The sequence below is a fragment of the Rhodococcus sp. ACS1 genome, assembly GCF_002300155.1.
GTDB lineage: Bacteria > Actinomycetota > Actinomycetes > Mycobacteriales > Mycobacteriaceae > Rhodococcus_F > Rhodococcus_F koreensis.
Window position 1 is genome coordinate 226,491 of the sequence record NZ_NSDZ01000012.1, and the last position, 57,671, is coordinate 284,161.

50 protein-coding genes and 1 pseudogene (1 of these 51 only partly in view) are annotated in these 57,671 nt (G+C 66.4%); 20 read left to right on the plus strand and 31 right to left on the minus strand.

What is annotated here, in order from left to right; translation table 11 throughout:
- From CJ179_RS45545 to CJ179_RS45595, 11 genes are all read right to left on the minus strand, one after another.
- Window positions 1-539: the start of a DUF262 domain-containing protein gene (locus CJ179_RS45545; protein WP_095865813.1), read on the minus strand. Its footprint begins 1,426 nt before the window's first position; the window shows 539 of its 1,965 coding nt (coding positions 1-539); the start codon lies at window positions 537-539; the stop codon falls past the left edge of the window.
- Window positions 540-579: 40 nt separating this feature from the next.
- Window positions 580-2,493 carry a GIY-YIG nuclease family protein gene (locus CJ179_RS51090; protein WP_143549048.1) on the minus strand — a complete coding sequence of 638 codons (1,914 nt, stop codon included), beginning with the start codon at window positions 2,491-2,493 and terminating at the stop codon, window positions 580-582.
- On the minus strand, window positions 2,493-3,662 hold the full coding sequence (locus CJ179_RS45555; RefSeq protein WP_095865815.1) for a hypothetical protein: 1,170 nt from the start codon (window positions 3,660-3,662) through the stop codon (window positions 2,493-2,495). The genes CJ179_RS51090 and CJ179_RS45555 overlap by 1 nt, the downstream gene beginning before the upstream one ends.
- Window positions 3,659-4,669 (minus strand): hypothetical protein, encoded by a 1,011-nt coding sequence (locus CJ179_RS45560; protein ID WP_095865816.1) that lies wholly within the window; start codon window positions 4,667-4,669, stop codon window positions 3,659-3,661. The genes CJ179_RS45555 and CJ179_RS45560 overlap by 4 nt, the downstream gene beginning before the upstream one ends.
- A gap of 28 nt (window positions 4,670-4,697) precedes the next feature.
- Entirely contained in the window at window positions 4,698-7,442 is a 2,745-nt protein-coding gene (locus CJ179_RS45565; protein ID WP_095865817.1) for a hypothetical protein, read from the minus strand.
- Entirely contained in the window at window positions 7,439-9,421 is a 1,983-nt protein-coding gene (locus tag CJ179_RS45570) for a hypothetical protein (RefSeq protein WP_095865818.1), read from the minus strand. The genes CJ179_RS45565 and CJ179_RS45570 overlap by 4 nt, the downstream gene beginning before the upstream one ends.
- Window positions 9,422-9,459: 38 nt before the next feature.
- Window positions 9,460-12,162: a hypothetical protein gene (locus CJ179_RS45575; protein WP_095865819.1), complete on the minus strand. Its 2,703-nt coding sequence runs from the start codon at window positions 12,160-12,162 to the stop codon at window positions 9,460-9,462.
- 1 nt (window position 12,163) lies between these two features.
- Window positions 12,164-15,739 (minus strand): tubulin-like doman-containing protein, encoded by a 3,576-nt coding sequence (locus CJ179_RS45580; protein WP_095865820.1) that lies wholly within the window; start codon window positions 15,737-15,739, stop codon window positions 12,164-12,166.
- A 48-nt stretch (window positions 15,740-15,787) separates the two neighbouring features.
- A complete protein-coding gene (locus CJ179_RS45585) occupies window positions 15,788-18,499 on the minus strand; it encodes a vWA domain-containing protein (protein ID WP_095865821.1) in 2,712 nt (903 codons plus the stop codon).
- Window positions 18,496-18,999, minus strand: a complete 504-nt coding sequence (locus CJ179_RS45590; RefSeq protein WP_257016192.1) for a hypothetical protein — start codon at window positions 18,997-18,999, stop codon at window positions 18,496-18,498. Before CJ179_RS45590 ends, CJ179_RS45585 begins: the two co-directional genes overlap by 4 nt.
- Window positions 19,000-19,530: 531 nt before the next feature.
- Entirely contained in the window at window positions 19,531-19,734 is a 204-nt protein-coding gene (locus CJ179_RS45595) for a calcium-binding protein (RefSeq protein WP_244163753.1), read from the minus strand.
- On the opposite strand from CJ179_RS45595, the gene CJ179_RS45600 reads away from it, so the two are divergent.
- Together CJ179_RS45600 and CJ179_RS53495 are read left to right on the plus strand one after the other, a co-directional pair.
- The gene (locus CJ179_RS45600; RefSeq protein WP_095865921.1) at window positions 19,733-20,047 is read left to right on the plus strand and encodes a hypothetical protein; all 315 of its coding nucleotides are present in this window, start codon (window positions 19,733-19,735) and stop codon (window positions 20,045-20,047) included. The two genes, CJ179_RS45595 and CJ179_RS45600, sit on opposite strands and share 2 nt — an antisense overlap.
- 319 nt (window positions 20,048-20,366) lie before the next feature.
- Entirely contained in the window at window positions 20,367-21,185 is an 819-nt protein-coding gene (locus tag CJ179_RS53495) for a hypothetical protein (RefSeq protein ID WP_257016195.1), read from the plus strand.
- 7 nt (window positions 21,186-21,192) lie between these two features.
- Here the strand turns inward: CJ179_RS53495 and CJ179_RS45610 are convergent, their stop codons facing one another.
- Window positions 21,193-22,842 (minus strand): NERD domain-containing protein, encoded by a 1,650-nt coding sequence (locus CJ179_RS45610; protein WP_095865823.1) that lies wholly within the window; start codon window positions 22,840-22,842, stop codon window positions 21,193-21,195.
- A 78-nt stretch (window positions 22,843-22,920) separates the two neighbouring features.
- On the opposite strand from CJ179_RS45610, the gene CJ179_RS45615 reads away from it, so the two are divergent.
- From CJ179_RS45615 to CJ179_RS45630, 4 genes are all read left to right on the plus strand, one after another.
- Window positions 22,921-23,340, plus strand: coding sequence for a CoA-binding protein (locus tag CJ179_RS45615; RefSeq protein ID WP_095865824.1), 420 nt, complete (start codon window positions 22,921-22,923; stop codon window positions 23,338-23,340).
- Window positions 23,341-23,447: 107 nt separating this feature from the next.
- A complete protein-coding gene (locus CJ179_RS45620; protein WP_095865825.1) occupies window positions 23,448-24,137 on the plus strand; it encodes a tellurium resistance protein in 690 nt (229 codons plus the stop codon).
- Between the two features lie 699 nt (window positions 24,138-24,836).
- Window positions 24,837-25,133, plus strand: a complete 297-nt coding sequence (locus CJ179_RS45625; protein WP_095865826.1) for a hypothetical protein — start codon at window positions 24,837-24,839, stop codon at window positions 25,131-25,133.
- Between the two features lie 69 nt (window positions 25,134-25,202).
- Window positions 25,203-25,613 (plus strand): YjbQ family protein, encoded by a 411-nt coding sequence (locus CJ179_RS45630; RefSeq protein ID WP_095865827.1) that lies wholly within the window; start codon window positions 25,203-25,205, stop codon window positions 25,611-25,613.
- Between the two features lie 25 nt (window positions 25,614-25,638).
- Here the strand turns inward: CJ179_RS45630 and CJ179_RS45635 are convergent, their stop codons facing one another.
- On the minus strand, window positions 25,639-26,274 hold the full coding sequence (locus CJ179_RS45635; RefSeq protein WP_095865828.1) for a TetR family transcriptional regulator: 636 nt from the start codon (window positions 26,272-26,274) through the stop codon (window positions 25,639-25,641).
- 111 nt (window positions 26,275-26,385) lie between these two features.
- Between CJ179_RS45635 and CJ179_RS45640 the strand changes: the two genes are divergently transcribed.
- Complete coding sequence (locus CJ179_RS45640; protein WP_072944195.1) at window positions 26,386-26,898, plus strand: CarD family transcriptional regulator; 513 nt, start codon at window positions 26,386-26,388, stop codon at window positions 26,896-26,898.
- 101 nt (window positions 26,899-26,999) lie between these two features.
- On the opposite strand, the gene CJ179_RS51890 is transcribed toward CJ179_RS45640, so the two are convergent.
- The gene (locus CJ179_RS51890; RefSeq protein WP_179377906.1) at window positions 27,000-27,833 is read right to left on the minus strand and encodes a hypothetical protein; all 834 of its coding nucleotides are present in this window, start codon (window positions 27,831-27,833) and stop codon (window positions 27,000-27,002) included.
- Window positions 27,834-28,111: 278 nt separating this feature from the next.
- Here CJ179_RS51890 and CJ179_RS45650 point away from each other — a divergent pair, with 278 nt between their 5' ends.
- The gene (locus tag CJ179_RS45650; RefSeq protein ID WP_072944288.1) at window positions 28,112-29,110 is read left to right on the plus strand and encodes an MBL fold metallo-hydrolase; all 999 of its coding nucleotides are present in this window, start codon (window positions 28,112-28,114) and stop codon (window positions 29,108-29,110) included.
- A gap of 39 nt (window positions 29,111-29,149) precedes the next feature.
- Here CJ179_RS45650 and CJ179_RS45655 read toward each other — a convergent pair whose 3' ends face one another.
- The 4 genes and pseudogenes from CJ179_RS45655 to CJ179_RS54300 all read right to left on the minus strand — a co-directional run bounded on the left by CJ179_RS45655 (window position 29,150) and on the right by CJ179_RS54300 (window position 33,043).
- Window positions 29,150-30,193 carry a DNA polymerase IV gene (locus tag CJ179_RS45655; protein WP_095865829.1) on the minus strand — a complete coding sequence of 348 codons (1,044 nt, stop codon included), beginning with the start codon at window positions 30,191-30,193 and terminating at the stop codon, window positions 29,150-29,152.
- A 296-nt stretch (window positions 30,194-30,489) separates the two neighbouring features.
- Window positions 30,490-30,942, minus strand: a complete 453-nt coding sequence (locus CJ179_RS45660) for a hypothetical protein (RefSeq protein ID WP_095865924.1) — start codon at window positions 30,940-30,942, stop codon at window positions 30,490-30,492.
- Window positions 30,943-31,101: 159 nt separating this feature from the next.
- Complete coding sequence (locus CJ179_RS45665) at window positions 31,102-31,758, minus strand: response regulator transcription factor (RefSeq protein ID WP_179377896.1); 657 nt, start codon at window positions 31,756-31,758, stop codon at window positions 31,102-31,104.
- A gap of 60 nt (window positions 31,759-31,818) precedes the next feature.
- Window positions 31,819-33,043: pseudogene (locus CJ179_RS54300) on the minus strand (sensor histidine kinase).
- A 193-nt stretch (window positions 33,044-33,236) separates the two neighbouring features.
- Between CJ179_RS54300 and CJ179_RS45675 the strand changes: the two are divergent.
- The 4 genes from CJ179_RS45675 (at window position 33,237) to CJ179_RS45690 (ending at window position 35,763) form a co-directional block, all read left to right on the plus strand.
- Complete coding sequence (locus CJ179_RS45675; RefSeq protein ID WP_095865831.1) at window positions 33,237-33,854, plus strand: DUF4352 domain-containing protein; 618 nt, start codon at window positions 33,237-33,239, stop codon at window positions 33,852-33,854.
- Window positions 33,855-34,088: 234 nt separating this feature from the next.
- A complete protein-coding gene (locus CJ179_RS45680) occupies window positions 34,089-34,493 on the plus strand; it encodes a hypothetical protein (protein ID WP_257016198.1) in 405 nt (134 codons plus the stop codon).
- Between the two features lie 73 nt (window positions 34,494-34,566).
- Entirely contained in the window at window positions 34,567-35,208 is a 642-nt protein-coding gene (locus CJ179_RS45685; RefSeq protein WP_095865832.1) for a hypothetical protein, read from the plus strand.
- Window positions 35,209-35,286: 78 nt separating this feature from the next.
- Window positions 35,287-35,763 (plus strand): hypothetical protein, encoded by a 477-nt coding sequence (locus CJ179_RS45690; protein ID WP_095865833.1) that lies wholly within the window; start codon window positions 35,287-35,289, stop codon window positions 35,761-35,763.
- A gap of 23 nt (window positions 35,764-35,786) precedes the next feature.
- On the opposite strand, the gene CJ179_RS45695 is transcribed toward CJ179_RS45690, so the two are convergent.
- The gene (locus CJ179_RS45695; protein ID WP_095865834.1) at window positions 35,787-37,184 is read right to left on the minus strand and encodes a plasmid pRiA4b ORF-3 family protein; all 1,398 of its coding nucleotides are present in this window, start codon (window positions 37,182-37,184) and stop codon (window positions 35,787-35,789) included.
- 61 nt (window positions 37,185-37,245) lie between these two features.
- Between CJ179_RS45695 and CJ179_RS45700 the strand changes: the two genes are divergently transcribed.
- Entirely contained in the window at window positions 37,246-38,421 is a 1,176-nt protein-coding gene (locus tag CJ179_RS45700; RefSeq protein ID WP_095865835.1) for a serine/threonine-protein kinase, read from the plus strand.
- Window positions 38,422-38,460: 39 nt separating this feature from the next.
- Here the strand turns inward: CJ179_RS45700 and CJ179_RS45705 are convergent, their stop codons facing one another.
- Window positions 38,461-39,357: an LLM class flavin-dependent oxidoreductase gene (locus tag CJ179_RS45705; RefSeq protein ID WP_095865836.1), complete on the minus strand. Its 897-nt coding sequence runs from the start codon at window positions 39,355-39,357 to the stop codon at window positions 38,461-38,463.
- A 94-nt stretch (window positions 39,358-39,451) separates the two neighbouring features.
- Between CJ179_RS45705 and CJ179_RS45710 the strand changes: the two genes are divergently transcribed.
- Window positions 39,452-39,799 (plus strand): GNAT family N-acetyltransferase, encoded by a 348-nt coding sequence (locus tag CJ179_RS45710; RefSeq protein ID WP_095865926.1) that lies wholly within the window; start codon window positions 39,452-39,454, stop codon window positions 39,797-39,799.
- Between the two features lie 26 nt (window positions 39,800-39,825).
- Here CJ179_RS45710 and nhaA read toward each other — a convergent pair whose 3' ends face one another.
- Complete coding sequence (gene nhaA / locus CJ179_RS45715; protein ID WP_095865837.1) at window positions 39,826-41,694, minus strand: Na+/H+ antiporter NhaA; 1,869 nt, start codon at window positions 41,692-41,694, stop codon at window positions 39,826-39,828.
- A gap of 195 nt (window positions 41,695-41,889) precedes the next feature.
- Here nhaA and CJ179_RS45720 point away from each other — a divergent pair, with 195 nt between their 5' ends.
- Window positions 41,890-43,557: a plasmid pRiA4b ORF-3 family protein gene (locus CJ179_RS45720; RefSeq protein ID WP_257016199.1), complete on the plus strand. Its 1,668-nt coding sequence runs from the start codon at window positions 41,890-41,892 to the stop codon at window positions 43,555-43,557.
- 47 nt (window positions 43,558-43,604) lie between these two features.
- Here the strand turns inward: CJ179_RS45720 and CJ179_RS45725 are convergent, their stop codons facing one another.
- The 3 genes from CJ179_RS45725 to CJ179_RS45735 form a co-directional block, all read right to left on the minus strand.
- Window positions 43,605-44,045, minus strand: a complete 441-nt coding sequence (locus CJ179_RS45725) for an SRPBCC family protein (RefSeq protein ID WP_072944185.1) — start codon at window positions 44,043-44,045, stop codon at window positions 43,605-43,607.
- 79 nt (window positions 44,046-44,124) lie between these two features.
- Window positions 44,125-44,826 carry an alpha/beta fold hydrolase gene (locus CJ179_RS45730; RefSeq protein ID WP_095865839.1) on the minus strand — a complete coding sequence of 234 codons (702 nt, stop codon included), beginning with the start codon at window positions 44,824-44,826 and terminating at the stop codon, window positions 44,125-44,127.
- A 355-nt stretch (window positions 44,827-45,181) separates the two neighbouring features.
- A complete protein-coding gene (locus tag CJ179_RS45735) occupies window positions 45,182-46,138 on the minus strand; it encodes an ADP-ribosylglycohydrolase family protein (RefSeq protein ID WP_095865840.1) in 957 nt (318 codons plus the stop codon).
- A 120-nt stretch (window positions 46,139-46,258) separates the two neighbouring features.
- On the opposite strand from CJ179_RS45735, the gene CJ179_RS45740 reads away from it, so the two are divergent.
- Window positions 46,259-46,621 carry a VOC family protein gene (locus CJ179_RS45740; RefSeq protein ID WP_072944180.1) on the plus strand — a complete coding sequence of 121 codons (363 nt, stop codon included), beginning with the start codon at window positions 46,259-46,261 and terminating at the stop codon, window positions 46,619-46,621.
- Window positions 46,622-46,954: 333 nt separating this feature from the next.
- On the opposite strand, the gene CJ179_RS45745 is transcribed toward CJ179_RS45740, so the two are convergent.
- The 5 genes from CJ179_RS45745 to CJ179_RS45765 form a co-directional block, all read right to left on the minus strand.
- Window positions 46,955-47,278 carry a hypothetical protein gene (locus CJ179_RS45745; RefSeq protein ID WP_095865841.1) on the minus strand — a complete coding sequence of 108 codons (324 nt, stop codon included), beginning with the start codon at window positions 47,276-47,278 and terminating at the stop codon, window positions 46,955-46,957.
- Window positions 47,279-47,375: 97 nt separating this feature from the next.
- Window positions 47,376-47,855 (minus strand): MaoC/PaaZ C-terminal domain-containing protein, encoded by a 480-nt coding sequence (locus CJ179_RS45750; protein WP_095865842.1) that lies wholly within the window; start codon window positions 47,853-47,855, stop codon window positions 47,376-47,378.
- 97 nt (window positions 47,856-47,952) lie between these two features.
- Window positions 47,953-48,696, minus strand: coding sequence for a hypothetical protein (locus tag CJ179_RS45755; protein ID WP_179377897.1), 744 nt, complete (start codon window positions 48,694-48,696; stop codon window positions 47,953-47,955).
- Window positions 48,693-51,044 carry a WXG100 family type VII secretion target gene (locus CJ179_RS45760; RefSeq protein WP_095865843.1) on the minus strand — a complete coding sequence of 784 codons (2,352 nt, stop codon included), beginning with the start codon at window positions 51,042-51,044 and terminating at the stop codon, window positions 48,693-48,695. The genes CJ179_RS45755 and CJ179_RS45760 overlap by 4 nt, the downstream gene beginning before the upstream one ends.
- A complete protein-coding gene (locus tag CJ179_RS45765) occupies window positions 51,041-51,445 on the minus strand; it encodes a hypothetical protein (RefSeq protein ID WP_095865844.1) in 405 nt (134 codons plus the stop codon). The genes CJ179_RS45760 and CJ179_RS45765 overlap by 4 nt, the downstream gene beginning before the upstream one ends.
- Before the next feature lie 192 nt (window positions 51,446-51,637).
- On the opposite strand from CJ179_RS45765, the gene CJ179_RS45770 reads away from it, so the two are divergent.
- The 4 genes from CJ179_RS45770 (at window position 51,638) to CJ179_RS45785 (ending at window position 55,561) form a co-directional block, all read left to right on the plus strand.
- Entirely contained in the window at window positions 51,638-52,858 is a 1,221-nt protein-coding gene (locus CJ179_RS45770; RefSeq protein WP_072944170.1) for a fatty acid desaturase, read from the plus strand.
- Between the two features lie 565 nt (window positions 52,859-53,423).
- On the plus strand, window positions 53,424-54,272 hold the full coding sequence (locus CJ179_RS45775) for a cytochrome P450 (protein ID WP_373560194.1): 849 nt from the start codon (window positions 53,424-53,426) through the stop codon (window positions 54,270-54,272).
- Between the two features lie 83 nt (window positions 54,273-54,355).
- On the plus strand, window positions 54,356-54,556 hold the full coding sequence (locus tag CJ179_RS45780) for a ferredoxin (protein ID WP_218834926.1): 201 nt from the start codon (window positions 54,356-54,358) through the stop codon (window positions 54,554-54,556).
- Window positions 54,557-54,622: 66 nt separating this feature from the next.
- Window positions 54,623-55,561, plus strand: a complete 939-nt coding sequence (locus CJ179_RS45785; RefSeq protein ID WP_095865929.1) for a PDR/VanB family oxidoreductase — start codon at window positions 54,623-54,625, stop codon at window positions 55,559-55,561.
- A 62-nt stretch (window positions 55,562-55,623) separates the two neighbouring features.
- Here the strand turns inward: CJ179_RS45785 and CJ179_RS45790 are convergent, their stop codons facing one another.
- Together CJ179_RS45790 and CJ179_RS45795 are read right to left on the minus strand one after the other, a co-directional pair.
- Window positions 55,624-56,388 carry an SDR family NAD(P)-dependent oxidoreductase gene (locus CJ179_RS45790; RefSeq protein ID WP_072944165.1) on the minus strand — a complete coding sequence of 255 codons (765 nt, stop codon included), beginning with the start codon at window positions 56,386-56,388 and terminating at the stop codon, window positions 55,624-55,626.
- Between the two features lie 24 nt (window positions 56,389-56,412).
- Window positions 56,413-57,564, minus strand: a complete 1,152-nt coding sequence (locus CJ179_RS45795) for an ABC transporter substrate-binding protein (protein WP_095865846.1) — start codon at window positions 57,562-57,564, stop codon at window positions 56,413-56,415.
- Window positions 57,565-57,671: the final 107 nt, after the last annotated feature.

Below are 57,671 nucleotides of genomic sequence, written 5' to 3' on the forward strand. Positions count from 1 at the left end.
AACACCATCGACACCGGGAACATCAAACTCTCGAACTCGCCTATCCTGGTCGAAAGGTCGAGCTCCGTCTTGCGTCCAAAATCGCTCCTGATGACACGGTCTTCCGGAACGCCGAAGATCGCATCCTCCCTATCGACCAACGGGTCGAGAGCCTTCTCGATGTCGATGTAGAACCAGCGCTTCACCTGCCGCTTCTTGGGTGTCACGGTCTCGACCACCTGCTTGCGCAGTGTCACTTGGTACAGCGACGTCATGCGCTGCTGGCCATCGAGGAGGAGTGCCGACGGCGTCTGCTCTGCCGCTACACCGGGCGCCCCCTCTACGGGCCTCGGCTTGAACTCGACACCCCCGCCCGTCTCCAAGGTCATCAGGGCACCGACTGGGAAGGCCCTGGACACCGAGGCGATGAGACTGCGAATCCGCTCCTCGTCCCAGACCCAGCTTCGCTGAAAGTCAGGCAACTGCAGCTTCCCCTTTTCACAGTCCGTCAGCAGCTCCCCAAGGAGGATGGGATTGGTCTTGAACATAGCTTTCGCCACGGTGACACCTCAATCTTCTGGCAACGACACGGTATGGACCCTAGTGGGTAAGTGCTGAGCTCACTGCCGTCGACGGTACATACTGAAACGCAGCCTCTGTGAGCTGTGGTGAGTGCACCTTACGGTGCATGCATGGGCGCTTACGCATGATGTGCAGCGCGGTGGTCGCGGCGGCGCGCGTCACCGCGACATCGTCGAGGAGCCGTTCGAGATCGTCCAGGCTGTAGGCGTGCAGGAAGCTTTGCCCCGGACCAGACTCTTGATAGTCGGCCTCGCCGATGCGGATGGAAGGATGCCTCCGAAAGAACGCGACCTCGGAAAACTCCGTCGGAAACAACTCCGCATCGTTTACCTGGATCTTTCCTCTGAAGCCACTACGGCCGTCCTCAAACATCAGAGTCAATGTCTCGGTCATCGCAATGGAGATGCACGAAAGCCGGCCCCGCTTCTTGCCAGGCTTCGTCAAGCAGCTCATCACCCACGAATGATATTCAGTCCGCGCCGGGTACGGCACGCAACGCGCGAGGTACTGACCAAGAATGCGAGCAATTTGATCTGCATCGGGCCGAGTGACGAATTGCCGGAAACTGACAGTGGAGCTGGCGAGGCGCTCTTCGGAATACGCGTGACGCTCAGCCGAATCCGAAGCATTCGTGCTGTCGGGCGCGCTCAGCCATTTCTCTTGCTCGGCAGGTGAAACGATCTCATCGAGATGCTTACTTGCACCGATCATTGTCGCCATCTCGTTGATGTTGCGAGCGTATAGTCCCGCCTGCTGTGCTCCGTGGATAAAGGCTCGCTCTTGGAGCCTCAAGTGGCGCTTGACGTCGGGAACTCTGCGCGGGGAGTCATCCGGGCGCAAACGAATTCCCTGCAGATCTGTGTAGCGCCCGCGATGCTGATCGATTCGACTCGGCAGATCAATCGACTCGCCGACATAACATTGCCCATCCGTGAACTCCAGCACGTAGAAACCCACCGTTCCGTAGCCGGAATCCTGGAGATATCGAGTCACAGCCGAACGCGTGGGCGTTAACGCCTCCGAGAAGCCGTTCTCCCTCGCCCAGTCGGCCACCTTTCGTAGCCGGGCGCTGACGACCTCAGCGGCAGGCTGCTCTTCCGCACACATTGGGGTGGCGGGGAGACTCGACGGAGGAATCGCCGCGCCCTCTGAATGCCGGCTCAGTGCGGTCGCCGACGAGTCCAGCGCACAGTCCGGGGCACCTACGGCCAACGCCCACATAATTTCTTCAAGGTCTTGACTGTCGACACCGCCCGTTGTGTCCACGAATCCTGTTGCTTCGGGATCGGGTGCCCACTCACCGTTGTGCAACAACCAGGAACCTGCGATTGTCCCAGGGACCAGAGGGTGCGCCCCTGCCGCTGGAGACAGGAGGAGGCGTTCGTCAATCGCCCGTGGGTGACCTGCCCCCACGTGGACTTTCGGAAGGCCATTCTCAACTTCGTGGGTAACGGAGACCTGCCACCCCATTCCTAGTGCCCATAGGTAGAGGCCACACGGTTCCTGGATCTGATCACAGAGCCCGTCAAGTAGCGACTTATCCGAAACCCGAGCACTTAGATCGATGAATTTCCCGGCCACTTCTGTCGAACTCGGAACCAAATATGCTGGTACACATTTAAAGACTGCCTCAAGAAGTGGATCGAGACCTTTAGGCTCGACGTTTCCCAACTTGGATACCAAACCAGTTGCCAGATCGTCTACGCGCCAACTGCCGCCCTCGAAAACAGCGGCGACGTGCACATCATCCAAACGCGTGGAAGGTGCTTGTGCCCGAATCTGAAGGGTAAGTTGCCCGTCCTGCATCTGCAGGCTCGCTCCCAACGACCAACCCGCCGAGAAGGCGGCGACCATGAAATCGCCAAGTTCTTCTGGTCCGTCGTGAAATAGAAGGGCGACTTCAGTCGCATTATCGATATCGGATTTCGCCATTACACCCACACCCCCCGCTGCGTGAGGATCCAGCGCACGGGGTCGAGGCATCGGAAGGGTGAGATTCCGCTGTCGTGGAGTCGATCTCCGACCGGCGATTCGCCGAGCGCCGAGACGGCGAAGAACCGGCTCGGCAGGGCGTTGCCGGTGGCCGGCTGGTCCACCGACATCACCATCGACCGCGCCTCGAGTTTGTCGAGCAGGCTGCGGACTTCCTCGTGCAGCAGCTGCCCGTCCACCTCGTGGTACGGCGCGCGCTGCAGGCTCGGGTCGCGCAGGAAGGCCGCGCCCCGCTGCGACATGATCTCGCTCCAGTCGCTGCCCTCCACACGCTCGAGTGCTTGCAGCGCATCGAACTTCGAGAGCACCACTGCCAGGTTCGGGGTCCCGGCTCCGATGATCGACAGCACCGTCCGCAGCACGGACCGTGGGTCGCCACCCACCCGCTCCTGCGCCGGCACCAGGTCGTGCAGCTGCTGCCGCACCGATTCGACCTTCAGCGGATCGAACATGAACACCACACCGTCGGCCTGCGCGAAGAACTGCATGTGCGTCGTATCCACGTTACCGGGGTTCTCGAGGTCCTCCCCCGCCACATCCCGGATCACGAGGTACTGCCGGGTGTCGTCCCGCAGGCCCGGGCCGAGGCTGAAGATCAGCGGCTCCCGCTGATATGGGTTACCCGTGTGCGACGCCGGGGTCGACTCGAGAATGCCCCGCTCCTCGAACAGCGGCCGCTCGTAGTGCTCGCGGAAGTTCACCTCGGTCTCACCGGTGGCAGGTTCCACCACCCGGTTCAGCCGCTCCCCCAGCAGTTGCAGGGTCTTCACCAAAGCCGCGATGTAGACGGTCTTTCCGGTGGCCCGGGCACCGGCCATCGCGATGCACGCCGCCCGCCCTTCACGCCAGCCGATGGGCAGCCTGTAGTGGCACTGCGGGCACACCTCCACGGCGGGCCCGCCGGCCTTGCCCGTCGCGTAGTCGTCCTCGGGGGCCCACTCGTCGCCGGCGTCGGCCGGGCGCTGGAGTTCGAAGATCTTCCCCGACCGCACCTGGCTGCCGTGGTATTTGGTGGCGACGTCGTCGACCTCGACCTCCGTCGGGGCAACAGCCGTCCACGCATACCGGTCACTGGTCAGGGCGGTGAAACACCGCGGGCACTTCGTCATTGTCGTACGCCTTCCGAAAACAAGCTCGCCGACACATCGGCCAGAAGCGAGGTCACCACTACAGACAGACTCGACAGCTCGGGCGCCGCACTCGACGGCACCACGGTGACACCGGGCCCACCCTCGGCCGTATCCCCGACGAGCACGAGGTGGCGGATCACGGTGTCGGAGCACCCACCGTCCCAGTCGGCGGGCACGGCGTCGGTCACCGTGAACGCCAGGGTGCGGGTGTCGCGCTCACTCCGGTCGACGGCCGCCGAGCGGAATCCCATTCCGAGCGCGGCCGAGTCGAGCTCGGCCTGAACCTGATTCGCGACGTCCCGCAGTTCGGTGACGGGCAGGGTCGTCACCGCATGGCCGATCAGCCGGACGGCCAGCTCTTCGCGGGCGCCCACCACCGCCGCGACCCCGGAGAGGACGTCGATCACCGTGCGGATGCTGCCGTCGTCGATGCGCGCGAGCATCGACATGGTGGTGTCGACGTCGACCTCCACGTCGAATCGGCGCGGTTCGGGCAAACGGTCGAGCGCGAGGGCGCTGCGCGCGGCCGATCGGGCACGGGAACCCACGTCGGTGAGGGAGACGTCGACGGCGGTGCGGCGGGCGGTGATCGCGACCCTCGGCCCCGCCGGGGCGATCGTCGCCAACTCCACCTGATGCAGCCCCGACACGTCGACGGGGGTCAGCTCGGCGCGCTCGGAGTCGAGGTCGCGACTGCTGTCGACGCCGATCGTCACCTGCAGCACCGTCCCGTCCGGGAACGCGGCGCTCTCACCGTCCGGCCGGGCCACGACCACGATCTCGGAGTCGACCCGCGGCAGGATCAGCAACCCCACCCGTGGATACAGCGCCGGTTCGGCCGGCCTGCCGTCGGGCAGCGTGGCGCGCACCGCGACGGTCGTGGTAACCGCGTCGACGGTGACCGCGAGCGGCCGATTGGGCAGTTCGACGCGGCCCGCACCGTTCAGCACATATCCCGACATCAGTTCGATCCCTTTCCCCTGCATGCGTTGCGCATGCGTACTGTCGTCGCGCTCATCGCCGACCCGACCGTTCGTGAGCGAGCAGCACGAATCCTGATTCGACGTCCTCGAGCCAACTGGACGCGAACCGCGCGTAGGCGTCCCCGGCGCGGAATCGATCGGCGACGTCGTGGCGTTCCCGCATCTCGGCGCGCAGCGACGCCGACACCTCGAATGTGCCGACGGGACCGCGGTAGTCACCGTCACCCATGACGATCGCCGCGACCTGCTCGAGCAGCGACCGTCGTGCCTGCGCCGGCCCGACCTGGAGTCGGCAGAGCAGGTCGTCGCGGTTCAGCACGGATTCGATGTGCGGGGCCGCCGGCGAGCTGAGCACCGCCGACCGGATCACCCAGTGCTCGTTGAGGGCACCGCTGCGCACCAGATCCACCAGGGCGGTGACCGCGAAATCCGAGTCCTGATCCACCGCACGGGCCAACGCGTCGACGTGACTCGCGGGCATCGTCGGCATGTAGGTGCCGTTGTGCGGCGGGAAGAACTGGAACCCGGCGACCGCGACCACGGCGAGGCGGACGAGGAGATCCGGCGGAAGCTGCGCCGGACAGGCCTCGCCGTAGTCCTTGAGTACCGGCCAGCCGTGCCGTTCCAGCGCTCGCCGGAGCCTCGGATCGTCGATCCGGTCCCACTGATCCTGCGCCCGGATGAGCGCCCACGACACCGCCAGCGCGTCGACGGGGTGCGCGGCACCGCAGTCCGCCTGGGCGCCGCCGCGGTTCGCGTCGATGTGCTTGACAATCATCTCCACCTCGGGTCCCCACGGCTCGAGCACGAGAACCGGCAGCAGGAATCGCGGTGCGACGTGATCGGGGAAAGCGCCGACGAGTTCGCACCACTGCGCGACCGTCCAGGCGTAGGCGTCGACGAGCGCATCGACGTCGCTCGGCGCCCAGCCACCCGCGCTCGCTTCGTAGATCGCCCACCACAGGGCCAGCGGCGCGTAGCCTTCCCATGCCTTCTTGTGCACCGCGGTGCCGCTCTTGACCACCGAGAACACCGCGTCGGCGACGATGGCGCACAGCGGTTCGGCGCAGCGTGACGGCGCCGCGGTCAGTTCCTCGGCGGTCGGTACGCGCACCTCGTCGACGAGCCAGCGCAGAACGTCGGGCGCGAGCCGGGTGCCGAGCGGGCGCCCGGCGAACACCGGATGACCGACCACGGCCGACTGCAGCAGACGGCAGGTGTCGGTTCCGACGGCGCCGAGCCCGGCGACCAGCGCGGGGCCCGCCTCGTGATCGCACAGCACCGGGACGACGACGCGGTCGAGCAGGTCGGTGGCGAGGTCGTGCCCGGAGTCGCCGAGAAGGTGTGCGTGCAGGAGCAGGTCGAGTGTATTCACGGCATCGTGCGCGGCGGCAGCGAGATCGGCCCCCCGGCTGCTCACGAGCGCCGACAGCGCCTTCTCGGCTGCCCGCTCGAGATCCTCCGTATGAGGCCACGTCTCGAACAGGGCGAACTCGGCCGGTCCGGAGGCTCGGATCCAATCACGGTCGGCGAGGGCCCGATACGTGAGAACCCGTCCGGCCACATCCCACACCACCGGTGCCGGTCGGCCGCCGTGCTGCCAGTCCGCGACCACCCGCCACGCCTCGGCCATGTTTCCGGGCAGGTGTTCGTCCACCACGTGCGCGACGACCGCCAGCTCGTCGGGGAACGCGGACAGCGTGTCCGGCGACTGCGCGAGCACCACGGCCGTGGCCTCGGGCAGGGCGTCGTGCAGTTCGGGGTTCGTGAGCACGGCCATCGCGAGCGGCCAGGCACCGGCAAGGTCGCGGTCGCCCACGGCGGTGGCCAGGGTGTCCTGGTGGTCGAGTGCCCGTCGGGCGCTGCCGGGATCGACGAGCACGGTCTGCGCGAGCACCGACCACGCCGTGACCGGCACCAGCTGCCCCGTCGCCGTCCGGTGCGGTTCCCCGCCCCATTCGCCGAGGTCGGGGGTATCCGTCTCATTGAGGACGACGCAGCCGTCCACAGCGTCCACGGCGTCACGCGCCGGCACACAGGCCAAATGCACGCCCCGGGACAGGGTGTCGACGACGGTCGAGCTGCGGTCGAAGGTCGACCAGCCGAATGTCTGTGCCGCACCGGGCGACATGAAATGCGAGACCGCGCCGATCCACCGGGCCGCGTGCTCCGCGTCGGCGCACCCCAGCACGACACGCGGACCGCCGTGCATCGCCTGGTCGACCGCGTCCAGCAGCAGACCCAGCACACCGACGCGCCACGTTCCGGGATCGAGCAGGAAGTCCAGAACTGCTGCGCGATCGATCATTCCGGCCGCCGCCGGCGCGCTGCCCGGGAGTTCGGCGGCCGCGACCGCGTCCGCACCGTACGGTGCGAGCCAGTCGGGTGAACCCCACCGTTCGACGGGCCGGACGGACGTGTCCGGGGCGCGGTCGACGACGACGTGCGCGAAGACGTTGCCGGGCCGCCCCGACGCGTCGGCGCCGGCGGGCACCGTGTGCCAGTAACAGCCGCCGGTCTCGGTCGGCGCATACACCAGGCGCCGCGGTCGGGCCGCGATGTCGGCCGGTGTGGGGAACTGCGGGAGCGCCTGCGGGGAGTCGAATCGGGTCGCGACGCCGGCGCGCATGAATTCCTGTTCCGCAGCGCTGACGCCGTCGCTGACGCCCTTGACCTGCCAGCCGCCGCCCGCCCGGCCCCGGTCGGGGGCGTCGAACGACGTGTAGGTGAGTTGACCGAACCGCGGCGGTCCGGGTGTCTGCTGCGGTGCGCTCATTCCACCGGTCCGGGCGGAACGTCGAGCAGGCGCAGCTGATCGACCGGCGGATCGATCAACGCGAGGGTCCGGTTGGTCTCCGGCCGCACATCGGCGAAGACGCGCAGGAATCCCACCCTGCCGGAAACGTCGGCCGTCCAGGGCTGCCCGAATTCCTTGCGCAGACCGCGCGGGTGGAAACTGCGGGCCCCGGCCGTGGTCTGGCCGTCACCGCGGACCTCGAGGGGCTCGCCGTCGCGGGCGCTGAGCGGCAACCGCCCGGCGTTGAACACGACGACGAACGGCGGTGCCGTCGGCAACTCCAGCTCGGATGCGAGCCGGATGACGGCAGTCGCGGCGTTCCCGGTCGGCGACCGCTTCGTCTCCAGCCGGTACTCGATGCGCAGCAGACCCGGGTACTCGACGGTGGCCGGGATCCCGACGATGCGTTCACCCGCCGTGTAGGCGACGGGGACGACGTGGACGGAACATCCACGCGGGGGCAGCGGTTCGGGCAGATGCAGTCCGCCGTCCCGGTCGTACGTCGAGCGGGAGATCTCGGCCATCGGCCGCTGCTCGATGGCGTGCTCGGCGGAAATCTCCGGCGCACTGAGGTAGACGGACACCGACGCCGCACCCTCGGGCCACGGGAACGTGAGCACCTGCTCGGAGCAGCGTTCGACGATCCGGACGTCCCGCAGCGGCGGCAGCGGACGCGTCGCGATGAACGTGCGCCCCACCTGAACCTGCCCGTCGAGCGCCGTCACCGGGGTGAAATACGCGCGCACCCAGCCCCGCGGCCACGACACATCCGTCATCCGGTGCGTGCCGTCCTCGCCCGCGACGGCCGGGTGCACCAGCCGCGCGGAACCGGGCAGTCCACCCGACAGCTCCAGTGCGTCCGCGGCGAGCACCGCGCCGTCGAGACCGGCCCGCGGCGCCGACTCCGTGCGGTACAGCATCACGGCGCCGATGCCGGGTGGCGTCCACTGCAGATCGAACCGCAGGTTGTCGCTGTCGCCGTGCGTGGTGACGTGCAGATCCTCGACCTCCTCGAGCACCGCCGACACCGCGATCTCAGCCTGCGCGACCGCCGACAGCCGGGTGTGCCCGTCCACCTCCACCTCGCAGATCGCGCGGTAGAGGTAGCGCTGCCCGCGGCGGGCATCGCGATCGACGAACCCACCGAGATTGGCCTGGTCCGCGAGGATGCGGTGCCGCTGGTCGTTGTCGACGCGGACGCTGCCGTCCAGTGGGATGCGCAGCACGCGCACGGTGCTGACGGTGGGCCACGCACTCCACTGCCCGATGACGGCTCCCTCGTCCTCCATCACGACGACATCGGTGACCGGACTGAGGATGTGGCCTTCCGCGATGAGAACGGGTTGCCGTCGGACGGCGTCCCGCTCGTCGCGTCCGACGTGGCACCAGATCTGCAGGTGCCGCACCGCGGCGGCCGGGGGTTCGGTGTCGACGAGGAGTGTGCCCCGGGTGACACCGACGAGTCGGCCCGCCTCCGGCTTGTAGGCGCGATGGTTCTCACCGGATACGACCCGGTAGAGCACGGTCTGCCCCGCCTGCGCCTGCATCGGCTCCCACTCGAGCAGGTGCCCGCCGGTGGGTTCGGTGCTGATCGTCACTGCGCCGACGGGGTGATCCGAGTCGGCGTGCAGGAATTCGCAGAAGTCCTCGGTGCGGAGCGACACCACGTGCTCGCTGCCCGGTGCGGGTTCGGTGACCGGCGTCGGTGCGGCGGGTGCGGCCGGTTCGGATGCGCGGGTGGTCGCCGGGGCCGGTGCCGACGTCAGCACGGCGACGACGTCGTCGACGAACGGCTTCGCCTGCCGGGGCAGCATCGGTTCGATCTCCTCGGCGGTGCGCCGGTTCGATCGGAGGATCTGCTGCAGATGCGTGTCCTTGACGACGCCGGGGCGCAGCCTGCCGTCCACGATCTGCTGCTGTCGCCACTGCTGCAATGCCGCGAGGGCACCATCGGACACTGCTGGGGAGGCAACCTCGGTCACGGTTCCACTCGCTTTCAGAAGTTGAGGCCGTCGACGACCGGGACGACGAATGCGGTTCTCACGGCACTGTCGTGGGCGGTCGACGTCTGCCTGGCCGGACGCAATTCGAACTCGGGGATCTGCTGCATCTCCACCGGATCGGCGCCACGAACGTGGGTCGCGCGCAGATCTTCGTCCGACAGTCCGTCGGTGTACTGGGTCGTGACGGCCACGAGCCCGCAGCCGACGCGCACGCGGGTCACCGTCTCACCCGACACCGCGGAGAGCCCCTTGGTCGACGCCGTGTCACTGAAGATCGACCGGTCGAAGAACCCGATCCCGTCCGAGCTCGTGCCGATGCCGGCGACGAACTCGTCGACCCCGACCCGCCTTGGCGCTCCCTCGTCGAAGTACTCGACCGTCTCGAGCAGGCCGTGGGCGAGTTCTTCTCGAGTTCCCGTCAATTCGGCGAGTGCCCGCTGCCACAGCACGGCGGCACCGGTCGCGCGGATCTTGCCCTGATCGAAGCGAAGCGACCACTCGTCCAGCGCCGAACCGGAACCGGCACCGGGCTTCGCGGCCAGCAGCCCCGGGTCCCGGTCGATGTCGTGGCCCGCCGAGCCGAGCGCGGCACCTGCCGAACCGAGCACCGTGTCCCAGGGGTCGGTCAGCCAGCCGACCGTGAACAGGTCACGGCGCAACGCCTCGGCCACCCGCTCCACCTGCCCGGTGCTGGGCGTCCCGGACGCGATCGCGGTGTGCCGGGGCAACCCCCACCCCACGGTCCGGGACGTCGTCCGAGTCTGCTCACTGGCACCGAGCGGCTCGGCGAGGAACGCACCGAGCGCGCGGCTCCACGACAGGAACTGCCGGTAGGCCCCGGTGAGGTGCTCGATCTCCCGCAGTGCGACACGCAGATTGGCCCGATCCGCGGCATCGGCCCGCGCGGCAGCGTCACGCTCGACCAGCAGCCGTTCGAGAAATTGCTGGGTGCGCTGGCACACGATCGCCACCACCGCGGCCCACGCCAGCACGCACACGGCGATCGCCGGGCCACCCCACCACCAGGAGATGATCTCGCGCCACGCGCACACTCCGGCGGCGACGGCGAGCAGGAGGAAGACCACGGTCGCGATCCGCACGCGACGGAACATGTGCGCCTGCTGCTCCGCGCAGGCCTCCGCGAGGTTCTGACGCTGCTCCGCGTTGTCGAGGCGCTCGAGCAGCACCCGGGACTCGTTGACGGTGGCGTCGAGGCGGCTCGTCAGGATCGACCCGAACGACACCGCGAAACTGCGCTGCTTCCGGCTCCACCACACACCGAGGGCGGAACTCGTCCGCCGGGCGTCGAGACCGATCGTCGGGTCCTGCTCCAATTCCCGCAGACGATCCCGGGTTTCCGTGACCCCCAGAATGTCCGCCGGTTCCACAGCGTGCAGGCTCAGCGTGGCCGACACCATGCCGGGAATGTCCGTGAACCGGTCACCCGGGCCGGGAACCACGTCCGACGCCGTCCGCAGGATCGCCCGGTGGGCGCCCACCTGCACCGGCGGCAGCCCCGCGGACCGCTCACTGGCGTCCGACAGGGTGAGGGCGGCACGGGCGTAGTCGCGCCACAGCGCCGACAGGTCCGGGGTCACCGGTTGCGGGGTGGCGCCGGCCGCGTCGAGCATCGCGCCGATCTGCTTGGACGCCGCCTCGTAGTCGGTCCACGCCACCTTGTGCCCGTCCGCGTCGACACCGCCGACGACGACGCGGTAGGCACCCCGGGTGGATCCGAACAGGGTGGTCTGGGTAGCCGACGCCACCGACGCCGACGCCCGGTTGGCCACCCGCGCGACCCACTGGGCCGGCGCGTTCCGCAGCACCGCGAACAGGAAGGAGAAGAACATCCGCAGGGCCTGCACGAACCGGATGGTGCGCGGCTCGACCGCACCCGGTGCCTCCGCGCGTTCACCGCTGAGCAGGGCACTGTGCTTGCGCCACAACGCGCGAGCCATCGTCGACGTCGCCGCCGCGACGTCGTCGGCATACAGCACGTTGGTGCCGGCGTCGTGCGGCAGCGGCATCAGCCCGCCGAAGTCGAGAAGCTCCGAGCGGAGATCGTGCTCGGCGCGGGCGGTGTCCAGGCGCCGGTAGTAGGACCGGACCACCCGCAGCGCGTTGCCGGGGAGCACGGGTTCGTCGTCGAACGGGGCGTGCTGCGCGTCCTTCCACAGCCCGGTCACACCCGCGATCACCGGGGCGGCGTGCCGCCCGACGGCGAGGGGATCGGCTGTCGGCGCCAGCGATTCGTGTCCCATGCCCGGGCCGCGCGAGTCCTCGGGGGCGATGAGCAGATTGTGCCAGCCGGCAAGGGTGGTGACGCCCGGGTCCGCGTCCCCGGGGCGGCGCACCAGCAGTCGCAGCCGGCTGGACCGCGCTCCCCCGGAATTGGACGTGAGCAGCTCGGAGACGAACCGCACCGACTCCGGATCGACCTGCGCGGTGCCGGCCACCAGCACACAGATCCGCACCCGGTCGATGCGCCGCGAGGCCAGCACGTCCTGCAGGACCACCGCCGTGTCGGCCCCCGCCGTGGTTTCCCGCGCGCGCAGTCGGGTGCTGTCGGCGAGCACCGCGGTGTCGTCGATCCACAGGAACGGCGACACCAGCCCGGCCGCGGACAGGTCTCGGAGCACGTCCCGCACACCCTGCGCCGGACCGTCCGCCGCCAGGAACACCGTCAACACGCTCATGTCAGAACTGACCGGCGTCGGGAAGGACGAGGGCATGCGCCATCGCGGTCGGTGCGGCGGCGAGTACCGGAGCGTGGTTCTGTTGCTCCGGCCGTTCCGCGCGGACCTTGCACTCCTCGACGAGGCCGATCAATTCGCCCGTCGCCCAATACACGTCCGGTGCGATGTCCCGGAAGATCGGTGTCTGCGACGCATGCTCCCGCAACCCGACCACCGACAGTGCGCCACCGCCGGGCGCCCCGTCCTGCCCGGGTTCCATGTAGTGCTCGCCGATGAGGTCACGGATCCTGGACAGCCAGGCGACGGCATTGCCGGCCCGCTCGGCGACCGAGAATTCCGGTCCGGTGTTCTCCACCTGCGACTGCCAGCCGGTGACCGGCACACCCGTGCGCAGCCAGTCGGTGAGCCGCGCCTTCGCCGACACCTCGTGGATGCCGCTGACCGGGTCTTCCGCGGACGAGTCGTAGACCGCGCGCAGCGCCCGGTAGGGCAGCATCGAATGCATGACCGGCGGCTCGTGCGACTGCGCCATCGCGAGCAACACCGATTCGAGCACCGCGGGAAGCCAGTCGTTGCTCACCGTGAACCGGGACGGCGGCGTGAGCAGCGGGTTCGGGAAGTCCACCCAGTCGCCGATGCCGGCGTCCCACACCCGGACCGGTTCGTCGTAGGGGGCAGCGGGCAACCGCACCTGCCCGATCGCCAGCCCGAGGAACCACCCGGCGGTCATCGCGCGGCGTTCGTCGCGGTGCATCGGCAGCGAGGCGGCCAGCGGACGCGACCGGCGCCACCTCCAGAACGACTCCTGCTGCGCCGGCGTCGAATCCGCCCACTGCTTGGCAGCGGGCCCGAGCACGGAGTCGTACGCCAGCGGGGAGTAGTTGGGGTACGAGCCGAAGATGTCGATGCGGGTGAGCCGGTCCTCGTCGGACAGCAGCCGCGCGAACTCGCCCTCCGTCTCGTGATCGATCATCGGGTCCTTCTGCAGTACCTGCGAGAGCGTGTCCGCGACCGGCAGGTTGAGGAACGGCACCGACGTGAACTTGTAGCGGTACTCCACCTGCTGTCCCGGGTGCAGCGCCTCGAGCGCCTGCTGGTTGACGCTGGCCAGCGGCCGCGCGAGCGAGAGCGCCTCGGTGAACTTGCGCTGCAGGCGGTCCCGCCGCTCCTCGATCGCATACGCGGGCACGGTGTGGTCCTCGATGTACTCGCGGAGCGACACCCGGCAGAACCGGTCGAACGATTCTCCGGTGCGGCCGACGAACTTCCGCGCCCGATCGAGCAACTCGACGGGACGAACGTGCACGTCGTAGCGCGCCGACGACGGCACCAGCGCCTCACGGGTGTTCGGGTCGATCGGGAACGCCCGCGACCTCCAGGCCGCGGTGCGCTCGACGAGGGAGTGGTCCTCCCCCGGCGCGCGGGTGCCGTCGACCGTGGTCCACAGTCCCGTGACGACGCTCGCGACGGCCTGCTCGACCGCCGCGGCGAACGGGGGCGTCCCGGTCTCGGAGGCCGTGACGGCAAGCGGCAGGTCTCCGCGGTACTGATCCATGAAGTCCGCCGACGGGGTGAGCATCACCTCGTTGTTGGCTTCCGCGAACCGCTTCGGCACCCGATCGGCCTTGTCGGCGGGCCAGGCGCCGTACTGGTCCGTCGCGAGCCGGGCGAGCCCGACATCGCTGGCGGGCTTGTTACGGGCGCGGCGCAGCGCCGTCTGCTCCTCGTTCAACGCGTCGAGCAGCGGCTGCAGGACCTCCGGCACCAGCGCGGCGATCACCTCGGCGACCTTGCCGGACAGCGACGCATACAGCTGGCGGTACACGTTGTCACGGCAGTCGGCGACGATCCGATCGAGGATCTCCGCGTCACTCTCGATGCTGCCCTTGAGGTTGGTGAGCACCTGCGTCGCGTCGGCGGTCTGCGCCGTGATGTCCTCCGGTCCGCGCCGCGACAGGTCCTCGGCGCCCGTCCGCACAGAGTCCTTGCAATACGTGAGCAGACGGCTGACCAGTGCGGTGGCGTACGGCAGACCCAGCTGAGCGATCGACCTGCCGACCGTCCCCTCGATCCGGTCCACCAGGCCCTTGTGCCACATGTACGCGTGCGCGACCGCGTGCTGCTCGGCCGAACTCGTCAGGGCCTGCCTGCGTCGTCCCAGCGCCTGCCGGATCTCCGGGACCCACTGCCCCGCCACCAGACCGGAACCCGACGGAAGATGCCCGCGCAGTTCGAGTTCCACCGTCTGCCCGGCCATCCGGGTGGCGTCGCCGGACGGCAGCACCACGGACGTGAGCCAGGCACCCACCCCCATCTGCGCGCCCCGCGCGTCGGCGTGCGCGATCGGGAGTCCCATCGCCGCGAGCAGGCTGCTCCACTGACCGTCGAGAATCGAGTTGACCTGATCCTCGTCCGACACCGGGCTGCCCGACGAACGGTGGCCGTCGAGGAGCCGGTCGACGGCACTGCGAGCCAGCCGCTGCGCCGAGTACTCGGCGTAACGGTCGCGGCCCATGCTCAGGCTCGAGAAGCCGTAGGTTCCCCACGGCAGGTTGTCCCACTGACCGCCCCACCCGATGTTCTCCCGCTGGCCCGGCAGTCCCGCACCGTTGGTGAGGTCGTACTGCACGAACTGACGGGTGGCCGCGCCGCTCATCATCATCCCGGCGAGGCCGCGGGCCAAGCCGCGGTAGATCGCCTTCTGGGATCCGTCACCGAACGGTGCGCCCTCCACACCGACCTTGCGGCCCACCGGGAACACCCGCGCGAACGGAACCTTCTCGCCCGCGCCGTGCTGCTGGCCGAGTGCGCGCAGGATCTCCACGTCGTGTTCGCGCGCCGACCCGAGCTGGCTGGCGACGATCTCGCCGAGCATCGCCAGCGCGTTGGCGCGGACACCGGTGGTCGCGCTCTTGCCGAGTCCGTCGAAGATGTCCGGGGCCACCATGAACACACCCATCAACCGCGGGTCGAGTCCCGGGATGAGCGTGAGCAGACGGCACACGTCGAGGGCCATGGACGCACCGGCGCCGCCGGCCATCGACGACACCACGAGCACGATCGGCGACTCCCCCTGCTCGAAGGAACCGCCGCCGGGCACGTTGAGCGAAGACATCTGGCTGGCCGTCTCCACCGTCGACAGCTGATCCCACGCACGCTGCAGGGTGTCGCGGATGCCGCCGGCCTTGCTCAGCGTGATCATGCGGCCGAGTGAGCGGTACTGGCCCGCACCCGATCCGATCGGCACCGTCACCGACGACGGGTCACGCGGCGCCCAGGTGGCGATCTCGTCGAGGCTCTGCTTCGCGGTGAGCTGATTGGTCAGCGCATTGTCCAGCACCGCGTACGAGTCACCCTGCGGGCCGCTGCCGAAGTAGAAACCGCCCTGATCGCGGACGTTGTCGAGGCCGTCCGGCCCCGCCTCGGGAGCCGTCGGCACGTCGATGCTGACGAACTGCCACCCGCCGGGGATCCGGTCGACGCCCACCGCAGCGAGATCCGAGCGCAACTGATCCATCATGTACGCGAGGGTGACAGCGCCGGAACCACCGCAACCGACTACGAGAAACCGCCTCATTACGGTCCTTTCACAGAAGAGAGAGCTTGAAGTCGAGGACGATCCGGGTCAGGAACCGGGAGGCCGGAACGGATCGAAGGGGTCGCCGGCGGACGAGCGGGCCGGGGCAGCAGCGCCGCTCTGTGCCGCACCACCGAATGTCGGGGCCGCGTCCCAGGCGGGCGGTGCACCGAACGTCGGGGCGGGAGCACCGAAGGGGTCCGACGGCTGTGGTGCGCTCGGCGGCGTCGCGGACGGGGTCGCGCCGGGGTGAGCGGCCCTCAGGTCGGCCACCCGGCCCGGCACCTTGCGCACCAGGTCGGCGACCAGTCGGCGGTTACTGTCGTCCGTCGCGTCGGCGCCGACGAGCAGCAGTACGGTCGCCAGGTTCGCCGGCCCGTCCGGATCGTGCAACACCACCCAGTTGTTGTGGATGGCCAGCGGAAGCCGCGCACCACCCGTGCGCCGGTCGACCGACGGATCGGCTCCGGACGCCGCAACGAGGCCGGGCTGCTGTGCGACGACGTACCCGGGCCCGAACGGCGACAGACCGATCCGCGTGCGCAACTCCACGCCCTCGACATCCAGGCTGCGTGCGGGCTTGTTCAGGCCGCGCACGAGCTGACTCAGGTCGCTCTCCCGGATGCCGAACTCGGCACCGTCCCGCAGAACCTGCCCGCCCTCGATCGTGACACCGACGCGCATCGCCTTGAGGGTCTTCGCCGGGATGCGGGCGGTCCACCACTTGACCCCGTAGAGCAGGAGCGGCGGCACAGCAATGCTGAACAGCAGCACCAGGACGAACACGAGCCAGAACCGCCCGCTGTTGAGCGGCTTCTGCAGTTCTGCGGTGAACGCGACGTTGATCGGCAGCGCGCGGTCGGGCTCACCGGGAGGGGACATCATCAGCGGAATCGACCCGTTGAGGGAGCCGTTGCCCGCGGCCGGAACGGACAGATCGACGGGAAGACTCGCCTGCTGACCTTCGCCGATCTCGAGGCAGTTCGCGGCGGTCGGCGCCGACCCAGCCGAGACGCCGACGGCACCGACGCCGTCGGGCACGGAATCGAGCGCGACCGGTGCGGCCCCGTCGAACCACACGCAACCGGGGCCGGTGATCGGGACGCTCACGGCGAACTGCCCCGCGCCCTCGACGGTGCCGAAATCGACCGTCGACGAGACGACGGGGTAGCCGATCGGCGGCGACACCGTGAGCGGGACATCGACGAACTGCGGCGTCAACGCCGTTCCCGGGGCGATGACGTCACCGGACGCGGACCGGGCGTCCGCCGTCGTCACATCGAGCGTGAGACGCAGCGTCGCCGCTCCCGGCGGAACGTCGGTGAAATCGAGTTCGACGGGATCGCCGATGCGCTCCTTGGCAATCCGCTCGACCAACGGATGATCGACGTTCCCCGCGTCGGTCAGCGACACCGACAGGGCAGCACTACCCAACAGGTCGGAGGGATCGATCTCGTTCCGGTCGGAGTCGACGATGCCCAGACGGATGGCGGACGTCTTCTCCCCGCTGTGGACGGCCGAGGTGTCCATGCCGAGCCAGGCCGGGAACAGGTTGCCCGAGATGTGGATGTTCGTCTTCGACCGGGCCAGCGGGCTGGAGCCGTCCGGGTCGACGAACACGAGGGCCCACATGCCCTGCCACTGGGCGGAATCGTCGGATTTGGTCATCGTGAAGCTGACCGATCGGGGCGACATCCACCGGTACGCCACCTGGGCGCCGTCCAGTGTTGCGGTGGTGGGGGCACCGGCACGGTCGAGTGGGAGTTGCGCCCCGCTCGGAGCGACCAGGGTCGGGATCAGTCCCTCCGCGTCGGCCGAGCCGAGCACGGTGACCGAGCTGATCGAGTCGTCGAGCACGAAGCGGTGCTGCGCCTCCTCGCACACACTCACGACACAGACACCGGTCTCGCCCTCGATCGGCGCCTGACCGGGTGTGCTGAACGCGTCGAACGCGAACAACAGGTCGTCGATGTTCTGGGCAAGGTAGAAGTCGCCGGGCGACGATGACGTGGCCTTTCCGCACGCCCCGTCGCCGCCGGTGGCGATCGACCGCATCAGGTCGAAGTCGCTGGGCTGTGCGGTGCCCGCGGCGAGCCCCACCGCGAACGTGACGATTCCCGACGAGCGCAGCTGATCGGCGATGCCGGCGGGGCGACAGATCGATTCCCGGGCGGCCGCGACCACCTGTTGAACGCCCTGATCGCTGCCGAGGGAAACTCCCTGCGCGTAGGGCTTCTCGGCGTCGCGGACGGTGAAGTCGAGTTTTCCGTCGGAGAACCACGCCACCGCCTGGCAGCGGTTGGCCGCCGATTGGCCGTCGCGTTCCGCGAGCGTGCGGCGGGCACCGTCGAGCGCGTTCCAGTAGTCGGTGTCGATGCCGTCCGTGCGCGTGCGGAACCTCTCGACCTCACCCTGCAGGGCGGGCAGCGAACCGTTGTCGAGCCGGGTCCACGGTGCGTGGACGGTGAAGTTTTCGGAGAATCCGGCGATCGCCACGTTGAGTTCCACACCCGCGGATCCACCGAACGTGTTGAGTTGCTCGAGCAGGTAGTTGGCGGCGGACACGCGCGCCGCGTCGGGGTCGGAGCCCTGGAGGCTGCCGGACTGATCGACCATGAGCAGCAGGTCGCCCTGTTGCTGCGCGGCCAAGCATCCACCGAAATCGCCGACCGCAGCGGTCGTCGGGGCGGCGGATGCCGTCGGGATCGCCAGCAGCAGCGGCACGAGCATCATCGCCGCGAGGGCGGCTACCTTCTTCACAGTCGACCCGCCCATTCCGCAATGTGCCACGCGCTCGCCACGATTCCCGCCAACGCGAGGACAACAACCACCCAGTAGCCCCGCTGAGCCCCCTTCGACCTCGAGTACACCGGCATCGCGCGCTGCACCGTGTCGCGCACGGTGAAGCGGGCGAGCAGTGCGAACGCGACCGGGCCGGCGAGCACCCACGCGAGGACGGCAAGAGTTGTCAGCGAACCGAGGACAATCGCGAGAACCAGCCCGGCTGCCGCCACCAATCCGGCCAGCACGAGCAAGATGACGGGCGGCTCGCCCTGCGCAATCGTGACGCGTGGCCGCGGACTCGGCGCCGCAGCAAAAGGCTCCGCCGCCGCTGTCGGAGCGAACGCGGCGGGCTGAGATCCGAAGGGGTCGGCGGACACCGAACCGAACTGGCCTGCAGCCGGCCACGACGAGGACGTGTCGGTGGACGGGCGATCACGAGAGGTCTCGTAATCGCTGAAGTCGAAGGGGTTGGTCATCGAGGCACGGATTTCTCTCGCGGTAGGGCGCAGACGCACGGGGAACCAGGTGTGGTGATCGAACATTCCATCGCGACATTGCGACGAGCGTTACACGAGCGATGATGAAACGATAAGCCGCACAGCGAGTCGCAGATACCGCGGCCGTCAGCGTCGCCCAGTAGGCGGCACTGCGGCCACATCAGATTCGGCGGCGTCGACCACGCGCGCCCGTCCCCCTCATTTCTTTGAACGTCGAACTATGCTGCCGAAATTACACCCCGCCTCCGACACGTTTCCCGATCAACGCGTCGGAGCGACCGAGATTCATTCAAGCGAATGACAACACCCCCGCCCCTCGGCCAACCGTCCACCTCGGAGCACGTTAGTTGAAACTAATACCAGACAAACCCGACGTCACACATATCCGCGCCCGCCACGGTGATTGAGCTAATAAACTGCGCCCCAACGAAACCGGGTCAATACACTGTTCAACCGACACCACCCGGCCGAATAGGGACTTTCGGCCCTAGCGGTACCGGCATCAGTGGACTAGCAATTGCTGGGCTCACCGATCTTTACCACCGACAGCACCGCGTCGCCCTCGCCGATCAATTCCCCGGGCGACGGCTGCTGACCCACGACGACCCAGTTCGAGTCGAGCACCTGCTTCCGTCCCGCACCGGTCGCGTCGGCACTGCGCGAGAAGAAGACCCCCGCCGCCTGGATCGTGTTCTGTGCCGTCTGCAGGTTCATGCAGACCACAGCCGGCATCGGCACCAGCACAGGCGCGCTCGAGGTCGGCGCCACAGGCGCAGGCTGCACCGGAACCACGGGCGCAACCGCGACCGGAGTGGTCACGGGCACCGTCGTCGTCGGGCGCGTGGTCGTGGCTGCTGCGGTTGTGGTGGTAGTCACCGACGCCGTCGACGACGACTCGCCCGAGCCGCAGGCAACAAGGCCGGCGGCCACAACGACGACTCCCACACCCCCGACGATCGAGGAGAACACCGACCGTCGCACCCCGAGCCCCCGGGTTCCCGCCTTCGTGCTGACCTGGGTGGACTGAACATCGATCGACACAGCAGTGCCCTTTCGGAAATGCGGGCGGTCTGCCCGAAACTCTCGCCCGTGGGTGGTCGCAGGCGGAAAAATGTGAATGCGGTCGCGCCAGTTGTATTCGTCAACCCCCGACGGCGCGATGGTTGAAACTATTACCAGACGGCACGGACTGGCACATAATTCGGACGCGTTGCCGACCCAACTCCGGGGTGTTTCGCAATCGACTGCGCGTCAAAGCATCCGAGTCAATACGCTGTTCGACCGACAGCCAATTCCCCCGAGCCGGTCTGCACTGCTATGTCGGTCCCCCAGCGCATGATGACGCCGTGACCGAGCACACCGCAAGAGAGCGAGTCTTCATCGTCGAAGGACGCCCGTGGAAGGACGCTGTGATCGCGTATCTCGAACCGAGGTCGCCCTATCGCCCGTGGTTCATCGGCGAACACATTCGCAACGGCGACGTGCTCATCACCGTTCTCGACACCGATCCGCGCACTGTCCTGTGCATGGAGGTCGCGGGTCCGTCGTCACTCGACGCCATCGGCGTCACAGAGTCGTGGACGCTCGCCACACTTCCGTCTGTCGCTGCCTTCGAGGCGTGTGCAGGCGTCGCTGTTCCCACCGCCGCAGGTCGAGTCGACGACGACGTCGCCGGCCGATTGACTACTCCGTTTATCAAATGTTCGGCGAACTTCGACGACCCGTTCACCCGACAGGGCGAGGCGTCACACACCACCGCCGCCGCGGCACGTGTGCTGCTGAAGTCGGCCGGCAAGTGCACCGCCTGCGGAGAGACGATCGACTTGCGTGGCAGTGCCGCGCGGGAGGGAGTACACATCCACACGGCCGAGAACGGCGTCGACCAGTGGAATTATTACGGTCCGGCGCATGACTGGCCGGCTGTGTTGTGCTGCAGGTGCCAGACTGAGATGACCGAGGGCGGATTTTCCACCTTCCTCGACTACCGCTTCTCCTTCCATCCGAGCTGTCCACGATGCGGCGCATCGCAGACTAGGTCCGCGTCGATCGGCATGCCGAATCCGGGCGAGCCGGTACCGCCGTGGACAGTTCCGTTGGGATGCGTCGTCACTGATCCAGTGCCTGAATGGATCTGCGGCGGGTGCGGGTATCGCTGGGCGACGTAACGCGACGTCAGATCCCCATGCGTTTGGCCAACTCCGCTCCCCCGACGTCGCGGATGAAGTCCGGGTCGCCGCACACCACGAGCTGATCCCGCGCCCGCGACAACCCGACGTACAGCCGCTCCCGCGAACGCTCTTGCACCACCTTCTCATTGAGTGCCAGCACGACGGCACGCCGTTCGAGTCCCTTGAATCCCAGGACGTGCCCGTAGAACACCTGCTCGGTATCCCAGAAGCTGTCCCAATACGCCGCGTTGCCCTCCGTCTGCCTGCTCACCTGCTCCGGGTGACGGCTGCCCGTGGCAAGCAAGGCCAGATCCTCGGGACGCCAACCCTCGTCCATCAAGGAATCGATCTGGTCGTCGGCAATCGTCAGCGCGTCCTCCGCCGCGCAGGGCACGAAAAGTACGTCGGGGCCCTCCCCGCCGAGCAGGCGCATCAGCTGTCCCACCAGCGGTGTGAACGAGTCCGCAATCTGACGGGTGTTTCGCAGATTGTGATCGAGCACCAGCGGGACCAGTTGAATCGGCGGAACGCCCTGCCTGTCGAATACCCGCTGCCCCTCGTCGCTGAATACGTAGATGCCCCCGGCTTCGTCGTCACGCAGCGCTGCCAGCAGCGGACCCCACCAGTCGTCGGCGAAGTCTTGTGCCTCGTCCACGACCACCGCGTCGAACCGGTCGCGCAACGGCAGTTCCGACGCCAACTCCGCCATGTGCCGCGGAAGGTCGTGTTCCCAGAACTGCACGGTGTCGGTGTTGCGGATGCTCTCGTCCGGGCCCTCGGGCGCTCCCCACAGTTGCCCCAGCGCGTGGAACTCGCCCACGTACGCGGGACGCTCCTTGCGGGACCAGGTGGCGGTCAATCGCTCGAGATACGACGCCAACCCGTGCGAGTAGCAGATGAGTGCGACGCGCTGCCCCTGCTTCGCCAACCGCCGCGCCTTCTCGACCGCGAGGAACGTCTTGCCGCTTCCGGCGCCGCCCCGCACCTCGACCCGGTGCAACAGCCGGATCGCGTCGAGTATCGCCGACTGCTGGGCGGTGAGCGCATCGGCCGCGTCTTCGTGCGCGATCGCTCGCGCAACCACGTCGCGTTGCGGCAGTCCGCGTCCGGAGAGGACCGTTGTGAGCTGATCGACCCCGTCCTCGGGCAGCGCCGGCCGATCCAGCTGCTGGCCGGACAGCACCTTCTGCAGTCGCGACACCACGTCGTCCAGGTCGTTGCGGTCGATCACCTTCCACCGTGGGCATTCCGGCAGTCCGAAGTCGTCGGTGAGTTCTGTGTTGGGGAAGACCACCACGTGGTCCCATCGCAGCCGCCCGTGACTCCAGCGCGGGTCGGCTTCCACATAGCTCCGCAGGGCATACAGCGCGTCCCGTGCTTGCCGAACCGGGTGAATCACCGTCGGCCCTTTTCGCTGCTCTTGGTACCAATCGCTGCCGTCGTGCCAGATCTGCCCGCCCTTCACCTCCAGGCAGACGATCCCGTACCCCTCGAGCGCCACCACGAAATCGATCTCGTGGTCCTTGAGTCGGTCGGTGACCCGCTGGTTTGCCACCACGAGGTCACCATCACCGAGCTGACCCAACAGCGCATTCCACACGGATTCCTCGGAACCATTCACCAGGCGCGGATTCTCGGGGATACGGATCACCATGCGGATACTTTCGCACGGACGGTTCAGTTCAGCTCTGCGATCCCGGCTGAAGTCCGCGGTGAGTAGTAGTTTTGCGGTGTGGACACTTCGTGGCAGGACCCCAGTGCCGTCTCGTCGATGCTCGACGACTGGGAAACGTGGGCGATCGTCGGGCTCTCCGGCAATCCCGACCGAACGGCGTTCCGCATTGCGGAGTTGCTGCAGCGCCGAGGAAAACGAATCGTCCCCATCCATCCCACCGCACCGACCGTGCTCGGCGAGCAGGGATACGCCACACTCGCGGACGTTCCGTTTCCGATTGACGTCGTCGACGTCTTCCGTCAGTCCGAGGCCGCCGGCGAGTTCGCGGACCAGGCCGTCGCGGTGGGCGCGAAAGGCGTTTGGTTCCAACTGGGCGTCATCGACGAGGCCGCGTTCCAGCGAACGACCGCAAAGGGCGTCGCGATGGTGATGGACACCTGCCCGGCAATCGAGTGGAGTGCACGGGAATCAGCGTGACCGTGGCCGGGCTGAAGTCCGACCACGCGACTACGGCTACTCTGGACCGAAATCGTGCAAATCGGACAACGTTCTGACGCGCTCAGTCAATCGGAAGGTTCCCACCTGTGGCTATCGACTACACCCGACGCCCCTCCACTCCTGCCGCACCGCAGGGCGGAGTCAATCTGAGCAAGGTCACGCTGTCGAAGGCCGCGCCGTCGGTCAGCCTCACGAAGTCCGGTGAGCGGCAGGGCGCGATGCGGGTCAACCTCAACTGGTCGACGGGGGCGGCGCCGCAGCCCAAGAAGGCCGGCTTCTTCGCGAAACTTGCGGCCGCCGCGGGCGGCAGCAACGGCATCGATCTGGACCTCGGCTGTCTCTACGAACTGGCCGACGGATCGAAGGGTGTTGTCCAGGCACTCGGCAACAGCTTCGGATCGCTGCAGGCTGCGCCGTTCATCCAGCTCGACGCCGACGACCGCACCGGCACAGTGACCGGCGGCGAAAACATGCATATCAACCTCGACCGGCCGGAAATGTTCAAGCGCATCCTCATCTTCGCGATGATCTACGACGGCGCACCCAACTGGGCAGCCGTCGACGGCGTCGTCACCCTCTACCCCACCAGCGGCCCCGAGGTGGAGGTGCGCCTGGACTCGGCGAACAGCTCCGCTCGCATCTGCGCCATCGCGATCTTGCAGAACACCGGGCAGGGCATCACCGTGACCCGTGAAGTGAAGTACGTCGAAGGCAGCCAGGCCGATCTCGACAAGACCTACAGCTGGGGCATGAAGTGGGCCGCCGGCCGCAAGTAGCAGCGTCCTGCGATAGCGAATGCCTCGACGCGTCGACCCACACGAATGGATGAGCCAAACGTCATGGCACGGCCAAGCACGTGACCGCCAGGCGTCCGATGGAATCCCGCACAGCTCCCGAGTGGCCCTGGGGTAGTGGGCTCAATTTTCGGAATGCCCGGTCCCCCCTCCGCCAAAGGGAACGCTGGGACCGGGCCCCACACCGAAAGGAACCAACAGTGCGAACTCAGCATAACCCGTTCCGCCACGCGCGATTTCCATCCTGAGACCGCAGCCACGCGCGCCCTCACACACCGTCACGCATCGCCGCGTCCTGGGCTTGGCATGCCACTGCCGACGCGGCGAGGAGTTTCAAATACACTTCTCGTGGCAGTGCGTATTCGGATCGAGGGATCCAAATAGCGTGGGGTGGGGGGAGTCCTGACTGTCGATCGAGCGGATCTGTGAGTGCTCGCATCGCCTGTGCACGAGGTCGCTCGAGTGATCGATAACCTCGAAGGTCGTTTCGTACCCGGCTGCGACGCCCGCGCCTCCTCGATGGGCTGGCGAGTGCAACGAACGTGCAACCCACGAATTGCACAGCGAGCGAGGCTAATCGGGCGGGTTCGCGTTGGGAATTGTCACTGCTGCGTTAGTGGGATTGGAGTTCGCGGCAATCCACTTCGCGATCAATATCGATGCGAAGTATGCGGTGGCGCCGTGACCGAGAAAGCTGACACCTGGTTCGGTGCCGCCACCTACCTTTCCATGGCAATTACCGTCGTGCTCGTTGTCATCGGAATCGTGAATCCGTCGACTGATTCGGGCACCCCGGCCTGGGCATGGGTCGCTCTCATGCTCGGCATTGTCACAATGGTTGCGTTCTTCATTGTGGGACAGATCCATCGGCGCATCGCGTGTGGAGTACTCATCGGGTGGCTGACACCGCTCTGTGCGTTGCTGGCGATTCCGATCGTGGCAGGGATAGGTCACATTGTCGGTGCGGTCTTCGGGTAGCCACCGACACACACCAGGCCGCATACGCATCGATCGATTGTCACGCGCGATCGCGCTACCGTCGTGACTATGTTCAGTACCGAGATCGAGGTGCGCACCGGCGCCGAGCCGGTGGTGTACGACCTGACCCGTGAGATCGAGAAGTTCCTCGCGTCGGCCGGCGCCGGCGATGGGCTGCTGCATGTCTGGGTGCCGCACGCCACGGCGGGACTCGTGGTCATCGAGACCGGCGCGGGGAGCGACGACGACCTGCTGCGCGCGATCGACGACCTGCTTCCGCGCGACGACCGGTGGATCCATCGTCACGGCAGCCATGGACACGGTCGCGACCACGTGCTGCCGGCATTCCTGCCGCCGTACGCGTCCGTTCCTGTCTTCGACGGCGCGCTCGCGACGGGCACCTGGCAGTCCGTCTGCCTCGTCGACACCAATGTCGACAACCCGGTGCGGCACGTCCGATTCAGCTTCCTCGCCGCCTGAGCCAGCACCGGCGGGACGCGTCCGATCACGCGCGCGCGAGTCCTCTTGCCGAGGAATAGATCTCAGGAAGGCTCGCCGTCTCGTCGGTGGAAGACCGATCCACCCACGTCTCCAACGCCGCCCGGAGCACGGCGACCGACACGTCGACCGCCAGGCGAATCTGTAGGTCGGAGCAGTCGAATCTCTTCGACACCGCATCGACCAGGGCCGCCGTCCGCCGCACACTCTCGCGCGCCAGCACAGCACGCAGCGCAGGCTCTTTCTTGATGAGCCTGTTCACCCGCAGCAATCGCCGGCAGGGCGTCGACGAACTGTCCGCGTACGTCACCAATGCGTCCGCGAAGGACGTCTCCAACGCGAGCCTCGGTGAGAGGGTCGAGTCGAGTTGGTCGAGCCGTGATGCCACGACCGCCTCGAAGGCCCAGTGGTCCCGGAGCGCGGCCTCTTCCTTGGTGGCGAAGTATCGGAAGAACGTGCGCTGAGACACGCCTGCTGCTTGCGCGATCTCCCCGACGGTTGTGGCCTCGACGCCCTTGCTCTCGAACAGTGTGAGGGAAGTCTCACTGATCTCCACGTTCGTCTGCTCACGTCGCCGCTCCCGCAACCCCAACGGGCCGGCGGGCAGGTCAGACGGCACGGCGAACACTTCGATTCTGGTCATCAACGGCCTTCGTTATCGGTAGGAGAACCCCACGCGTCGATCGTTCACATCCGGACATCCGTTGTCAACATGGCAGCGTGTGTCATAATGTATGCGAAGGGTAGGTAATCAATGAATCTCAATATCGGTGATATTTTCCTGTACCCGCACCATGGGTCCGTGACAGTCACAAAGCTCACGACCCGGATGTTCAACGATCTACCCACTGATTACGTGCAATTCGAAGTCGCTCAGAACGGGCTGTCCATCGAGATCCCGGTCGCGAAAGCCGAGGCCATCGGCGTTCGGAACGCGATCAACAACGATGAAGTTGGTCGAGTCTTCGACATCCTGCGCGGGCCGACGGTGGACGACCCGTCGAACTGGTCTCGTCGGTTCAAGGCCAATCAGGAAAAGCTGACCGTGGGTGGAATCTTCACGGTGAGCGAAGTCATCCGCGATCTGATGACCCGTTCACAGGAAAAGCCCCTCTCGGCCGGCGAGAAGCGGCAGCTCGAGCACGCGATGCAGCTCGTCATTTCCGAACTCGTCCTCGCGATGAAGTCCGACCCGGACGAGACTCGGCGCCGCATCGAAGCTATCTACGAATCCGCCGACTCTCCCGCGGCGGTCGCTGCAGTCTGACGACACGAAGATCGGCGGCAGCCCGGACGAGAGTTCCGGGCTGCCGCCGATGTCGTCGAGTCGGCTTGCGATCTCTCACGTCTCCAGCACAGGAGTCGAGATCAGCTGCTGCCGAACAGGTTTCCGAGTGATCCGGTTCCCGAGCCCTGCCCATAGGTGATGATGACAGTCGGTGCTGCGTTCGCCGCTGCGGTCGCGAGTGTTCCGCCCGGCGCGTAGGACGAGCCACCGCCGCCTCCGCCACCGCCGTAGTTGTCGGCGCCGCCGCCACCGCCGAACCAGCCGCCGCCACCGCCGCCACTCGCACCTGCCGCGGCGCCTCCGATTCCGGCTTCACCCGGCGAACCGTGCGGGTCACTGCCACCGTTGCCTCCGACGCCACCAGCGACGCCGGTCGCACCGCCGCCGCCTCCCCCGCCGCCGCCCGCTTGGCCGTCGGGGCCGGTCGGGGTCAGGTTCCCTGCTCCACCGATGTAGGTGTCGCCCGCACCGCCGCCGCCTGCCGCGACGATCTGACGATCCGCCAGCTCACCCGAGCCTGTGCGAACGTCGGACGCCCCGCCTCCCCCACCGGCACCGGTGCCACCGGCTCCGCCGCCGTTGTATCCGGCCAGCCCGGTGCCGTCACCGCCGTTCCCGCCGACCTGGATGTACAGCGCGTCACCTGCGGCGACCATCAATCGCCCGGTCGCGACAGCCGCGGCACCGCCGAGGATCTGACCACCGTTTCCACCACGTCCGCCCGTTGCCGTCACCGCCAAGCTGGTAATGCCGTCGGGGACCGTGAACGACTGCGCACTGCCGGTTGAAGTGAATGTGCAGGTCACCTGGGTTCCGGTGCCTTGCACGCAGCCGGCAGGCAGCGCGGCCGGCGCGGCAACCGCCAGGCTGGGGGCGAGCAGCCCCGAGGCGCCGACTACGGCGAGTCCACACATTCCGGTTGTGTACCACCGGCGCCGTGATCGAACGAGGTTTGTGGTCAAAGCAGTCTCCTGTCGCAACGCGAGCATGTGAAAGCTGGTCCGAGTGGAGCATTCCACAGCATCCGGCTTCCAGTGGGTATTCCGGTCTCCGGGTCGGCTTTCGCACAAAAGCGCCAGGTCACGGGCATGCCGGACCGCTAATCGGGACCCGCGGTATCGCAATCCGCGCTGAAAGGTCACTATGAAGGTAAGTAGAACTAATTTGTTCCTCTAGGCAACGAGGTATGCACATGAGCGACGCAGCGCCCATCGGTGACGGGATCTTCCAGATTCCGGTCCCGATTACCGACAATCCCCTTGGTCACACACTCGTCTACGCGATGGAATCGCCCGGCGGCCTGATCCTCGTCGACGCCGGCTGGGACGACGACAATGCGTGGGCAGGCCTCACCTCCGGGCTCGAGGCCATCGGGCACTCGGTCAAGGATGTCGAAGGCGTCGTCCTCACTCACTTCCACCCCGACCACACAGGTCTGTGCGGTCGCGTTCGGGAGGCCTCCGGGGCCTGGATTGCGATGCACGAATCCGATCACGAGATGTTCGAGCACATGTCGACCGGCCACGGCCCCGAGTGGCTGGACTTCCAGAAGGCCAACATGACACGGGCCGGCGCGGCCCCGGCCGACCTGGAGGCGTTCGAGAAGTCCGCGTCGGGGAAACCGCCTGCGGGTCCAGATTCGGCCCCCGACCGTGTCCTCGTCGACGACGAACTCATCGCCCTCACCGGTCGCGGCCTGCGCGCCGTCTACACCCCCGGCCACACCCCGGGCCACATCTGCTTCTATCTGGAAGACGCCGACGTGATGTTCACCGGCGACCACGTCCTGCAGAAGACGACGCCGCACGTCGGCAACTTCGTCTACCCGCTCGAGGAACGCGACGCCCTCGCCGAGTTCATGGACTCGCTGCGCCGCGTCCAGACGATGAACATCACCCGGGGGCTCGGCGCGCACGGCATCCCCATCGACGACGTCGCGGGCCGCGCCGGCGAACTCATCGAGCACCACGAAGAGCGACTCGATCACCTGTACAAGGCTTTCGGCGACGACCAGATCACCGTGTGGCAGGTCGCCGAGCGCATGAAGTGGTACAAGCCGTGGGCCGACATCTCCCCCATGGGCAAGGGCATGGCACTGTCCGAGGCAGCGGCACACCTTCGGCACCTCGTCGCCCGCGACCTCGTCGCCCAGGTACCGGACAGCGAACCCGCCGTCTTCGCCCGCCGCTGACACGTGAGCGGCAAAGCGTCCTCGGGCACGCTTTGGCACTCACGTGGGTGGGGTCATCTCCAATCGCACCCCGAGGAGCCGGACTTCCCGCTCGTGGTCGAGGCGGTCGACCAATGCTGCCGCCGCGTCGGCGATCACGTCCGGATCGAACGTCGGCTCGGGTAGTGGCTTGCTCGTCGTGTGGGTGTCGAACGGGGCGTAGCGCACCTTCAACGCCACTCGCACCGCCTTCCGGTTCTCCGCGAGGATGTCCTCCCGGACCCGGGCGGCGAGGCGTCGGATCTCCTCGGTGACGGCCTCCCGGCCAGCGAGGTTCTGCTGAAACGTCGTCTCCCGGCTGTGCGACCGCGCCACCCACGGCTCCGCGGACACCGGGGAGAGATCGATTCCGCGACCGATCCTGGCGTACCACGGACCCATAGTCGGCCCGAGCGTCGCGGCCAACTCCTGATCCGAGGCGTCGGCGAGTTCGCGCACCGTATTGATACCGAGCGCGGCAAGCTTTTTCGAGGTCTTCTTACCGATCCCCCACAGCGCATCGGTGGGGCGCTCCCCCATGACGGCGAACCAGTTCGCCTCGGTGAGCCGGTAGATGCCCTGCGGTTTGCCGAAGTCCGTCGCGATCTTGGCCCGTAACTTGTTGTCGCCGATGCCGACTGAACAGTGCAGCCCTGTTGCTTCGAGGACGGCGTCGTGGATGGTTCGGGCGAACGCCTCCGGATCATCGGTCTCGACACCGAGAAACGCTTCGTCCCAGCCCATCACCTCGACGACCACGTCCAGCTTCCGCAGGGTGTCCATCACGACCGCCGACACCTCCATGTACGCCTCGGCGTCGACGGGCAGGAATACGGCGTCGGGAATCTTCCGTGCCGCGATCCGCATCGGCATCCCTGAACCGACACCGAATTTCCGCGCCTCGTACGACGCCGTCGACACCACCGCGCGTTCGGTGGGATCCCCACGACCACCCACGACGATGGGACGTCCCTGCAGCTCGGGGTGCCGCAGCACCTCGACTGCGGCGATGAACTGGTCGAGATCGACATGCAGCACCCACCGGCGACGCGGCGGAGTGCTCATGAGACCAGTGTGCCCGACCCATCCGTCCGAGATCCCCGGAATCTGCGGAGTTCCCGGACGGGGCCGCGGTCACCGTTCGTTGCGTTCCCCGCAGGTCGTCGGCGTAATCACCGAGGTCGCGGCGGTTGAGTCTGCGTGACTTGCCGAGCTTACGGAGCGTCGGGATCGTCTCGCGGGCTGCGACACCGATGCCGCGCCGCTTGCGCGGAGAGCAGAGCGCGCAACCGCGGTAAGTACGTGAGGGGTGGTGGGTAGGCATGCCGCCTCCGATGATGACTCCGCGCGAAGCGAAGAGTTCAGAATACATCGGTGCCATCGGCGGGCGGTAGCAATTCGTCGGGGAACCGGTAGGAGCATCCGAGTTCACTGGTGGACCGGGTGCCCCAATTGTCCCGAAACCAGGCAACGCACGTGTTCGCGATCAGGTTCACGTCGCGACTGAACAGATACCCGTCCGTACAGTCTTCGAAGTGGCCGTCGAAATGCCACCTGTCGAGGGTCAGGTGCTCGGCGGAATAGTCGGCGAGCAGCAGGTGCCCGAGTTCGACGCGTGATCGACGAAGCATTAACACACCGCCGGCCAGTACCTGAATCTGCGCGCAGACGACCTCTCCATCGTCGTCCTCACTGACGTAACTATTCGGGCCGATCTCGACGATGAGCGCGACCGGTTGATCGACCAGCGAACCCGTCAACCACTCGACCATCCCCGCCCACGAAACCTCGGGCAACTCGGTGGAATCGACCATCATCACCTTCCCTTGCTCGCGACCAACCACGACAGGGGATCGTCGAAAGCCTCCCCTTGCGTCGTATCAAAGCAGAAGGTCCCGACACATGCGGCGCGAAATCGCTCGCACCCTCACTTCGTCCTCGGACGGAGTGAGGGTCCTCGCGTCTCAGGACCCTCAGGTGACGAGACCTGCACGGAATGCGGTCAGCGCCGCTTCGACTCGGTTACGCGTGCCCAGCTTGGCGAAGACTGCCGAAATGTGGGTCTTGACGGTCGTTTCGCTGAGGAAGAGCTGACCAGCGATGTCGGCATTCGACGCGCCGGATGCGAGGGACCGCAGGACGTCGCGTTCCCTGGCACTGAGCGCGGCAAGGACCGCCCGATCGGGATCTGCGGTGGGCGGCCGGTTCGCCGCGACGATCCGCCGCAGCGACTCCTCACTGAACAGTGTGTTGCCGGCCGCGACGGCGCGAACGGACTGGTGGAACGTCTCCGGCGGTTCGTCCTTGCTGAGGAAGCTGTGGGCTCCGGCCGAAACCGCCTGAAGCACGAGGTCGTCGACGTCCATCGCCGTCATCGCAATCACCCGGGGTGGGTGTTGCAGGGTCATCAGGTGACGGGTGGCATCGAGTCCACCGACCCGGCGCATCTTCAGGTCCATCAGCACCACGTGCGGTCGATACGCATGGACCGCGGCCGGCACCCGGTCCCCGTCGTCGACATCGGCGACGACGGCGATATCCGTGGTGGCAGCGAAGATGTCGGAGACACCTCGCCGGACGAAGGGATCGTCGTCAGCGATCAGAACGGTGATGGCGTTGGTTCCGGTCATGGTGACCACAGGGTATTACCCCGGACCGACAGCACCGCCTCGCGGTCTGGGCGATGTGGCTCAGGCGAACCACGGGAGCCAGCAGTCGACGACGAACTCCCCACCGAGCCTGCCTGCCTCGAGCTTTCCGCCGATGTCACGGGCCTGCTCGGCGAGTCCGCGAAGACCGGCGCGCGAACCACCCGGGACTGTCGGGGGCTGGAAACTGAGGCTGTTACGGATGTCGATGCGGATACCGTTCTCGCTGGCGCCGCTGATCGAGATGCGAATCGTTTGATCGCTCGCGTACTTCTGGGCGTTGGTGAGCGATTCCTGCACGACCCGGTAGGTGACGTGTCCGGACACGGTGCCGACGTCGCCGGGCCGCAGGTCTGCGAAATAGGTGGCGTGCAGACCGGCCGCGCGGGCGGACTGGACCAGGTCGGCGACACCGTCGATGCCCTGGTGACCGCTCGCTCGACTCGCCCCGCCGGACCCCCGCAACACACCGACGATGTTCTTGAGTTCGTCGAGCGCCTCGTGCGCGGTGCTGCGTATCATCGACGCGGTGTTCGCGATCTTCTCCGGATTGCCCGCACCGCCGACCTGCAAGGCCCCGGCGAACAGGGAGATTCGGCTCAGGCTCGCGGCGAGAGTGTCGTGCATATCCCTCGCGATGCGAGTGCGTTCCTCGGTGCGGATCATCTCGTCTCGCATCGCATGCGTCTGCTCCGTCGCGACTGCGCTCGGCCTGAGCCAGTTCTGTGCGGGTGTGCTTCAGCACCGCGATCGAAACCACGATCGCCACCAGCGTCGCCGCAACGAGCCAGGGAATCCACAGTGCGATATCCCAGTCCGGCTTCGGCCCACCGACCTCCGGTCGTGTCGAACCCATCGTCAGAACCGAATTGTCGCGGGTGCGGAACGCATCGTAGGTGAGCGAGACGCCGCATGCCAGGAACACCGCTGTCGCTGCCGCGACCAGCTGCTGCCCCCGCTCCGTCCGGGCGAGTGCGTAGAGCGCGATCAAGGCGGCAGTGGCGTCGGTCGAGAAGAACAGCGGACCCACCAGGGCCACGCCCAGAACCAGCCACGGCCGTTCGTGCCGCCATACCAACGCGACCGCGGCACCCAGATTCAGCACCAGTCCGATCGCTATGTTCCACACCGCGACGGTCGCGGAATCGCCGGACAGACCGACCGTCATCAGCGAACAGAACACGCTGAGCGTCACCGCGCCGGTGGTCCAGACGCGGCGACGGATGATTTCAGCGGATGTTGCAGTCACGGCCATGAGGCTACGCATCGGACCGACACGTTCGCGATCGGCCGAAAGTAGGGGCCCGAACTGACTTCCGACCGAAAGTAGGAATCGATCCGGCTCTTCGGACGATCCGCGATGGGCGCCCCGTCGGGTGAACTCTCCATTGAGCGCGATCGCAGCCACGGCCTGCGGCCCGCAACCTCACCCGCATGACCCACTCACAGGAGGATCCGAGATGACGAACCCCGGTCAGCCCTATCAGAACCAGCCCTACCCTGCCCCGCAGCCGCCGAAGAAGAAGCGTCGCCTCTGGCCGTGGATTGTGGTCGGCGTTCCGATCCTGCTCTTCGGTGCATGCTCGATCGCCATCGCGTCGAGCACGGGGAGCGACGAGGGCACCACCGTCACAGCAGGTTCCGGCGACGGGGAGGCTCCCGCCGACAGCGGGCCCGCCTTCCCCGGCAAGCTCGAGGAAGACACCTCCGCGGCCGGCGGCGACACGATCACTCGCGACGGGCTCGCCTACACCGTCGCCGCGCTCGAACCGGTGAGCAGCATGATCGGCGAGTACTTGTGCAGCACCGTGACCATCAAGAACGTCGGCGACAAGCAGAACGACTTCAACGGATATGTGGATTGGAGCCTTCAGGATGCCGGCGGCGCCATTCGCGACGCGACGTTCGCGCCTGACCGCGAACTGCTGAACTCAGGGAAGATTGCGCCCGGCGGTCAGGCCACCGGCAGCGTCTGCTTCGACGCCCGCCAGGGCTCCGGCCCCGGAACCTATGTCGTGCTCTTCGAGGACACCTTCTCGCTGTCCACCGACCGCCTGGCCTGGATCAACACTCTGTAGATCCCGCATGGGCAAACGTCTGGGGGCGGGGCACGAAGCGTGCCGATACCGCTGTTCGTGCTCCGTCCCCATATTCCATTCTCCGACAAGTCAATATGCCATTCAAATGACAACGGGAACCGGAAACTGTGCTCAAGACCCCTGCCGGGCGCACTTGTCGGACGGGCCTGATACTTTCCGTTTCAACGAACCGACCGCAGGTTCGCAAATCCTGAGCAAAGGCTGATCATCTACATGTTCCGCAAGGTTTCACTCACCGCTGCAATCACTCTCGCAATCGCCGGCCTCGGATCCGGGATCGCGAATGCGGCACCCGCTACCTCGTTCGGCGCCGGTGATTACATCGTGGGGGTCGACATCGCCCCGGGCACGTACGTCGGCAGCGGCACCGTCGACGACATCATGGGCTGCTACTGGGAGCGCCTGTCGGGCACCAGCGGTGAGTACGAAGACATCATCGCCATGGACTACACCCACTCACCGAAGGTGATCGTCACCATCAAGCCGACCGACATGGTCTTCTCCTCCACGGACTGCGGAACATGGACGCCCGCTCCCGCCGCCCAACCCCAGGCCCGGCCGGCGCCCGCCGCACCGGCACCGGCACCGGCACCGGCACCGTCGATCTTCGGTTCCTGACCACAGCCCCAGCAGATCGCCCCCACAAGCACCCGCGGTGGGGGCGCTCCCGAACTATCAGAGGCAGATCACTGTGACCGAACCCCTCTACCTCGACCCCGTCGCTGAGCCGGTTCCCGGAGATGCGCCCCAGACCAAGCGACTTCGGCGCTGGCCATGGATCTTCGGTGTCGTCGTCGCCCTTGCGGCCGGTGTGGGAATCGGCCTCTCGACCACCCCCAGCGAGGCAGAGAACCAGGCCAAGATCGACGCCGCGCTCGCCGGTGAGCGCGAGGCCCTGGCTGCGCAAAGCGCTGAAGTCGCGGGGAAGGCTGCCGACGCCGAGAAGGCGGCAGGCGACGCGGAAGCGGCCATGAAGAAGGCACAGGAAACGCAGGTGGCAGCAAACCAGCATGCGGTCACCGTGAACGCTCAACTCGACGAGCGGAAGCAACAACTGGACAGCCGGGAGCAACGACTCGTCCCCCGCGAAGCCGACGCTGCCCGATCGACGTTCGGCAGTGGACTCCACCGAGTGGGCGTCGACATCAATCCGGGCACCTACCGCACCACCGGCGGTCCGTACTGCTACTGGGAACGCTTGTCCGGCACGTCAGGTGAGTTCGACGACCTGATTGCCAACGACGTACCCAGCGGTCCGTCCGTCGTCACGATCTCGTCGTCGGACGCCGCGTTCAAGAGCCAAGACTGCGGGACGTGGACGAAGACTGGCTAACCACGCAGCGGCCCAGAACTCAGCCCACTCCATCATGACCGCGCACAAGACCGGTCGACACATCACAAGGGAGATTTAGTGAAGCACAAGTTCGTGGGGGCGATGCTGTGCGCGTCGTCGGCGGTAGCAATAGCGGTGTCCGGCGCTGGCGTGGCCAACGCGGGCACTTACCTGAGCGGCGACGGCACGTACCGAGTCGGTTACGGCCCGCAAGACCTACAACCCGGCTTGTGGTCGTCGTCGGGTGGCAGCAGCTGTTACTGGTCGCGCACCGCATCCGACAGTTCGATTCTCGAAAATTCCTTCGGCGAGGGTTCACAAACCATCGAGATCAAGCCGGGCGACGCGAAATTCACCACCCACCGGTGCGGAGGCTGGCGTCGAGCGGACCCTGTTCCCAACCCGATTCCCGGGCTTCCGCCCATCGAAGCCGTCGACTACCGCAACATGACGACCCTCGGACTCGGCGCGGGTATCGGTTCGGCGGCTGTGGGGTCCGCTGCGATGCCGTCCATTCTCGGTGTGCTGTTGATGGCAGGATCGTCGGGCAGTTAGCCCGGACAAAACGAACAGTCCACCTACATCGACAGCACCATCTGCGCGAAGAGGCGACCCCAGACGGGGTCCATCGGCTGGTCGCGCTGGACCCAGCCCTCGACCATGGCGCCGGTGAGTTCGAGGAACGAAATCGTGGGGCGGGCGATCCAGAAGAGTTCTTCCCGGCCGACGATGGTCCCGTCGCTCGTCTGCCAGCCGAGGGCGGCGAGGCCTTCGGCGATGACGTCCCGGCGTTCGTCCGACGTGGTGCCGGCGGCGAGGGTGAGGAGCACGAGGTATCCGGCCTCCCGCTCGATGGGCTCGTCCGCCAGTGGCAGCCGGTCGAGAAGGTGTGCCCACAGCCGACCTGCATCGCTTGCCGTCGCGGAGCCGAGATTGGTGCGAATCAGTTTGCCCTTGTATTTGCGCACCAGTCCGAGGGTCTTGGCGTATTCGCGGAGCAGGTGGACCGGCCGCTGATCCGACTCGCGGTTGCTGGTGGCGGGCCAGTCGTCGAAGCCCGGCAGTTCCCGCCGCATCTCCGCCACCACGGCCGGTGGCAGGTAGCCCGCCTGGGTCAGTGTGATGCCGTCGGGACCGATGCGGTTCAGGAACCACCGCAGGTGGAATGTCGCCGCTTCGATCGTTTCGTGGATGTCGCCCAGCCGGTCGGTGAGGTGGGCGCGCTCGAGAAGCGAAAAGACTTGCGGGGCAGCTTGATGGGGGATCCGTCGCAGCAGTGCCGCGAACTTCGAATCCGTCACCGGCCCGTGGTCACGGATGACCGCTTCGATCCGCAGGCCACGGTTCACGGTGTCGACGCCGAACGATTCGGGTGCGAAGCCCGGCCCGACCCACGCCCCGGCGTCGTGATGACCGGGGTGCGACGGCGTCGCGAGGACCTTCAGCAGGTCGTCGTATCCGCCCGGTCCGCCGCAATCCTCGGGCGGGCACGCGCGGGCGCCGGCGAGGCAGGTGACGGTCGGCTCCGAGGCGTCGGCGTCGATCCGTTCGAGCACGATCGTGTGCTCCCAGCCGTCGCCGAAGTCGTACAGATAGGACAGCTGCTCCCCCGGTTCGGCGAGCACCTGATCGAGCCGCACCGCGTCCTCGCACAACTCGTCTTCTTCGTCGGCGAAACCCTCCTCGATGCTCTCGCGCATGTCGTAGCGCTCCGACGCGGGCGGCTCACCGCCGACCCACGAATGCAGGTGGCTGTCCTGCCAGCCCATGATCGTCTGCACGATCGGATGCAACTCGTGCAGCCGCAGGTTCGACGGCACCACGAATTGGCGCCAGATCGGCGGCGACACCTCGTCGAGTTCGATACGCAGGTGGTAGCCCGCGACGCGGCGTCGGCCCCGCCGTTCGGACGGCCGGACGATCACCGGCACGTCAGGAACGACGGACAGGTGTCGGCGTTTACCCGAAGCGGTCATGGCGTCATGGTAGGCGGGAGGCAGAAGTGTCCGGCACAAGTGGTGACGATAGCGTGAAGGCATGTCTGTGTCCGCACTTCTCGCAGGTCGATACCAGCTGCGGGGAGTGCTGGGCCGAGGCGGGATGGCCGACGTCCACGACGGGTGGGACCTGCGCCTCGAGCGCCCGGTCGCGATCAAGGTGCTGCGCCCCGAACTCGCGTCCGTCCCCGACACCCGCCGGCGGTTCGAGGCCGAGGCCCGGCTGGCCGCGACGTTGAACCACCCGAACGTGGTCGCGGTGCACGACTGCGGCGAGGACGCGGGAGTGGCCTACATCGTGATGGAACGCCTGCCCGGGCGAACCCTCGCCGACGACATCGCCGCCGGACCCGTACCCGACGCGCGGGTGCGGTCGATCCTCGCCGACGTGCTCGCCGCCGTCGGCGCCGCGCACGGTGCCGGGATCCTGCACCGCGACATCAAACCGGGGAACGTGCTGTTCACCGCGTCGGGCACGGTGAAGGTCGCCGACTTCGGCATCGCGAAGAGCGCGGCGTCCGACCACACGGCGACGGGACAGGTGCTGGGCACCGTGGCCTATCTCAGTCCGGATCGCATCCTGGGCACACCCGCCACGACCGCCGACGACCTCTACGCGGTCGGCGTCGTCGGCTACGAAGCCCTCGCCGGGCACCGGCCGTTCGCCGGCGACAACATCCTGTCGCTCGCCCGGGCCATCACCGACGGGGCGGCCCGACCTCTCCACGTGGTGCGTCCGGACGCCGACCCGAACCTCGTGCACACGATCGAACGTGCGATGTCCCGCGATCCGCGGCAGCGGCACGCCGACGCCCAGTCGATGCGGGCCGCCGTTCTCGGAACGCCCGTCGCACACCCGCCGCCGACGAGGGCATTCACGCCCGCCACACCCGTTCACCCGCCGGCACCCCAGCGTCGGCGACCGGGGCGGACCGGCGTGATCATCGCCGCCGTCGCCGCTCTGCTGGTGGCCGCCGCCGTGGCGGCACTGGCCATCGCGTCGCAGAATCAGAACGGCACCGTCGGTCCCGGCCCGAGCACCACCGCCGTCGCCCCGCCCCCGGCGCCCGTAGCTCCCCCGAGCGGCACCGTCGACGTCGAACCCGTCGCACCGGCCCCGCCGGCCGACGCCCCGAAGACGGGTCCGGGAAACAGCAACGGCAACAACGGGAACGGCAAGACCAAGGACAAGGACAAAGACAAGGACGGCAACTGACCTGATCGGGGTCCTGCGGTCGGGCCGAGCGTGCGCCCATCAGGAGTCGCGACGCGCGTCTACCGCGGCCCGGACCGCGGGCGCGACGTCGGTCGCGAACTTCCTGATCTGGTCGAGGTCGTCGCCGTCGGTGCCGAAGACGAATGTGTCCATGCCGGTCTCCACCACGAGGTCCGTCAGTTGGCTCACCCATTGCTCGGCGGTGCCGTGGAAGAGCGTGTCCGACCGGCTGTCGCCCACCCGGCCGAACACGTTGTAGACGCGGACGATCGAAGCCGGATCGCGGCCGGCGTCCGCAGCACCCGCGTCGATCTTCGCGTGCATGCCCGGCAGAATCTCCGGCGGGAAATAGGAACTCGACGGCACCCACCCGTCGGCCGAGCGTCCCAGCGCCCGCAGCATTCGCGGGCCACCGACGCCCAGCCAGATCCCGATACTGTGCGCCGGGACCGGTCCGGGGTGCACGCCCTCGAGGCGGTAGTGCTCACCGCCGGAGTACACGGCACGCTCACCGGACCACATCAGGCGGATCACCTCGACCGCTTCCTCCACTGCCGTCGCGGCCTGCCCGGGCGTGCGCACGTCACCGCCCATCGCGCCGATCGCCTCCCAGAACGCGCCTGCACCCAACGCCACCTCGAACCGGCCTCCCGACATCACGTCGAGGCTGGCCGCGGCCTTCGCCATCACCGCCGGCGGGCGAAGCGGCAGACACGCGACGTCGGGAAACACCCGCACCCGTTCGGTCCGCGCCAGCAGCATGCCCATCAGCGACCAGCAGTCGAGGAATTTCGCCTGGTACGGGTGATCCTGGACGCCGATCAGGTCGAGTCCGGTGTCGTCGGCGAGCGCGGCGAGTTCGAACGTGTTGGCCAGCAACTCCACCGTCGGGGTGACGAACACCCCGAACTGCGGGGTCCTGCCGTAGTCGGTCATGACGGCGTCCCTTCTCGGATCACTGGGCTCCCCTCGATCATCCAACACCGTGGCCGCCGGGAACACCCGGTTCGTCGCGCGGCATAGTGGGTTCATGACAGACGACACGAAAGACGCTCCCGCACCCGACGTCCGGGACGCGCCCGAACACCACCGCTTCGAAATCCGTGTCGACGACGAGCTGGCCGGGTTCACCGAATACCTGGACCACGAGAATCAGCGGATCTTCTTCCACACCGAGATCGGCGAGCAGTTCGCGGGCCGCGGCCTGGCCAGCACGCTGATCCGCAGCGCGCTGACGGAGACCGTCGGGGGCGGCAAACGGATTGTGCCGATCTGCCCGTTCGTCGCCCGCTACCTCGAGAAGCACGACGACTTCGCCAACGACGTCGACCCGGTCACCCCGGACGCGATCGAGGCGGTGCGGCACCGGGAGCGCTGATCAGGGTGCGCCGTCGGCAGCGCTGATCAGGGTGCGCCGTCGGCGCCGCGAGCCTCCTCGAGCTGCCGGATGAGGGTCGCGGCGTCGTACGGCCCGGTGTGCCGGGTGAGGTCGGTGCCCGTCGCACCGAGGTAGAACGTCGGGGTCCCCCGGAAATCGCTCGACTCGGCGTCGAGTTCGTCGTCGTCGATGCGGTGACCGTACGTGCCTTTGCGGATGTCTTCCTCGAACCGGTCCATGTCGAGCCCCAACTCGGCCGCGTACCCGAAGATCTCGTCCTCGGCGAGGGCGTCGCTGTTGGCGAACAGGTGGTCGTGCATCTCCCAGAACCGGCCCTGGGCGGCCGCCGCCTCACTCGCCTGGGCGGCGAACCGGGCATGGGGATGGACGGCGTCGAGCGGGAGATGCCGGAAGACGTAGCGGAGTTCGTCCCCGAACTGTGCTCGCACGTCCCGGATGCTGCCGGTGGCCTTGCTGCAGAACGGGCATTCGAAATCGCCGTACTCGACGAGGGTGAGCGGCGCATCCACCGGCCCGCGCACGTGATCGCGGCCGGTGGCGACGGGCCGGAGCAGGGTAAGTCCGACGACCTCCGTCGGGGGGTGCACCCAGTCCGAGATCCGGAACAGCGCCCACCCGAGGACGGTGGCGATGACGGCCGCCGTCAGGACGCCGACGCGGGCGTCGTTGGCGAGCTCGGGCGAGTCGATGGCCAGGTCGACGATGAACAGCGAGATCGTGAAACCGATGCCGGCCAGCGCGCTGCCGCCGGCGATCTGCGACAGACTCAGCCCGGGTGGCAGGCTGCCGGGCCGCAGCTTCGAGAACAACGCGGTGGCCGCGGTGATGCCGACGAGCTTGCCGACCACCAGGCCGAGCACGATGCCCCACGCCAGCGGAGACCGGGCCGCCTCCGCGAGCGTCTGCCCGGTGATGACCACGCCGGCATTGGCGAGCGCGAAGATCGGGACCACGAGGAACGCGGTGTAGGGCTGGTAGAAGCGCAGCAGCCGCTCGTTGACGGACACCGCGCGCAGCACCCCGAGCTGGGCGGCGCGGGCGTAGTCGGAGTTCGGTGACTGCCGGAACGCCCGCGTGAGCTCACCTGCCCGCTCCACCTCGCTGCGCCGCGGCGGATACACGGGCAGGATCAGCGCGATCAGCACACCGGCAAGGGTGGGGTGGACGCCGGACTCGTAGAACGCGACCCATGTGCCGGCCGCGACGACGAAGTAGACCACACCCCGCCACACCTCGAGCTTGCGCAGCTTGAGGATCAGCAGCAGTCCGACGCACCCGAGCAGCAGCGGTCCGAGCCGCAGGTTGTCGGTGTAGAAGACGGCGATGATGGCGAGGGCGCCGATGTCGTCGGCGACGGCCAGGGTCATGATGAACACGCGCAGTCGGGCCGGGCACCTCGGTCCGACCAGCGCGAGTGCGCCGAGCACGAACGCCGTGTCGGTGGAGACGACGACTCCCCACGCACTGGCCTCGTCCCCGGTGGGGTTGAGGAGCAGGAACAGGACGGCGGGCAGCGCCAGACCCGCGATCGCGGCGAGCAGCGGCACGGCGGCGCGGGCACGGTCGGTGAGCTCGCCGATCGTCAGCTCGCGTTTCACCTCCAGCCCGACAACGAAGAAGAACAGCGTCATCAACCCGTCGTTGACCCAGTGCTTCAGGTCGAGACCGATGCTGTAGTCGCCGATCTGGATGGTCACCGGGGTGTGCCAGAACGACTCGTACGAATCACCGATGTTGGCCCACACCAACGCGAGGATCGTGGCGACGAGGAGGAAGCCGGCCGACAACTTGTCGTCGTCGGTGTCGTCGCGGATCAGGGCCAACCGCGCCGACAATCGTCGAAGTGTGGTGGGGCTGCTCTGCTCGACCGTCATCTGGTCCTCACTCACCTCCTCTGCCGCTGGTCAGCCTAACGCCGCCACGCTCGGGCCGCCCGGCGGTCCGATCAAACTCCGATCCGGCCGCGATATCATCGCGGCATGGGGTCGAAGCGGGGTAGGAATCCGGGCCAGAAGCGGGCGGCAAAACAGCAGGCACGCCAGCGGAGGAACCGCTCGACGATTGTGCCGATGTTTCCCACTCCCGCCGTCGACCCGGCTCTTATCGACAACTTCGTCCAATGGCTGCACACGGGCGATCTCCCCGTAGACACGGATCTCTTCGCGCACCTCGTCGAGTCGACACTCACCAACCTCGCACGCGGCCGCCGCGGATTCCGCGCCACCGGCTGGCTCCCCGCGGACGCGCACAACCTGCTCGATGTCGCCGACCAAGTATCCGCAGAAGCTGCCGACGACGTCGAGGACGTCGCCATGGCGATCGTCGCCTCGGCCCTGACCTTCCTCAACTATCTCGACGAAAACCGGCTGTGGACCGGCACCGAGAACAACCTCATTCATTGCATCGAGGACCTCATCGAATTCCTCGAGCCGCAACCACCCGTCCTCCTTCCGGACGACATCACACTTCCCGCCGTGGACGTAGAAGACGAACTTCGCGCACTCACCTCGCTTCCGGTGATCACGACCCTCGTCGCACTCGTCGAATGGGTCGGCGCGGGTGCGCCCGTCACCTCCACCAAGGTGCCCAAACCCGTCTCGCTTCCCGATCTCGCTCACGCGCTGGGTATCGATCTCGCCGTCGACTCCGACGGGTTTCCGCGGGCGCGGCGCATCCGCTCGATGCGCGATGTGCCCGAACTGTTGGAATTGTGGGAAATCGCGGAAGAGATCGGTCTCATTACCGTCAACTCCACACGGGCGGTCCGCGGATCGAACGCGGAGCTGGTCACCGACCGCACAGCCCGCGCGCTACCGCTGATTCGTGCAGCTGTCACCGAATACGTCCGCAGGCAACTCGTATCGACGCAATGTGATCCACTCGACCCCGCGTATCTGAGCGATATCGTGGTGATCCAGGTGATCTTGGCGGGGATGACAGAGGAGCCCACTGCCAGCTCGGAAGACGCGCCGTTCGATGACGAGCAATCGCTGATGGATGACTTCGTCTACGACCGTTTGGACACGCTGGTGGAACAGAAATGGCTGACCAGGGATGACGCGTACCGAGTTCCAGCCGCGCTGCAGCCTGCCGTCCTTCGCGCCGTCCAACTCGCGAATGCAGAAAACGAGTACGCGGCATCCGGAGGGTTGGATTCACACATTACCGTGCGGATCTCGCTGGAAGGCACGCACATTCCTGTCTGGCGTCGCATTCGACTCGATGCCGCGCTTCCGCTCGCCGCTCTCCATGACATTGTCCAGTCGGCGTTCGGGTGGGAAGACTCTCATCTCCACGAGTTCTCCGCCGGACCGGCGTACTCGGGCGGCGAAGTGTTCATTCCCGCGGCCGACATCGCGCACCGTGATGTCGTGGGTACTGCCGTCCCGGAGGAGGAGGTCGCGATCGGTTTGTTGCTCAGCTCGGTCGGCGACTGTCTCACCTACCTGTACGACTTCGGTGACGACTGGATCCACCACATCGAGGTCGAGTCGGTCGACAACCCTGCACCCGACTCCCCTGCCGCGCTCTGCCTCGATGGACACAATATGGCGCCCTACGAAGATTCCGGCGGGCCGTGGGGCTGGGCGAACAAGATCGAAGCCAGCGCTGACCCGCATCACGAGGAACACTCCGAGATCCGGGAGTGGCTCGGCCTTCGCCCAGGTCAGCAACTCGATCCGACATCGTTCGATCGAGCCCGGGTGAACAAAGCCTTGGAGACGTTGTTCGCGTAAAGGGAGCCACCCGCGTCGGTGTCCGCGCATCACGGGCGGACACCGACTCAGACGTAGTTCTCGAGAACGAACTGGGTAAATCCCTTGCGGATCAAGCGCACGGCCTGCTTCTGCCCCTGACGCAGCACGGACTTCGGCACCCACACCTTCGGTTCCACTGCCATCGTGAGCTGAACCGACGTCCCGCGCGGGGTGGGGACCAGTCGGTACTCCCCTTCCTGGCACTTCTGCTTCTCGCTCTCGAGGAGCGTCCACGACATGTGCTCGTCGCCGATCCACTTGTGCTCGGCGAGCTGAGTGTCCGAGACGCCGAGAACGGCGAGCGTCATCCGCACGGTGCGAGGGCGTCCGTCGTCGAACCGGGACTCGACGACCACCTTCTTGTGCACCGCCGACCACTCGGGGATGCGTTCGACGTCCACCAGCGCGGCCATGACCTGTTCGGGGCTCGCCTCGATCTCGAACTCGCCTGATACCGACAACGCCATCTGGTGCTTCTCCTCCTCGTTTCCGGGTGCCTAGGTGAGTGGCAATGCGTCCTCCAGCACGCTTTGCCACTCACCTGGCCTACAGTTCGGACGCGTAGCGCTCCAGCATGGCAGCAAGTTCGCCGGGGCGCGCGAGTGCCGCGAGATGTCCCGAGTCGATGACCTCCGGTGCGATACCCAGCCGCTCCCGGACGATCCGCTGCATGAAGTCGAGCGGAAACAGCCGATCACGGCTGCCGGCGACGACCCGCGTCTTCACGAACGGCCACGCCTCCGCCTGCCACACCGTCCCGAACGGGGTATCCGACATGACCGGCTCCTCGTGGCTGAACGCCTCCTCGGTGACGTCGTCGGGCACGTCGTGGAAGAACAGCGCCCGCAGGTCGTCGGGCGCGTCCGGGTCGCGGCCCTCCGATAGGTCGAACGCCCGCTTCGCCTCCGGCTGACCGGTGGTCTCCCACCACCGCCCCGGCGCCTCCCCCGGCGCGGGCAGCATCGGTGCCACCAGAACCAGTAGGTCGACGTCGACCTCGCCGCGCTGACAGACGATCGCCGCGGTGAACGCGGACATGGACTGCGCGACCAGCACGATCGTCCCCTCGACGTCCTCGACCGCGTCGACGACGACGTCGGCGAACTCGTACTGGCCCGCGTCGTCGTCCCCGTACGGGAGGTCGACGGCGATCACCGAGTGCCCGCTCCCCTCCAGGATCGGCGCGACGCGGTGCCAGTACCACGAGTCGGAGCCGGCGCCGGGCAGCAGAACGAAGGTTGCGGGCATCTCGACTCATCTCCTGTTCCGGGACACGAACGGTCGAGATGAGCCTAAGCGCTACGTGAGCGGGAATGCGCGTCCGAGGACACTTTGCCACTCACCTGTGGGAGTGAAACGGCAGCGCCGCCGGAGGCGATACACACCATAGATCGGACGAGTCGCTCCGATCGTGCCGGGAACGACCACACACGACAAGAACCGAGCTGACATGTTCACCAACCATCTCTTCGGCGGAATGACCGATGAGGAAATCGACATCGAAATCGCCGACGAGTTGGCGGCCTGACGTAGTACCCCTATACGTGAGTGGCGCCGCGCACCCCGGCACACCGCGCCGCTCACGTACGAATCGCGTTCATGCTCAGCGCCGGTCGGCCGGTTCACCCCTCCGCACGGCAGCCATCGCCAGCCGCTCGAGATCGTCCGCGGAATATCCCGGCCAGCCGTGCAGCATCCGGCGCCACCGGTCCGGGACCGCCGACGCACCCCACCGGGCACCGAGCAACCCACCCGCGATCGCCGCGGTGGTGTCGGTGTCGTTGCCCGCCCGGACGGCCCGCTCGAGGGCCAGCCGAAGGTGATGCGGCCCCGAATCGTCGGCGCCGCTGATCGCCCACCACGCCGTCTGCAGGGCGTGAACCACCCAGCCGTTCTTCGGGAAGTCGGCGGGTGTGCCGCGTTCCGCCTGGTCGAGCAGCGGTCCCCAGTACTCGCCGACCTCAGCGGGCGCCACCTGCAGGTATCCCCGCACCCCGTCGAACGTCCCGAACAGCACTGCGTGCCGGATCGCGTGGGACCACAGCCGGCACGCTTCTCCGGCGCGCTGATCGTCGTGGGTGAGAGCACCGATCTGGTACGCAGCCTCGGCGCACGCCTCGGCGTCGTCGAGATACGCCAGCGCGACCGGGGCCGTCCGCATCAGCGAACCGTTGCCGCCCTTCCTCCCCGTGATGCTGCGTGCCCGCCGCTGCATGGCGGTGGCCGAGCCGTCGCGGGCCGACAGCACGGCGCGCGTCTGATTGCCGACGTCGGGCGGGTTCGAATCCATCCACCGAACGAACTGTGCAGCAACGGCATCCAGTCCGTCATCCCGGCCGATGTCCACTCCGGACGCTGCCACCTCCGCGACGGCTACGGCCATCGACGTGTCGTCGGTCCATTCCCCCGGCGCCCAGTCGAACATGCCGCCCCCGACCATGTCGATCACCGCATCGGCCGCCGGGGTGGTGAACTCGTATCCCGCCCCGAGCGCGTCACCCGCGGCGGTGGCGATCAATACGCCTGCGGCTCGGTCGGTCTGGCGTTCGGTCAACTCCACAAATCCCCCTTAGATCGAATTCGCTCTAATCTTAGAGCACTATCGATCTAACATGCAAGACTTCTGCGTGTCGGCACGTCGGCGTAGCGTCACGTAAACACTGTCGACGGAGGAGTGCTCATGTCGGGCGAACTGTCGTTCTTCGAACTGGGTGTGGCCAACACGGAGCAGGGCCGAAAGTTCTACTCGGCGTTGTTCGGCTGGGAATTCGAATCGGGACCCGGCGGATCGGGATATTCGATCGCCACCCCGAACGTGCCGGGCGGGATCCACGGCGGCGACGAGGGCGCCGGTCCCTACGTCTTCTTCCGGGTGCCGGACCTCGACGCCGCAGTCGAGCACGTGCTGGCACTCGGCGGCACAATCGACGCCGTGGATCTGGGTGACGATCCCGAGTCGGTAGCAAAATTCGGGCGATTCAAGCTCTGCCACGACGACCAAGGGTCCGCCTTCGGTCTGCACGAACCGCCCTCCGGCAACTGAATCAGCGCGCCCGCAACGAGGTTCCCGGGCGCCCTGATTCGGATCGATCAGTTACGGCTCGTTCGGTGAGTCGCCCCCGCCCCCGCCCTCGTCACCGCGGTGTACATGGCCGGTTGCGGCGGTCCGTCGCACCAACCGTCCTATTGAACGCCGGAAGGCAGCTGCCCACTGCCTCCCATAGGTGAATGACGCCGACAACGGTCCGTGCCCATGAACAACGTACACAACCCTCGAAACGCGAATTTCGTGGATGACACTTGACGGGCGGTCGGTCTCAGTTCACGACCGAGCTACACGACGGCCCACTGCCTCGTGTGAAGGATCACCGCCGGATCAGGGATTGACCGTCCGGCCTTGATCGTCGTTGACCGGCGGCTGCTGCGCGGAAAGACCGTCGTCGGGGCCGTCGCACCAGTTGTCGAATTGGTTGTACGGATCGGTGCCCCACGCCGGGACGTTGTTCTCGTACGGTTCCGCCCAGTCGTCGCACCCGATCGGACCATTCTGCGGGAACCCGGGCGGCATCGGCTGAATGACATCCGGCCTGCGCACCGGCACCGCCGAGTCGAGACTGCCGCCCCAGGCGACACCGGACGCTCCCAATCCGATCGAAGCCGCGAACACTGCCACCGCGGCGACCCTCCTACCCATTCTCATGATTGCCTCCGTTGGTTTCATGGCCTCCCAGGCTGCGATACCCAGAAACCCGAAAAACAATCCTCGACGAGGGTGTTTCGTCCAGAAAATTCGACGATCAGTCGGTTTCTGGGCGGCAGCGCACGTACATCTCGGTCACCGACGTCAGCACCTGCTTGCCTGACCCGTTGAGAATCTCAGTCGCTACGGTCACCAACGCCCGCCCCCGACCGTCCTGCTTCACGTCCTCGATCAGCAGGTTCCCGGTCAGCACGTCACCCGGCCGCACCGGCCGGAGGAAGTTGACGTCGCGCATCCGGCTCCCTGCGATGACGCTCCAGCGGGCGTAGAGAGTGGTCGCCGACAGTCGCTGACACACCGCAATCGTGTGGACACCACTCGCGATGAGCCCACCGAAATAGCCCTCGTCTGCGGATTCACGGTCGATGTGGAACGACTGCGGATCCCACTGCCCCGCGAACTCGAGCACCTCCTCCTCGGTCACCGTGTACGAGCCCAGCTCGAACCTCTCGCCGACCCTGAGGTCGTCCGCATAGACGACGTCACACTTGCTGTCCACCACAAACCGTCCGATCATTCGCTCGCGCCTCCACGAACACGGAGACTCCGTCGAGGATATGACCGCACGACGGCTGCAGCGACAGCGCCCTGCCGCCGGCCGCAGAAGACGATCGTTAGTTCTCGTCGTACCGCGGCCAGCCCGGATACGGAGCAAGCGTCGGGTATGGGGCGTCGTGCGGGAGGTCCCACTTCGTGGGCCGATTCGACGGCCCGTCCGGCATCCGGTTCCGGCATTCGAGGAACGCATCTTGATTTCGTGCGCTCTTTACGTGGTCAACTACTCTCGCCTCGCCGAATACATCGGCGATCGGAGCACGTTCAGGACCTTTCGCCGATTGGATGCCGGTGCTCGAGTCTTTCATCGAAATCTCCACCGTTTCCGCCACGATATTTGTCGTTCCGACGTTGAAGAATCTTCCGTCGTCGCCCTCGCGCATCACCGAGTAGTCGCCTGTGCACACGGTCGCAAACCAACCGTGTTCGGTCGGTGTCATCCAAAGCAGATGTTGAAACTGCGTACCGACAAAGTTTCGCCTCGCCAGATCGTGGGGGTTGCCGTAGTCGGTCCGGAGACTCTCGTCCACAGCTTTCGAGAACCCCGGATATCCCGCGCCCGAGGTAAGGGCCCTTACTGTCAGGTAGTACGACTCCACGTACGCCCTGACAACTGTCGCCGCGGGGGTGAACAAGTCGATGCCGGGATCCGCCGACCAACGGTAGTTGTAGTCGATGTTGTCGGGAATGGAATACGTAGCAGAGTCAACTGCCGGCGACACGACTGGTTCTCGTGTCGGCTCGGATCCGCACGCCGACAACAAGAGAATTGCAGCGATCGTATGGATGCCCAGCCGCCTCACTGCCCGTACCTCAAGTCCTTCACCTGATCACGGCCCGCGTTCAATGCGTCAATGAAATTGCCCAGTCCCGTGATGCCCGAGTCCGTCATGTATCCGACCAAGCCGGACTGCAGCAGAGGGATTCTCTGGTAAGGATTTTCAGCGCCAATCTCGTCGTATGAAAGCAGTGGGCCATTCTCGCCATCGCGAAACAGATCGAGCCCCTCGTACGGTTCCAGGGCCCCACCGTTCGCCGCCTGCAAACCCAACGCAATCTGGTAGTACTGATTTGCCAGCAAGGCGTTGTCGGCGAAGTCAGTGTTCGCCTGAAGTGTGCTGTCCGGTATGGAGCCCATGACCGCGCTCTTGAACGTCGGGTCGGCGAGATCGATTCCGCTCGAAATCAGAGGGCCTGCGACGGGAACGAATTCGACGCCCTTGCTGATAACTGTCCTGATCGTGTCGTAGGCAACCCCCTTGCTCTCGAAACCGGCTGCGTTCTGGGAGGTTTCGTCGCCGAGCCGGTCGGCGAACTCGAGATCGAACCCCTTGTCCACCACGCCCTGAAGATTGCCCGCCCATCCCCCGTACTGGTAGTGGGGATTCTGATGTGTCTGGCCGTCGACAGCCCATGCCTGTTCCAGTTGCGCCGACACTCCCAGGGCCTGCGCGTTGAAGTAGCCCGCCGCGTCGGCGTTGGAGTCGATCACAGAGAAGATTCGCGGCACTTCCTCCAGCCGCAAGTGCGCATGTCCCGATTCGCCGCTGAAGGCATTGGTTCCGGTAAAGGACTCGGGCACCCCCACCATATTGCCGATGTAGGGTGCGAGTGATGTGCCCAAAGCCTGGGTGATTTCGGGGTTTACCTCGCCGATGGCCTGGCCTTTCATCCCGGGGATGTCGAGGAGTTCGGCGTCTTTGGCCGCGAGGATCTGTGCCAGCCCGAAGGCCGATTCGCCGGCTTGCTGCGACCGGAACATCTCTCCGGGGTCCGACGGATCGGAGGGTCTGGCGTCGCCGGCGATCCAGTCGAACATCCCGGCGACGTTCTGTTCGCCGCCCTCGGCCCAATCGCGCTGGAGCAGAGGCATGACGACGTCGTCGCGGTTGTAACTGGTCGGCATGCCTTCACCGGACAGGATGTTGTGGACGGCGACGTGATCGCGGCCACCGACCCCGATCATGTCCTGCAGGAGTGTGTCGACGCCGTCGCGGCCCAGCACGTTGTGGTCGAAGGAGTCGCCGATCAGCAGACTCTTGTCATTGGTGGCCGACGCGATCTCGCCGGCACGGGAGAGAAGATTCTCGCTCAGCTCACTGCCCTGCTGGACGGCGGGGTCCGCGAGTCCGAACGCCTTGGTGAATCGTGCCAGGTCGTGGCCGTTGTTGACGACCATCGACTGCTGCGGGGCATCGTGCGCGCCCTTCGTGAGGTTGCCGGTCGACGTCACCGGCCCCTCGAACAGCCCACGAAGACTTTCCGGGATGTGACTCTGTCCGCCGACGTCACCGGCTGCACTGCCGACGTTGTAGTTCGACACGACGGCGAGGCCGTTGGACAGCGCGCTCGCGGCCTCCGTGCGACCGTTCTCGCTGTACTGCTCTGAGAGTGCGAGGAAGCCGTCCTTGCCGGCTGCGGTGTAGAACTGCTGGAGGAAATCCATAGTTCCCTGCGGAATGTCGGTGACCTTGCCGCCGTCGGCCAGCGTCTTCACTTGCGCGGGGGTGAGCCCGGCGGCCGCGATCTCCCGCGCAACGCGGTCACGGACGTCCTGCGGAATGTCGGAACCGCCTCGCGCGACCTGCTCGCCCAACTCGGTGCCCTCGTGCCCCGACAGGCCCGCCGACGCGGGGGCGCTCGCCGCGACGGCCCCGAGGGCGTCCCGGATCGCCGCCGCCATGTCCCGATCGGCATTGTCGAGTTCCGTCAGGGCCCCATCGAGCTGGCTGCGCCAGTATTCCGTCAGGTCGGCGTGCTCGGCGGCTTCGGCGTCACTCATCGTCTTCGGCCGACTGACGATCTGCCAGTCGTCGGAGACGGTGCATCCGTCGGTCGCCGCCTTGTCGATCACGGCGGCGACGTAGTCCCGTGCATGACCGAGGCGATCGGCCCCGCCCACCAGGGCGGTCGACAGATCCTCCAGATCGTCTGCAAGCCGACGGAATTCCGTCCGCTCGGTGTTCGCCCGCTGCTCGGCAGCCGCCTGCGACGGGCCGCGCCAGTCGTCGTGGAGGCCAAGATCCGCGACGACCCGATAGACGTCCTCGGCCCGGCTTCGCGTGTCTTCGGCGGTCCGACCGATTTCCTCGCCCGCTGACCTCAGGTCCTGCGGGTTCCAGACGTGCAGTTGCGACCTCGGCGGAATCACATCTCCCCCATCGCCGACAGCTGCGAAGCGAACGCCGTGTCGGTGACGTCGTAGTTCTCGGCCCCGTCACCCGCGATGAACGCCATCTCGTCGATGCGACTGGCTGCCACGCCGAGCGCGGACGCGAGAATGTCGCCGGCGTCCCGGCACGCGGCGGCGGTGTCGGACCCCTCGACGGCCCGGCCCGCGTCGTCGAAGCTCCGCCGGCCGCCCAGCGCCTCGACCTCACGGGCGATGGCGCCGAGCGAACCGGACATCGCACGGAGCATGTCGGGGTCGACCTTGACGACCGTGACGTCCGGTCCGCCGAGCACCGGCGGCAATCCTGGGACGCTCGCCAGCGGAGGCTGCGTCGCGCCTGTTCCGTCCAGTGAACCGATGACACTGTCCGGCCACGTCATATCGCCCTCTGACATCGACTTCCCCCTGTTATCTGCATCGAGGTCCACCCCTGGACCCGGGCCACCGAATGCTCGGCGACCGTGGAGAGAATAGCGGACCACCCTCACACGGACGTGTGACCACGACACGGTTGTGCATCGGTTGGGCGGATTTGCGGATTGGGAATGGCACGAACCGGGTACCGAGACGAGATGGCCATTACAGATATCAAGGAGTACAGCCACCTCACCGAGGCGGACGTGGAGGCGCTGGGCGCGGAACTCGATGCGATCCGCGCCGACATCGAGGAGTCCCGCGGCGCCCGCGACGCGCGGTACATCGATCGGGCGATCAAGCTGCAGCGGTCGCTGGCGATTGCGGGCAGGGTCGTCCTGTTCGGCAGCCGGAAGAGACCGGCGTGGCTACTGGGTACCGCCCTGATGGGTGCGGCGAAGATCATCGAGAACATGGAACTCGGCCACAATGTCATTCACGGCCAATGGGATTGGATGAACGACCCCGAGATCCACTCGTCGAATTGGGAGTGGGACAACACATGCCCGTCCTCGGGGTGGAAGCACTCCCACAACTACGTGCACCACAAGTTCACCAATATCGTGGGACTCGACAGCGACGTCGGCTACGGGATTCTGCGGATGACCCGCGACCAGAAGTGGTCGCCGGTGTACCTGGCGCAGCCGTTCTACAACGTGCTGCTGGCGTTGCTGTTCGAGTGGGGTGTCGCGCTGCACCACCTGGACGTGGAGAGTATCCGGCGCGGCGACTACGACCGCGCCGAAACCCTCCGCAACGCGAAGGAGGTGGGACGGAAGATCGCGCGGCAGGTCGGCAAGGACTACGTGGTGTTCCCGGCGCTCACCGGCCCGGCGTGGAAGAGCACCCTCACGGCGAACATCACGGCCAACGTGATCCGGAACCTGTGGGCCTACGGTGTCATCTTCTGCGGCCACTTCCCGGACGGTGCCGAGAAGTTCACCGAGGAGGAGTTCGACCAGGAGACGAAGGCCGAGTGGTATCTGCGCCAGATGCTGGGCTCGGCGAACTTCCACGCGGGCCCGGTGCTCGCGTTCATGAGCGGCAATCTCTGCTACCAGATCGAGCACCACGCGTTCCCGGATCTCCCCAGCAACCGCTACGCCGAGATCGGCGTGAAAATGCGGGCACTGTGCGACAAGTACGACCTCCCGTACACGACGGGTTCCCTCCCCCACCAGTACGGACTCACCCTGCGCACCATCTTCAAACTCGCCCTGCCGAACCGCTTCCTGTCGGCGTCCGCGGACGACGCACCGGAGACGGCGTCGGAACTGCGCTTCCGCATCCGGGGTGGGATGAAGGAAGTGTTCGGGGTCGACCCTGCGACCGGTAAGCGGCGCGGGCTGCGCACGGCGCTGGCGATGATCCGCAACTGACCCGGACGCCCGCGCGTACCGGAATCGTTGCACCGGATCTGATCGAACAGGATCACCTGGGCAGCAACGGTTCCCACCACCGCAACACAAGCAAGAAACGGCTATCGCGGCGATAGCCGCTGAGCCGGAGAAGTTCCTTGACGCTGCCGTGCGCCGACACCAGGATCAGTGAGACCGTCGTCACAAATCCCTTGATGTGTGGAGGTAACCTATGGCGTCACCTGTTCCCACTCCCGAATTCCCTATGCGCAGGACTTGCCCGTTCTCCGCACCTGCCGAGTACCGCGAACTGCGAGATACTCAACCGGTTGCGCAGGTGAACCTTTGGGATGGCCGTTCGGCCTGGTTATTGACGCGCTACGACGACATCCGTTCGATCCTGCGGTCATCCTCGATCAGTTCGCAGACGAGAAGACCCAACTTTCCCTTCCTGTCCGCGTCCGATCAGGCAGCCAAGATGCAGGACGAATCCCTCCAACGGATGGACGGACCAGAGCACAGCCGACGGCGCCGACTACTGATCCCCTTCTTTACCGTTCATCGGATCGAGGCATTGCGGCCGACTGTGACGAAGTTGGTGCGGGAACTCCTGGAGAACCTGGTCACCAAGACTCCGCCTGTCGACTTCTTCACCGAGTTCTCCCTGGTCGTGCCGTCGACAGTCGCATGCGAACTACTCGGCGTCCCCTATCACGATCACGAATTCTTCCAGGAGAAGAGTGCGATACGGATCTCACGCACAGCCACCCCCACCGAAATCACGGACGCTACCGACGAACTGCTCGACTACCTCGGCGGACTGCTCGACGCGCGCCGTGTCGAGCCCCGCGACGACGTCATGACCTTCTTGGCGGACCATGTGTCCAACGGTGATCTGACCCGCGAAGATGCGTTGATGGACGCGAATCTCCTCCTCCTCGGCGGCCATGAAACCACCGCCAACGTGATCACCCTGGGAACGATGGCACTACTCGAGAATCCAGACCAGCTGGCGCGAATCACCTCCGGAGAAGTCACCATCACCAACGCCATCGAGGAACTTCTCCGCATCACGTCGGTCACGCACAGCAATGCGATGCGCCTGGCGCTCGAAGACATCGAGGTCGGCGGTCGAACGATTCCGGCGGGCGACGGCTTCATTGCGGCGGTGTCGGCGGCGAACTGGGACGAGTCCATCTTCCCGAATCCGGAGGTACTCGATGTCGGCCGGCCGGAAGCCCGCCAGCACATGGCCTTCGGGTACGGCGTTCATCAGTGCCTCGGGCAGGCTCTCGCGCGCATGGAACTCGAAGTTGTGATCGAGGCCGTGTTCGATGTCATTCCCAGTCTCCGGTCGGCGCAGCCGATCGAACAGCTCAGATTCAAGGATGATTCAGCGTTCTACGGGGTCCACGAATTCCCGGTTACCTGGTAGCGAGCGAACCACACAGACAACTCATGGTGCGGGTTTCACCTGCCGGGTGAGCCCGTGAGGAAGTTCGATGGCAAGGAGCGGTTGTGATTCGGGTGTCGGTAGATAACACGAAGTGTATTGCGGCGGGACTCTGCGTCGGGCGTGAGCCGGGCATCTTCGATCAGAACGACGACGACGGTCTGGCGTTCGTTCATCGGGAGAACGTCCTCCCCGGCGAGCAAGAGGGGGTGATCGAATCGGAACGTATCTGTCCATCCGGAGCCATTGTGGTGCACACGGATTGATCACGGTGCCCGATCGATGGGTGGAAAGCAGGCTGCACAGTGCGCAATTCGTTCAACGGAACCGAAGTGAGACTCGTGGTCGAACAACGGACGGTCCTCACCGATGACATCATCCAACTCGAGTTACGAAACGAAGACGGATCGGATCTTCCGGCGTGGGATCCGGGGTCGCATATCGAGTTGATCCTGCCGGAATCCATGGTTCGCCAGTATTCGCTGTGTGGAGATCCCGCCGACCGTGGCAGTTGGAAGATCGCGGTGCTTCGGGACGTCTCGGGCCGGGGCGGATCGCAACGAATTCATGATGAACTGCAGGAGAAGTCGTTCGTGACGGCACGGGGGCCACGCAACCTGTTCCCACTCCGGCCGTCACGTAGCTACCTCTTCATTGCGGGCGGGATCGGTATCACCCCGATGCTGCCGATGATGTCCGCTGCGGCGAAATCGGGTGCCCGATGGGCGATTCACTACGGTGGCCGCTCGCGCAAGTCGATGGCTTTCGTCGATCAGCTGTTGGAATTCGACCACGCCGGCGTTCATCTCTATCCGCAGGACGAGGTCGGGTTCATCGATCTCGGTTCAGTACTGGCAGATCCCGATCCCGAGACCTTGGTCTACTGTTGTGGACCTGAACCGCTTCTCGCCGCGGTCGAGGACCGGTGCCGGCCGACCTGGCCTTCGGATTCTCTGTGTGTGGAACGCTTCTCCCCGCGAGCCATCGACGAGCACGCAGCCGAGACTGCGTTCGAAGTAGAACTGGTGCAGAGTGGGAAGACAATTACCGTGAATCCCGGTCAGAGCATTCTCGACGCCGTCGAACAGTCGGGTGTTCCGGTCCTCTCGTCGTGCATGGAGGGTACGTGTGCCTCGTGTGAGGTCGCGGTTCTGGACGGCGTCCCGGACCATCGGGATTCCGTTCTCGACGAGCGTGAACGCGAGGCCGGCAAGACGATGATGATCTGCGTCTCGCGTGCACTGAGCACGCGACTCGCCATCGACCTCTGACCGACAGAGCCCTTGCCCCCACGGGGGCAAGGGCTCTACGTTTTCGGCCAGGGCATGACGATCTACAACGCTCTACGTGCCAGGCTGAAGACCTGCCCGGTGGGACCGCCGACGCGCTGCTGGGCCAGCCACCCGACCAGTTCTGCGACTTCATGCGGCAACTTCACACGCTCACTCGGCAAGCCGTCAGGAGCTTCACCCACTGCGACCAGACCTCGAGTGAGCTGTGTCGCTACTGGCCCGGGAATCACTTCGTTCACGTCGATACCATGCTCCCAGACTTCTTCGGCCAAGGTCTTCGTGAGATGACTGACTCCCGCCTTGGACGCACCGTAGGCCGAAAATCCAGCCGTCGTGGAATGCCCGTGACCCGACCCGATCAGGATGATCCGGCCGCCGCCCGCCTCGATCATGAAGGGGAGAACGGCTCGCGCAATATTGAACGTGCCTATCAAGTTCAGTGTGACCACACGGGCCCAGTCGGCGGGATCGGCGTCGATCACCGCGCAGGGAGCCCCCGCACCGGCACTGTTGACGAGAACATCGACGTCACCGAACACATCGACGGCTTCACGGACCGCGGCATCGCACGCGTCGAAGTCGGCGACATCGCACGGTACGACCAGCGCCTTCGCGCCGAGCGCCTCCACCTCATGTGCGACAGCGTCCAGCTCCGCTGAAGTTCGAGAGGCCAGGACGATGTCGGCGCCCGCGCCTGCGAGGTGGAGTGCGCACGCACGGCCGATCCCTCGTCCTGCCCCGGTGACGACCGCAACCTTGTTCGACAGATCGAATGCGTCACTCTTACCTGCTATCTGATTGATCATGCGAGAATCCCTCTGCTACCTGGATCAGACGCGTGCGAAGGGCGGGACGATGTCTTCGTAGTGCACCGCGCCCTTCTCGAGCATGCCCAGCCGGTCCATCACCTCGGCAGCATGCTCGATCCCGCTACGAGTGACCTTCCAGTTGGGACCGACCTTCGGGAAGACACGATCGACCATGAAATCGATTGTCCTGGCCGCGTCTTCCGGTGCCTCGTTGTTGAAGGTTCCCTCGTTGAGGAGTTGTGCCGCAGCAGCCCGATTGTCAGTAATCCATGTCTTGGCCTCCCACTGCGCAGCAAGCCACGCGTCGGCAGTGTCCTGATTCGCTTCGACCTTGTCTTCACGCATGACCAAGGGACAAACCTGAAGATCACTCAACAGCTGCGGGGTACCGGCGGCACTGAAATCGATCAGCATCCGGCCACCGACTTGCGTGGCAACAGACAGACCCGCGCCGAACGTGAATCCCACATAGGCATCGAGCCGATCGTTCTTCATCTGGGCGATGGCCGCCGACAGCTGCCCAACCCCGAGGACAGTAATGTCATCGCGTTCCATCCCAGCCGCCTCGAGCGCCAGATTCAGAATGTTGTCGGTACCTGCACCGATCGCGGTGACACCAATCGTCTTCCCCTTCAAGGAAGCCATCTTTTCGACGAAAGAGGCGTTCTCACCGGGCCAGTTACCCGGCCCCACGATCAGGTTGTAGGTGTTGACCGGCATGCGCATACCGACAATCACCGGCCGTTTGCCGTTCTGACTCTTGGCGAAGGCGAGCATTGCGCCCATCGTGTCCATCGCAGCGCCATCGATCGCGCCCGCACTGACCATCTGCAAACCTTGCACACCGCTCTGGGGGTAGATGAGCTTGGGAACTTCCAGGTTGAAGAGGGAGAACTGGTTTTGAGCGACATTGATCGCATCGATCAGGAAGTTGTCGCCGGATGACGATCCCACGACGAATGGAGTCGGCCTCGCGAGCGCACCAGCTGCTTTCGGTCCCTGCGTTCCGGCTGCTCCGCCGCCTCCGCCGCATGCGGCGAGTACGGAACCGATACCGACGGCCAGCGCTCCAGCGCCGGCAAACTTGAACACATTGCGCCGGCTGATTGCAGACCCGGGCGCCGCTCCGCGAATTCGCCCGGCGGATTCGACGCGGTGGAAATCCTTGCTCATCGCTCTCCCTAAGCTCACAACATCAGGGCAGGCAAAATCGATCGTTTCGCCTGAAAGTGGACAGCCGATCCCGAATCGTACAAACCACAGAAGTTCCCGCACGCGAT

Bases quoted from the DNA above. Each gene is read 5' to 3' on its own strand.
- CJ179_RS45575 (WP_095865819.1), bottom strand. From the start codon at position 12,162: ATGAGCGTGTTGACGGTGTTCCTGGCGGCGGACGGTCCGGCGCAGGGT.
- CJ179_RS51090 (WP_143549048.1), bottom strand. From the start codon at position 2,493: ATGGCGAAATCCGATATCGATAATGCGACTGAAGTCGCCCTTCTATTT.
- CJ179_RS45740 (WP_072944180.1), top strand. From the start codon at position 46,259: ATGTCGGGCGAACTGTCGTTCTTCGAACTGGGTGTGGCCAACACGGAG.
- CJ179_RS45655 (WP_095865829.1), bottom strand. From the start codon at position 30,193: ATGAGCACTCCGCCGCGTCGCCGGTGGGTGCTGCATGTCGATCTCGAC.
- CJ179_RS45610 (WP_095865823.1), bottom strand. From the start codon at position 22,842: ATGGTGATCCGTATCCCCGAGAATCCGCGCCTGGTGAATGGTTCCGAG.
- CJ179_RS45565 (WP_095865817.1), bottom strand. From the start codon at position 7,442: ATGAGCGCACCGCAGCAGACACCCGGACCGCCGCGGTTCGGTCAACTC.
- CJ179_RS45710 (WP_095865926.1), top strand. From the start codon at position 39,452: ATGACAGACGACACGAAAGACGCTCCCGCACCCGACGTCCGGGACGCG.
- CJ179_RS45705 (WP_095865836.1), bottom strand. From the start codon at position 39,357: ATGACCGACTACGGCAGGACCCCGCAGTTCGGGGTGTTCGTCACCCCG.
- CJ179_RS45795 (WP_095865846.1), bottom strand. From the start codon at position 57,564: ATGAGCAAGGATTTCCACCGCGTCGAATCCGCCGGGCGAATTCGCGGA.
- CJ179_RS45745 (WP_095865841.1), bottom strand. From the start codon at position 47,278: ATGAGAATGGGTAGGAGGGTCGCCGCGGTGGCAGTGTTCGCGGCTTCG.
- CJ179_RS45730 (WP_095865839.1), bottom strand. From the start codon at position 44,826: ATGCCCGCAACCTTCGTTCTGCTGCCCGGCGCCGGCTCCGACTCGTGG.
- CJ179_RS45680 (WP_257016198.1), top strand. From the start codon at position 34,089: ATGTTCCGCAAGGTTTCACTCACCGCTGCAATCACTCTCGCAATCGCC.
- CJ179_RS45560 (WP_095865816.1), bottom strand. From the start codon at position 4,669: ATGCAGGGGAAAGGGATCGAACTGATGTCGGGATATGTGCTGAACGGT.
- CJ179_RS45580 (WP_095865820.1), bottom strand. From the start codon at position 15,739: ATGAGGCGGTTTCTCGTAGTCGGTTGCGGTGGTTCCGGCGCTGTCACC.
- CJ179_RS45650 (WP_072944288.1), top strand. From the start codon at position 28,112: ATGAGCGACGCAGCGCCCATCGGTGACGGGATCTTCCAGATTCCGGTC.
- CJ179_RS45665 (WP_179377896.1), bottom strand. From the start codon at position 31,758: ATGACCGGAACCAACGCCATCACCGTTCTGATCGCTGACGACGATCCC.
- CJ179_RS45640 (WP_072944195.1), top strand. From the start codon at position 26,386: ATGAATCTCAATATCGGTGATATTTTCCTGTACCCGCACCATGGGTCC.
- CJ179_RS45635 (WP_095865828.1), bottom strand. From the start codon at position 26,274: ATGACCAGAATCGAAGTGTTCGCCGTGCCGTCTGACCTGCCCGCCGGC.
- nhaA (WP_095865837.1), bottom strand. From the start codon at position 41,694: ATGACGGTCGAGCAGAGCAGCCCCACCACACTTCGACGATTGTCGGCG.
- CJ179_RS45630 (WP_095865827.1), top strand. From the start codon at position 25,203: ATGTTCAGTACCGAGATCGAGGTGCGCACCGGCGCCGAGCCGGTGGTG.
- CJ179_RS51890 (WP_179377906.1), bottom strand. From the start codon at position 27,833: ATGTGTGGACTCGCCGTAGTCGGCGCCTCGGGGCTGCTCGCCCCCAGC.
- CJ179_RS45555 (WP_095865815.1), bottom strand. From the start codon at position 3,662: ATGACGAAGTGCCCGCGGTGTTTCACCGCCCTGACCAGTGACCGGTAT.
- CJ179_RS45660 (WP_095865924.1), bottom strand. From the start codon at position 30,942: ATGGTCGATTCCACCGAGTTGCCCGAGGTTTCGTGGGCGGGGATGGTC.
- CJ179_RS45790 (WP_072944165.1), bottom strand. From the start codon at position 56,388: ATGATCAATCAGATAGCAGGTAAGAGTGACGCATTCGATCTGTCGAAC.
- CJ179_RS45700 (WP_095865835.1), top strand. From the start codon at position 37,246: ATGTCTGTGTCCGCACTTCTCGCAGGTCGATACCAGCTGCGGGGAGTG.
- CJ179_RS45770 (WP_072944170.1), top strand. From the start codon at position 51,638: ATGGCCATTACAGATATCAAGGAGTACAGCCACCTCACCGAGGCGGAC.
- CJ179_RS45720 (WP_257016199.1), top strand. From the start codon at position 41,890: ATGTTTCCCACTCCCGCCGTCGACCCGGCTCTTATCGACAACTTCGTC.
- CJ179_RS45595 (WP_244163753.1), bottom strand. From the start codon at position 19,734: ATGAACCTGCAGACGGCACAGAACACGATCCAGGCGGCGGGGGTCTTC.
- CJ179_RS45675 (WP_095865831.1), top strand. From the start codon at position 33,237: ATGACGAACCCCGGTCAGCCCTATCAGAACCAGCCCTACCCTGCCCCG.
- CJ179_RS45590 (WP_257016192.1), bottom strand. From the start codon at position 18,999: ATGACCAACCCCTTCGACTTCAGCGATTACGAGACCTCTCGTGATCGC.
- CJ179_RS45750 (WP_095865842.1), bottom strand. From the start codon at position 47,855: ATGATCGGACGGTTTGTGGTGGACAGCAAGTGTGACGTCGTCTATGCG.
- CJ179_RS45695 (WP_095865834.1), bottom strand. From the start codon at position 37,184: ATGACCGCTTCGGGTAAACGCCGACACCTGTCCGTCGTTCCTGACGTG.
- CJ179_RS45725 (WP_072944185.1), bottom strand. From the start codon at position 44,045: ATGGCGTTGTCGGTATCAGGCGAGTTCGAGATCGAGGCGAGCCCCGAA.
- CJ179_RS45600 (WP_095865921.1), top strand. From the start codon at position 19,733: ATGCAGACCACAGCCGGCATCGGCACCAGCACAGGCGCGCTCGAGGTC.
- CJ179_RS45765 (WP_095865844.1), bottom strand. From the start codon at position 51,445: ATGACGTGGCCGGACAGTGTCATCGGTTCACTGGACGGAACAGGCGCG.